Here is a 57,671-nt window from a genome sequence, read left to right on the forward strand (position 1 = left end):
GTAAACATTAAAGGTTAGCACCAGGTTCTTTTTGGCAAAAAACTCTTTTTCGAAACCGGCATTTATCACAAACGGATTGCTGGTGATCCCGGTTAAACCATCTACATAATTTTTAGAGGCGCTGTAATTCACCTGGAAGGTTTTAAGGAAATAAACCCTTCCGTCAATTCCAAGGGAGGTGGTTCGCAGCGATGTTGGATCGGCGTTGCGCAGGGTTGTAAACGAACGTGAAACATCATACCCAATATATGGGTTTACCTCCAGCCAATCGTTCGGGCTTATCCGTGGCCCAAAACGCTCATCAAAGCGCCAGTTAGTATTGTGGTAAAGCACGCTGTTACTCATCGCGTTATTATAACTGTAGGTAACATTTCCGTTGAGCGATAGGTTGTAACGGCGATCATCAAACTGTTTGGCTATGTTGTAGCGCCCCACAATAGCGTGCGATCCATTGATATTGATATAGTGAATTTCGTTAATGGTCCTGTATTTGAACTTCGCGGGATTGGTTGGGTCGGCAGGATCAGCAGAGAGAAATTCCTTTATCTGCAAAACATTGGTGGTAGCCTGGTTACTTATAGTTGTTCCGTTGAGGTTAAACGACAAATTAAACTTTGAATTGGGCAGGTAATTGTTGTAGATTAAATTAAGTGAATTTGTAAATGTAGGGTTAAGATTAGGGTTACCAACGATAATATTGTTAGGATCAGACCTGTCTGTAAACGGCTGGATCTGCTGAAAATTGGGCTCGGTATTAGAACCGGAGTAGGCAAGCGAAATCCTTTCGGTACGCGACCATGAATACGAAAGCCTGAATACAGGAATGATCTTGAAATCGCTACGCGATGTAGAAACATTCTCACTGTTACCGTTATTGATCTTGGTGCCTTTTAATAACGTTGGCACCAGGGTTGTTCCTAATGACAAGTTCACCTTTTTGCCATTATATCGGTAATTAAACGTTGCCCTTGTTTCCGTAAAGGAGTAATTGTAGATGTTATCAAGTCTTGTCAATTCTTCTACCTGGCCGTTTGCAAGCACCGTATCCGAGATAGCTTTGTTATCATAAACAGCGGTACGCACCTGTCCGTTAAACTCAAACTGCGATGACAGGCTGATGGGTTCAACATAAGTTACACTGGTACGGTACGTGGTATTTTTACTGGTACGGTTCGTCAACAAATGCGACGCCGAGTCTTTCAGGAGGGAATCCCTTGTGGTATCAAAATAATAATGGTAATCATTATCTACGTCGCCGTTTGCCTGGCTGTTTGACCTATTGATGCTGAATTGTACAGATGCGTTACGATGAGGTTTTTTAAAGATATGCTGATAAAATACGGTGGCGCCATAATTTGGCGCACTGTTTAAATTGCTATTCACCCCGCTTACAACCGGGTGCTCAAAGCCCGTCGTGAAATTATTGATATTATCAGTTAATGAACTGCTGGAACTTGTAGCGCTGGAATAACTGAATGTTGGGGTAACCTGCAAATAATTAGCACTGTCTATACTGTAATCCATCTCAAAATTTACATTATGACCTTTGCTTTTACTTTCTCTTGTACTTTGGGATGTAAAATCAGTGGAACCCAGGGTTGAGTTCCTTTGTCCATAACTGCTGTTAACAGAGTTATTGTCGCTGTAACGATAAGCATAACTGGCAACCACCTGCAATTTCTTATTCCATTGGTCGCGGTAGTTAAAAGAGGGCGAGGCTGAAAACGTAGTACCTGGGCTGCCTCCCCGTCCTGCTCCGGCACCTACACCAGTGCCTCCTCCGCCGCCGTTAGTGGCACCACCAGCGATTCCTGTAGAAGCCACACCTGTTACCGTATTGGCTATGCGCCCAATAACGCCCAACTGTTCATTCGCATCAATACGTTGTACAAATAACTGCCCGTTATACCTGTCGTTATTTCCTGCCTGGGTGGTTATACGCCCGGTGGTACCAACCGACTTATCTGCCCGGGTTGTTATATTTAATATCTTTTGCGGATCGCCATCTTTGATACCTGTGCGGGCGGCCTGGTCGCCATAATCATCAACAACCTGTATCTTATCTACAATATCCGCAGGCAGGTTCTGAATGGCCTGTGCAACATCGCCGCCGGCATACTCCTTTCCATTTAGCTTTGCCTTTGTGATCTGCTGACCCTGATGGGTTACGGTACCGTCTGAACCAACTTCCATTCCCTCCATTTTTTTCAATAATTCATCAACAGTGGCATTTTCACGTACTTTATAGTCGCTGGCCCGATATTCCACGGTATCGGTTTTATAAACGATACTCGGCGTACCGTTGATGCTTACTTCTTTAAGGGCGTTAACCTGTGATTTTAATATGATGGGGTCCAATACCAATCGGGGAACGGCGTCATTATTTAGCATCTTTTTCACAAGCGTGCGGTACCCCATACTGCTTATCGTAAGGGTGAACGTAGCCGATCTTATATTCTTAAAAATAAATATCCCGTTTGCATTTGTAGCGGTGCTAACCGTATCTTTTGGCGATACCAGTTTAACCATTGCACCTACCAGGGTTTCATCGGTACTATCCTTAACAATTCCACTAACCTGCCGCAGGGACAACGGTGGTGGCTGAACCGCTTTTCTCACAGGTACATTTTGCGCAAAGGCACCTCCCCCAAGGATAGCGACCATTATAAGAATGAGTAATATTTTTTTCATAAGTTAGGTTTAAGCAGATTATCAGGGCAATAGGATACTTTGTCAGTCTTTCAACTAATTGTTAATTTCAAATGATACAGGATGTGATCAGTTCTTTATCAGGACGTATTTGCCCCAGAAGTCGGTCGGGCTCATCATGCTTTGCAGATCAGCACCACCGCCACCGCCTCTTCCGCCGCCACCGCCAAAACCACCGCCGCCTGAACCGCCCCGACGACCGCCGCCGCCGCCAAAACCACCGCCTGAGCCGTCATTTCCACCGCCGCCATCACCCTCACGATTCCTTTGTTGAATACCGTTCACTTTAATGTTATAAGCCAGTTCTTTAGCGTCGGCCACAGCTATATGGAGCAAACTTAAAGGTAGTGCCAGTTCATAAACCAGATTGCCTTTAGCATCATAATCCACCGCAGCCTGGATCCCGTATTCGTTGTAAATGGAAATCACACTATCGGCAATATCTTTAAATCCGCTCACAGTTATCTCCTTTGCAGCATTATGTACCTGCTGCCTCATGGCTAAAATTGCAGCCGAATCCGGTGCGCCTTGCTGGTCTCCGCTGTTACCGCGCCGGCGAAACTGCCCGCGCATAGCAGACTGACTAACCATAGGGAAGGTAATTACAAACGCATCTTTATCCTTCTTCTTTCCATCGGTATTAATGGTGAGGCTTATACCGCCTGCAATGATCTTCCGGCTGTTTATTTGGTCTGTAGATTGAATGACCAGGAAAATATTCTGGGCATTATTAGCCAAAGTGTAATAAAGCCCGGTAGATTTGTTATATGCCTGCAGGCCGCCACCCCATTCTAGTAATTTACCGTCTATTTTAACGCTGGCCGGAGCCTGTATTGCCCCTTCCTGAACGTTGTTTAACTTTTGTCCATAGGCAATTGGGCAAAAAGCTATTGTTAAGGTGATGTATAAAAAACTTCTGATGAGCATTTGTATGTTATTTTTCATGGCACATTTATTAGAGCGCTTTTATTGATTATCCTGGTAACCTATATAGGTTAATACTTTATCTTTATAGTTATCACCTACGGGTATTTCTATCTTACCCACCATCAGCCGGTTCCGTTTAAAAGAGGTGATCTTATCCAACGCAACGATGTAAGACCGATGCACCCGGGCAAAACCACTGGTGGGAAGTTTACCTTCCATGAAGTGCATACTTAAACGGGTAATTACCGGTTTGTCGGTATTTTTTAGGTAGATCTTAATATAGTCCTTCAGGCCCTCCACGTACATCACATCCGGAATATTTATCCGTACGATTGAATAATCGGCGTTGACAAAAATATAGCCATCGGCCGGGGATGTATTTACAGGAACATCCTGTTGCAAGCGAACGGAACTCAATTGGTTGGCTTTGTTCACCGCTTTTAAAAAGCGTTCAAAGGAGAATGGTTTCAGCAGGTAATCAACTACATCTAAGTTAAATCCATCAAGCGCATAATTCTCATACGCAGTTACCAGAATAACCATCGGTGGTTTCACCAGGCTTTTTAAAAACTGAATTCCCGAAATGCCGGGCATTTGTATATCCAGGAAAATAAGATCAACGGTGTCCCGGCGCAAAAACTCCATGGCTTCCATCGCGTTTTTACACAATCCTTGCAACTGCAGATACGGTACTTTGCCCACATTATCCTCCATCAGTTCAAGCGCGAGGTTTTCATCGTCAATTACAAGACATCGCATCATCAATCCAACTTTATTTTAACATCGGCAATAAACACTTTCCCATCATTTATGATCTCCAGGTTATGTTTACCAGCGTACAGCAATTCAAGCCGCCGCCTTACATTTGTTAACCCTATGCCCGAACTTTTATCCTTTGAATCGGAAACAGGTGCAATACCATTAGCCACCTTGAAATGAAGCCATCTGGTTTCCCTATTAACCTCAAGGGTTATATCTATCTGCGGATTGGTAATCAGGCCAACACCATGCTTAAACGCGTTTTCAACAAAAGGAGCCAATATCATGGGTTCAATGTAGTAAGCATTTATGTCTTCCGGAACATTGAACACAATTGTTACATCATCGCCAAATCGTAAATGCTGTAATGCGATATAACTTTTCAGATATTCTACCTCACGGCTTAACAAAACCTTTGCTTCATCGCTTTCATAAAGCATATAACGCATAAGGCCCGAAAGCTCAATGATGGACGGCTCCAGCATATCAGACTTCTTACGTGCCATTGATGCCATGCTGTTAAGGATGTTGAAAATGAAATGCGGACTAACCTGCGATCGAAGGAAACTCAGCTCTGTTTTCAGGCTTTCGTTCTCTTTTTCTTTCCTGATTTTTTCCTGTTTAGAATTATCAATAATGATGCGATAACTTATGCTGATGCCGATGATAAAAATATATGTTATGATATTGGTAAAATACCAGCCGAACCAGGCACGATCCCAACCGCGCCAATCTGGCCGGAAACCAGATCGTGGCCTGCCACCAAACCCATGATGCCCGGGACGAAAATGCCCCATATCAGGCGAGCGAACCAATGCCAATTGCCCATCAATAAAATGCGACAGGTACATGACCAGGGCAACAATTGCTATTAATGATATTATGTACAACAATATTCGGCCGCGCTTGTATAACACCGGGTACAAAACGTAGGCATTTAAATAAAAGAAACCGGCCAGGATCATATTATTGATCATCAGCTTATAATGCCAGTTACTAAAACCATTCCATGTATTTGGATTACGGAAAAGATAAGGCGAAATAATCACCAGGCTCCAGAACAAAACATGGATCACGGGTCGCAGATATCTGTTGGTATATATTTGTTTAAATGCCATTTCCATAAATGTAAGCGTTAAATGGAAACGAATTTTAAATATTAGATAAAGCATCCCGATTTTTAGACGGGAAGGTGTAATTCCACGACAAAAAAATATAACCACTCATGTTTTCTTATGAGTTTTTATTCCCAATTTGGGTAACCCCAAAAACAAAAAAGCCTGTAAATTATATAATTTACAGGCTTTTGAATACCGTTTGCTTAATTAAACGCTTCAGTAACTGTTGCTATAAAAAGCTTCACTGCGGGAGCAGGTATGGCAATTGTGCTCGTTCTGCTTAGCCTTGCTATATTTATACCCATAAAGTTGCCGGCAGCATCAAATATTGGGCCGCCGCACTCCCATGGTGTTATCCTTGCGTCATGAACAAATACGTTTTCAAACCCATCTTTCCGGATGCTTTTTCCACCTGAGAAGTGATCGGCCGGATGATCGGTGACCTTTTGGGGTGGATATTTCAGTACGATCTTTTTTATCATCCGCTCTCCCTTGCGAATAATTGCCATTGTAGTTGTATCGCCGGTACGGAATTTTTGGAGTGCTTTAAGCACATCCAGTTCATCGTTTACAGTTTTTTCATCAACAGTTAAAAGTTGATCACCTGTTAGCAGTCCGCCAGTTTCAGCCGCGCTTTTGGGCTGAATAAACGTAAACAACAATAATCCTTCCTTTTGCCGGGTAACGGCACCTAAATAGCCGTAGCTGGTTATCTTGGGTAGGGTTACTCCCACACTCCCTAAAACACTGCCCCGATACACGGAATCCGGACGGATGGAAATTAAAAAATTGCCTAAATCATTTATTTTAAGAGTATCCACAGGTAATTGCAGGTTGATCCCCTGCCCTATATTAGAAACCGGTAATAATATCGCCAGGTCATTGACCCTGTTTCGCCGGGCAACGGTTGCCTTAACAATTTTCCCGTTGGATAAAGTAATAGAAGGATCATCCCCTATCATGGAGTTTTTGCTCAGCACTATGCTGATATCCTTAAATGCTTCCTTCACCCGGATCCCCTCTAAAGAAAAAACAGCTCCCGATATGGTTTGCGTTCTGCCATCAACAATGCTGCTGATCTTTACGCAAGTTGCTTTAAAACGGTTGGCCGTCTTTTTTAAATAGCCATCCGGGTTTTCTGCCGTAATAGTATTGTTAGCCAACGGATCTGTCGACACCATATTGGTATCGGAAGGCATAGCTGCATAATTTTCTGCGCGGATTAGCGCCGTATGGTATTTGCGATAGGTATCTACCGGAACTTCATAATTAATATCCTCCAGCTTTTCAACGCCGCTATGGATGCCTATCAAACGGCCTTGCAGATCAAACAACGGGCCGCCCGAATCGCCGGGTTCCATTACACAAGTTGATTCCATAAAACCATATTTGTTCTTTAAAACAGCTATGTGGCCAAACCTTACATCGGGCCGGCGCTGTTCCAGGCTTTCAGGATAAGCTATACTAATGCAAGGCTGGTTTATTTTAAGAGATGAAGACCAACCCATTTGCGCAAATGGCCAACTGCCTTTTCCAATTATTTTAAGCATAGCTGCATCCGGCAGCATAAATGTTGGCGGAATAGTTATACGACCCAAGCCACGGGCTATACATTGCTTCCCATCTGGAAACATCACCTGGTAGGTTTTGCCCGGCATTACTACATGCGCCGCGCTTAGGATCTCCCCATCAGCAGAAACTACAACGCCACTGAACTGTGCGCTCATCCGGCTATATTGTACGGTATCATATTCCCACATAAGCACGCTGGCGGCGTAGGCTTTTTTTATTGCCGTTTTAACGTGCTCCTGTAATTGAATGGGATTTGCTTTTTGGGCCTTGACAACCGATGCATACCATAAGCATTGCAGGAAAAAGAATAATAAAAATAGTTTTTTCATTATAAGTGGTGGTGTGATATTAAAAAGTTATCCGGAAGTTTAATTCAGGGCCTGTACCATATACATAACTTTCAGGGAGATATAAAAACAAAACCCCTCTAAATAAGCAATTTAGAGGGGTTTGCGAGTTTAGACACTCATTTTGGCGGTGAGGGAGGGATTCGAACCCTCGGTACAGTTTCCCGTACGTCAGTTTAGCAAACTGATCCTTTCGGCCTCTCAGGCACCTCACCTTATTTTTTTAATACATCCCCTTTTTTCCGGGACTGCAAATATAGTAATTCGCCTTTCCCGTCAAAAAAAAAGTTCATTTTCTAATAATCTATTCGCACATGGTAAATACTCATGAGCATCCGCTTGAAAATCGTTTTGATAGTTTCAATATCTTTCAGCGTTATATTACTGTCTTTCAATTGATTCTGATCCAGTTTGTATTTCACTATCCTATCTACCAAAATGCTTATGGATTCTTCATCGGGCTCTTTTAATGAGCGCGATGCCGCCTCAACCGAGTCGGCAAGCATCAAAACACCCGCTTCTTTGGAGAAAGGAATGGGCCCGGGGTACCTAAAAATGTTCTCGTTGATGAATTTTTCAGGAAAATTCTTCAATGACGACTGGTAAAAATAATCGACCCGCGTATTACCATGGTGCGTACGGATAAAGTCGACAACAATTTCTGGCAGGTTGGCTTTGCGGGCCATTTCAATCCCTCTGCTTACGTGCCTGATGATTATCTGCGCGCTTTCTTCATAAGGCAGTTTATCATGCGGGTTAAAGCCCGAGCTTTGATTTTCTATAAAGAACAATGGATTTTCCATTTTACCAATATCATGATACAATGCCCCTGCCCTTACCAGTAACGCGTTACCGCCAATGGTATAAATGGCATTTTCGGCAAGGTTAGCCACCTGCAGCGAATGTTGAAACGTTCCTGGTGCTGTAAAGGCCAGTTCGCGCAGTAAAGGTGCATTGGTATTGGTAAGCTCAATGAGCGTAATATCCGACGTAATAGCGAAGATCTTTTCGAACAGGTAGATCAATGGATATGCCAGCAGGGTTAACAACACGCTCACCACAAAAGGCAGAAAATCCATCCAGTCGATATCAAGAAAGGTACCTTCGCGAATGAAGGAGATGCCCAAAAAGGCAACAAAATAGGTAAAGGTTATAATAACTGCCGAGATGAGGAACTGCTCGCGACGGATGAGGTTTTTAATGCTGTAAATAGAAACCATACCCGCCGTAATTTCATAGTATGCAAACTCAAAGCTGTTCGGTACAAAAAAGCCTGCTATAAGCACTACCAGCAAATGTATATTAAGCGCCAAACGGGTATCAAACAAAATACGGATGATGATGGGTACTATGCAATAAGGAATATAATAAAGATTAGTTGGCACCTGAAATTTAATAGCGGCCGATAAGGTGGCCAGCATAGCTGTAATTACTAATAATATCAAACCAACTAAACGGTTATCAGCATAAATATCCTTCCTGAAAAGGTGTAGGAATATCATCAATAACGAAATGGCTATCGTAACCAGTAAAAACTGGCCCAACAATACCAATATATGGCTTCCGTTTACACGGGCATTATCTTCAAAGGCTTTTTTATAGGATTCCAGCTTCTGGTAAATATCATCGTTAATGACCGATCCTTTGTAAACTATCACCTCCCCTTTTTGCACCATGCCGCGGGTTATGGATAGCCCATCAATTACCTCCGTTTCCATGCGTGAGGTTAAGTTATCGTCATAACTCAAATTATTTTGTACACGATTCTGGATCAGGTCCAGCAGGAAAGCCTTATCAACATCGGTTCGTTTACTGAGTATTTTGTCGCTATAAGCAAGGGCTTTTTCACGGGTAAAAAGTTCGTTAGTATTTCTGTCGTCGGCTACATTTTTATTAAGAATAGTTACCGGATAGTTTTTTGAATGCTGCAGGTACTTGTCGTTAAGCTTTAAAATACCTGTTTCATATATCTCTTTCAGCAGGCTGGTACCTGTTGTAATATAGAGTGGTTTAAAGCGGTCGTTAATGCCCGCATTGTGCCATTTTATTTCCAGATCGCTTTTAAAACCTTCCAGTTGCCTACCTTCCATAGTAGCATCAAGCTGATAAATAGGGGTTATACTTTCGTAAGCAGCTTTTTTATCATTATCAATTTCCTGCCCGGTTTTTAGTATGGCGAAGTTATAAGGCGATATGAGGTCCTTTTGGTTCCAGATACGGCCTTTTTCGTATTCATAGCCAAATTTTGCCTGCTTAGGTAAAAAAAATACAATAAGGCCGATGCTTAGCAGCATCATTAAAAATTTAACGTTGCGGGCATATTTGCGCATCAAAGCCTTTTGGCGCGAGGAGGATAGTTTTGCCATTTAATTAATTAACCAATCAAAAATAATATAAGTTTCTGTTATATGCAGTTTTTCTTGCTATTATCAATTTAAGTTTGATATCTTTGTGATATCATTTTAAAATCAATTTAAATCAATCATGGACTCTGAAAAAACAATCAATCCCCCATCAGGCTTTGCAGCATTTATTTTATTCCTGTTATTATTGGCAGCTGCAGGTGCCTGCTTTTTTATAGGCGAAGAACCTATTGGCGCAGCCATTGGCATGCTATCCATTGCTTTTATACTACCCGGCCTTGTTATTGTAAACCCTAACGAATCAAAAGTGCTTACGCTTTTTGGTAAATACACAGGCACCGTTAAAAAGGATGGTTTTTTTTGGGTAAACCCCTTCACCACTAAAAAGAAAGTATCGCTTAGAGCATTTAACCTTAACGGGCAACAGCTTAAAGTGAATGATAGCATCGGTAACCCCATTGAAATTGCCGCGGTAATTGTATGGCAGATAAAAGATACGGCCAGTGCGGTTTTCGCAGTTGAAAATTACATTCAATACGTAAATATCCAAAGTGAGGCTGCCGTAAGACACCTGGCAAACTCTTTTCCTTATGATAACCTGGAGGACGAAACCGCCACCATTACCCTGCGCGGTGGTGCCGAACAGGTGAGCATGTTACTGGAAAAAGAACTGAACGAAAGGCTTGACCGCGCCGGTATAGAGGTATTGGAGGCACGTATTTCCCACTTAGCTTATGCACCAGAAATTGCACATTCCATGCTGCAAGTTCAGCAGGCATCAGCCATTATAGCAGCCCGTCGACTTATTGTTGAAGGTGCAGTAGGCATGGTTGAACTGGCGCTTACCAAACTATCAGAAAAAAATATTGTAGAACTGGATGAAGAACGTAAAGCCGCCATGGTGAGCAACCTGCTGGTAGTACTTTGCGGCGATAAGGCCGTTAACCCCGTTGTAAACACCGGTACTTTATACCATTAATAACATGGAACAATTCAGAAGTTTCGATCAACTACGCACAAATGAGCTGTCGGTAACAAGGAATGGCTTTTTTAGGCCATCCTTTAACCTTACTGACGGTCAGTTTATTTACGGCAAATTGAGCTATGCAAGCCTGTGGAAAACGGTTACCATTTTAGAAACCGCCCAAAAAACATGGACCATAAAGCGTAAGGGCGTATTTAGCCGTACATTAATAATCACCGGTCAAAATGAAGAAGAATTGGGTATGGTGATACCCGAGGTATGGTCGCGCAGGATAAAGCTGAACATGAATAACGGCTTCGATGCCGAATTTTTGAATAAAAAATTATTCACCCGCACCTTTAGCCTGGTGAATGACCGTTATGGCGATATCCTTTCGATAAAAACAGGATTATGGAGTTTTAAAACTCCTTTTAACATTACGTTCAACCTTGATTTACTAAAAAACATACCCGATTTACCCTTGATGGCTTTATTGGGTGTTAATTTAATTTTGATTAAACAGGCGCAAAGTGCGGCCACGGCAGGAGTAGGAAGTTGATATGGCAGAGAAAAAAGCATTTGTTTTACGCATCAACCCTGATGTATTAAAGGAACTGGAGGCATGGGCTGCCGAAGAATTCAGGAGCACCAACGGCCAGATAGAGTTCCTGATGCAACAGGCGTTGCTTGCCCGTAAAAAAACTGCAAAAAAGAAAACAGATAGTTAATGGTTCATAGATAATAGTTGATAGTTCATGGCTTTATTCTTTATTGACCATGAACTATCAACTATGAACTATCATCCAATAATTTATTATGCACGCATAGCTTTTCACTTCAATCAAAATAACTAAATTTGCTTTCCAACTAAGCGGGAAACATACATGAGAGAAGTAGTAATAGTTGCCGCCACCCGTACGCCTATAGGTAGTTTCGGTGGTAGTCTGGCCGCCATAGGCGCTACCCAATTGGGTGCGCAGGTTATCAAATCGGCCGTTGAAAAAGCAGGCTTAAAGCCAGATCAGGTACAGGAAGTGTACATGGGTAATGTTATGTCGGCCAATTTGGGGCAGGCACCAGCTACCCAGGCTGCTATATTTGCTGGCTTGCCTTACTTGCCTGCCACTACCGTTAATAAGGTTTGCGCATCGGGTATGAAAGCCATTATGCTTGCCGCGCAAAGTATTGCCCTGGGCCAAAATGACATTGTGGTTGCAGGCGGCATGGAAAGCATGAGCAATGTTCCCTATTATCTTGATAAAGCACGTAACGGTTATCGCTTGGGTAACGGTCAAATAACCGATGGCCTGGTAAAAGATGGTCTTTGGGATGTTTATAACGACTACCACATGGGCTCGGCTGCTGAGCTTTGCGCGGTTGACTGCAACATAACCCGTGAAGAACAGGACGCGTTTGCCATTGAATCTTACAATCGCGCACAAAAGGCGCAGGCGGATGGCAAATTTGCAGCGGAAATAACCCCAATTGAACTCAAGGATAAAAAAGGCGACATTACTTTATTTGCCGAGGACGAAGAACCCAAAGCTGTAAAATTTGAAAAGATCCCAACCCTTAAACCTGTATTTAAAAAAGATGGCACGGTAACTGCCGCCAACGCATCCACCTTAAATGATGGTGCAGCAGCCCTTGTACTCATGAGCCGCGAAAAAGCCGACGAACTGGGAATTATCCCGTTGGCCCGCATCGTATCCTATGCCGATGCCCAGCAAGCGCCGGAGTGGTTCACTACCGCCCCTTCAAAAGCAATTCCGCTGGCATTACACAGGGCGGGGTTATCTGCCGGTGAGATAGATTATTTTGAGATTAATGAAGCATTCTCTGTTGTCGCGATAGCTAACAACCAGCTTTTAAAACTCGATCCTACAAAAGTTAATGTAAACGGCGGTGCTGTTTCCTTGGGGCATCCCCTTGGTGCATCGGGTGCACGTATCATTGTAACGCTCATTCATGTTTTACAGCAAAACCAAGGTAAATACGGCGCAGCCGGAATTTGCAACGGCGGCGGCGGCGCAAGTGCAATGGTTATTGAAAATTTATTTTAACAGATAAAAAGCCCGTTATTTAGCTATTTAACGGGCATTGCCCAATTAATTTATTATTTTTAGCTAAACCAACGACAGGAATAGTGACGAAGAAACTTTTTGCCTTTATAATCCTCCTACTGCTTTGTTTACGAACATTTGCCCAGCACTCCGATGAGAATGCGCGCATACAGCGATTAAAGATTTACCAGGATAGCCTTAAAGAGCTGGGTAAAACAATGATCAATAATGAAAACGACCTGGAGCGTAAAAATGCCAACTATCAATTTATTAAAACCCTTGTTGGCGCGTTAAAGATCCCAAATTCGTTCCTTTTCCCGTTCGATTCTGTTAAAACTATCAGCATAATCAATTCGCCGGATAATCGCTTCAGAATCCTGACCTGGCATATAGAAAACCAGGATGGGAGTTATCGTTTTTACGGTACGGTGCAACTTAACACCGGCGGGCAGTTAAAAATGTACCCACTTGAAGATTACTCGCCCCTATTGCAACACCCCGAAGATTCGGTAACCGATAACCATAAATGGTTTGGGGCACAGTACTACAAGATCATCCCGGTGTATGGCGCCAAAACCTACTATGTTTTATTAGGCTGGAAAGGAAATACCATAAAATCAACAAAAAAAGTAATTGATGTGATTTCGTTTCCGGATGGCAAACCGCAATTTGGCATGCCCATATTTGATGGCAATGGCAAGGCCCGTAAAAGGGTTGTATTCGAGTATACACGCCAGGCATCAATGTTATTAAATTATGTGCCCGAACAAAACCTCATTGTGTTTGATCACCTTTCGCCGCCCGATCCTAAATTAAAAGATCACCCCGAATCTTTTGGCCCCGATTTAAGCTATGATGGCTATAAATTAAAGAACGGAAAATGGGTTTATGTAGAAGAATTAGACATGCGCAACATCCCCGAAAATGGCAATAGCCAAAGCGACAAAGATTACGTGGACCCAAAAAAACAGGCACTAAAAGATAGAAACCAGGTTAAAACGCATTAACGTAAAAAAATTAAACCAACGTTAGCGGTTAATAATCAAAACATTCCACCCATTATTTGTAACACTTTCGGTATTAAATTCTGATTTGAAAGATTTATACTATTTTTAGCAAAATTTAGCTTTATAAAATGCAGGAAAAAACAGCAGCCCAGTCAAGATCCATTGGCAAAATACCAAGAGCAGTCCCTTTTATTATAGGTAACGAATTTGCAGAACGTTTCAGTTTTTACGGAATGCGCAGCATCATGGTTATTTTTATGGTTAGCCAGTTTTACCTGCATGATTCACCAGAAATTGGTAACGCAAAAGCTTATAACGTTTACCATAATTTCTCCACCTTGGTTTATGCCACACCGTTATTGGGCGCTTTACTTGCCGATTGGTTTTTTGGAAAATATAGGGTTATACTAATAGGCTCGCTTATTTATACAATTGGGCATTTTTTATTGTCGTTTTTTGACAAGTCACTTACCGGGTTCGAAACCGGGTTAATCATCATTGCTTTCTCGGCAGGAGCTATAAAATCCTGCGTTTCGGCAAACGTTGGCGATCAGTTCGACCATAGTAACCAGCATTTAATGAGCAGTATTTACAGCTGGTTTTATTTCAGCATAAACGCTGGTTCAATGGTGAGTTTGTTTTTTATCCCTTTAATTTACGACAAGTTTGGTGGTGCCTGGGCGTTTGGTGTACCGGGGATATTAATGGCCCTTGCTACGTTAATCTTCTTCTCAGGCAGAAAAAGCTACGTTAAGCTGCCGCCAAGGGGACTCAATAAAAACAACTTTGTATTTGTAAGTATATACGCGTTGAAATGCAAATTAGGCAAAATGCCGGCCGGTAAAACAGCCTGGGATTGTGCAGAAGTTAAATATGGCCACGAAAAAATTGACGCCATTAAAGCTGTTTGGCGGGTAATTGCAGTATTTGCGTTTATCCCTGTTTTTTGGTCGCTTTGGGATATGAACGGTGCCGAATGGGTTGTGCAGTCGCAAAGTCTTGATTTAAACCTCGGTATATTTGGCTGGAAAATTTTACCTGCACAAATACAAACCGTTAACGCGGTGTTTTTGCTTGCAATGATCCCTATTTTTAATTATGGCCTTTATCCATTGGTTGAAAAACTGGGTATAAAATTAACTCCATTAAGGAAAATCGGAGCTGGTTTATTTATAACCGGTTTTAGCTTTGTTATTATAGCCCTGCTTCAAGCAAAGATAGATCATGGTGCCTCGCCATCTGTTTGGTGGCAAATATTGGCCTTTGCCGTACTATCAGCAGGTGAGGTTTTGGTATCAATTACCGGTCTTGAGTATGCTTACACACAATCCCCTCCTTCTATGAAGAGCACCATGACCGCAATATGGTATATCACCTACTCTGTTGGGTCGTTTTTCAACGCGGTTGTTACCAAAAGTATTGCACAAAACGGAATGTTCAGCGGTTTTACGGGCGCATCTTTCTATTGGCTTTTCGTATTTATCTGCCTTGGAGCATTTATAATTTTCCTTATTATTAGTCCCCGCCTGCGTGAAAAAGCATATTTAGCTTCGGATGCGTTGGCTAATGGATTAGATATAAAAGGCAATCATACAACAGAAATTCATCCGGATAACCCAATTGTATAATAAAAATCGTTGTTTTGTGTTTTATTTATCAAACATATAAACCAATAAGTGCCCGATAGCATAGTTATTATACCAACGTACAATGAAAAGGAAAATATCGAACGGATGATCCGCAAGGTATTTTCACTTCCTCATGATTTCCATATCCTCATTATAGATGACGGATCGCCTGACGGTACGCAGGTTATCGTAAAAAATTTAATGAACGTTTACCCCGAAAGACTTTTTATTGAAGAGCGGGCGGGGAAACAGGGTTTAGGCACAGCCTACATTCATGGTTTTAAATGGGCCATAGCGCACCAGTACGACTATATTTTTGAGATGGATGCCGACTTTTCACACAACCCTGATGACTTGCTAAAGCTACGTCAGGCTTGTAGTGATGGTGCCGATGCCGCTATCGGTTCACGCTATATCAATGGTGTAAACGTAGTAAACTGGCCCATGAGCCGCGTATTGATGAGTTATTTTGCATCGGTATATGTGCGCTTTATAACCGGTATCGATGTACAGGATTCAACTGCGGGCTTTATGTGTTATAAACGCAAAGTGCTGGAAACCGTAAACCTGGATAAAATTAAATTTGTGGGCTATGCCTTTCAAATTGAGATGAAATACACCACCCTGAAACATGGTTTTAAACTGGTAGAAGTCCCCATTATTTTTACCGACCGTACGGCAGGCACATCCAAAATGTCGGGCGGGATCTTCAAGGAAGCCTTCTTTGGCGTAATTCAAATGAAGATCAACAGCATTTTCAGGAAATATCCGGAAGGATGATCTTGAGGTAAAAGGTTAAAGGCGAAAGGAAAAAGGTGGGAAAGAAAAAAATCATGTCCACCAACTCTAATCTCATTCATAAACTTTTATCCTTTGACCTAAAAAGATAAAAGAAACAAACCTTTTACCTTTATCCTTTCACCTTTCACCTAAAAAAAGCTAATTTCGTTGGTAATGAATGAGCACCTTGATCCCACGCCGGAACGCCTCAGCAATGCCGAACGTGATATTGAAAAAGTTTTACGTCCGCAACAGTTTGAGGATTTTACCGGTCAGCATAAAATATTAGCTAACTTAAAGGTATTTGTACAGGCTGCCCGCCAACGCGGCGAGGCGCTTGACCATGTACTGTTGCACGGCCCTCCGGGGTTGGGTAAAACCACCCTCTCGTACATTATAGCCAACGAAATGAGTGTTGGCATCAAAATAACCTCGGGCCCGGTACTGGATAAACCCGGCGACCTTGCAGGCCTCCTCACCAATCTTGAAACCGGCGATATTTTATTTATAGATGAAATTCACAGGCTTAGTCCCCTGGTTGAAGAGTATCTGTACTCGGCAATGGAAGATTTTAAGATAGATATTATGCTGGAGAGCGGCCCCAACGCCCGCTCTGTACAAATCTCCCTTAACCCTTTTACGTTAGTGGGTGCTACCACCCGATCAGGCTTGCTAACCGCGCCACTAAGGGCAAGGTTTGGTATAAATGCCCGCTTAGAGTATTATGACGCCAAGTTACTCACTACCATCGTATTACGATCTGCATCTATTTTAAAAACTCCGATTACAGATGAAGGGGCCTACGAAATTGCACGCCGCAGCCGTGGTACCCCCCGTATAGCCAATGCCCTGTTACGCCGCACCCGCGATTTTGCGCAGATAAAAGGCGATGGCAACATAGATACCGCTATAGCCAAATATGCCCTTAACGCCCTAAATGTTGATGAGCATGGTCTGGATGAGATGGATAATAAGATCCTGACCACTATTATTGATAAGTTTAAAGGCGGCCCTGTTGGTTTAAAAACCATTGCTACCGCGGTTGGTGAAGATGAAGGCACTATTGAAGAAGTTTACGAACCTTTTTTAATTCAGGAAGGTTTTTTAATGCGTACGGCCCGCGGTCGCGAAGCTACAGAAGCAGCCTATAAACATTTAGGGAAAATTAAACTTGGCGGCAATCCTTCCCTATTTTAGCAAAACCAATTAATAACCATCTACCTACAAAATATGAATAAGAACTTAAAACAAGGCTTAAAAATACTGATAGCGGTATTTATGCTGAATAGCGTTTACGTATTTAAAACCAGCGCGCAAACGGTTCCGGCTGCTACCCCTACTGTTCAGCCTGTGGATACGGCCAAGGTTAAAAAAGATACCATTCCAGCCCCGCGACCAATCCCCACTGGCCCAAAAGTTGGCATAGCTGGCCTAAACCACGATCATATTCACCTCATATTAAATGAGTTTAAGAATGGCCGGGTTAACATTGTGGGCATTGCCGAACCGGATAAAAAACTTTGGGCAAAGTTCGGCAAGATCTATAACGTACCCGATTCTCTGTTTTTTGAAGACCTTAGAACAATGTGTCTTAAACGTAAACCGGCTATTGTGCTTGGCTATAACGCGGTAGGCAAACATATTGATATTGTGGAAACCTGCGCCCCCTTGGGTATATCAATCATGGTTGAAAAACCTTTGGCTGCCACGCTTGACCAAGCAAAACGCATGGAATTTTTGGCGTTAAAGTACTACATCAACCTGCTAACCAACTATGAAACTACCTGGTACCCATCTGTAGTAAGCGCCTACAACACGGTTAAAACCGATAGTATCGGCATGATCCGCAAAATGGTGTTTCATGATGGGCATGAAGGTCCGCGTGAAATTGGCTGCAGCGAAGATTTTTTAAGCTGGTTAACAGATCCTATACTTAACGGTGCGGGGGCCCTTAACGATTTTGGCTGTTACGGCGCCAATATGATGACCTGGTTTATGCAGGGGCAAAAGCCTATTGCAGTTACCGCTATTGCACGCCATTACAAACCAACAGTATATCCAAAGGTTGAGGACGATGCCACTATAATTGTGGAGTATCCCAACGCAACCGGATTGATTGAAGCTTCGTGGAACTGGCCTTTCAGCATAAAAGATATGGAGGTATTTGGCGCCAAGGGCTATATCCACACCTATGATAAAGATAGCCTGGAGGTAAAGATCCATAATAATGTACGCAGCTTTAAGGCCTCTGCCCTTCCGTCGCCGGAGGATGCACCTGTACCTTATTTTACGGCCGCGCTTAAAGATCCTATCAAATCCCGCGACGATCGTTCGTCCCTGAAATATAACATGATAGTGATGCAAATCCTCGATGCTGCAAAACGCTCTATTAAAGAAGGCAAAAGGATAGTTTTGTAAGCTGACAAAGGATAAAGGGTGGGAACAAAGAGCAATGACTTTTTTATTCTCCCCTGGCCTTGATCTTTACATATTTTACCGAAAACAAAATTTGTAAATAATTAGGAACGCTTTATATATTATACGTTATTTTGTCGTTGTTGAATTAATTAAATTATTATCATTTTACTATGTTTAAACACGCTTTTGTATGGTTAACAGTTTGTGCGCTTGGTACAACAATTTCATGCCAGTCTAAACCTTCTGATAAATCTGCGGGTACGCCTGCAACCAATGCAGAAACACCTGCAGCATCTGGTAAACCTGTTGATAAAACAGCTATTATGGCCCGTAAACAGGTACCTGTAGTATGCTACCACCAAATACGCGACTGGAAAGCAACCGATTCAAAAAATGCCAAAGACTATATTGTACAAATAGCCGCCTTTAAAGAGCACATAAAAATGCTGGCCGATAGCGGTTACCATACCATTTTGCCAGATCAGCTTTATGCTTACCTTACTACGGGTGCACCATTGCCTAAAAAACCTATCATGCTTACGTTTGATGATACCGATCTGGATCAGTTCACTATAGCTAACCCTACACTTAAAAAGTACGGCTTTAAGGCTGTTTATTTTGTGATGACGGTATCATTGGGTCGCCCGCATTATATGACTGCAGATAACGTAAAAACACTATCTGACGAAGGCAACGTAATTGGCAGCCATACCTGGGATCATCACCGGGTTGACAAATATTCGCACAACTCCGAACTTAAAATCATAGGTAAAAACGGTAAAGTTACCACCCGTCCTGTTGATGATTGGGTTACACAAATAGATAAACCAACTAAAAAACTGGAAGAAATTACCGGTAAGAAAATAGATTACTTCGCTTATCCATTCGGTATTTGGAAAAAACCGGTTTTGCCTGAAATTCAGAAAAAAGGCTTCAAAATAGCTTTCCAATTAGCTGATAAACGCGATCCTGATTATCCGTTGATGACCGTGCGCCGTATATTAGATAGCGGTTACTGGACAACTAAAACATTCAGCAACAGCGTTAGAAACAGCTTTTAAGCGACAACGCAATAGATGAAGATATAAAAGCGCCTGTTCTACAAAAGAACAGGCGCTTTACGTTCAGATCGATTAAAGATCCTCCCCCGCCGGGCCTTTACCTTTATTTGAGGATTCCTGCTCAGTATTATCTCTATCGCAGGGTTTAAGTTTGTCTTGTTTGGCCAGTAGGGTATCCTCTCCGGTATTCTCTCCTACTTCGTCTTTATGCAAATCCGAATCATCGTTATTCCGTTTATAATCAGTGGCTTTCATAATAATATTGTTATTTATTCTATTTCTCTGCAATCCATCTTACGGCTTCGTCCAGCTCTTCAAGCCGGTATCCGCGGTATTGGCCCGGCAAAATATATTTAAAAAGATGACTAAATTCACGTACACCTTTTTGATCGGTTACTATAGCCAGTTTTCTCCATTTTGTGAAGTATTTAAGGCCTATTCCTACGTGGCCGCACCAGGCGCCTGCCGTAAAATTCTTGATATTTGTTTCCAGCACAAGTAAAAAGTTTATTTGCCCGTTACGTTTAACCTGCTCATTCAGAAGCGGCTGCAGGGCTTGCTCATAATCGGTACTGGTAACATCACCAACAGCGTGCATCCCTAAAACGTGTACCGGCAAATAATCAATGTGCTTTAGCATTTCTTAAACTTTCACTAACAATTACAAAAACCCAACCAATAATTAACAAAACCTCATTTAATTAATTTAAAGCAAGTTTTTTATACAAAACACTATAGCCCGACACCTTTCACGGAACTTAATAATCTATATCTTTGCAGTAATGCAGCAAAGCAAAATAGCATATAGTCAACTTATTAAAAATGCGGCCCTAAAGCTTGGTTTTTTGTTTTGCGGTATCTCAAAAGCTGAGTTTTTGGAGGAGGAAGCTCCCCGCTTGGAAGCCTGGCTAAAAAACAACATGCACGGCGAAATGCAGTACATGGAAAACCACTTTGATAAGCGCCTTGACCCCCGCCTGCTGGTTGACGGCGCAAAATCTGTTATATCCCTGGGTATCAACTATTATACCGATAGCAGGCAGGCAGATCCCCTGGCACCCAAGATCTCAAAGTATGCATATGGCATTGATTACCATACAGTTATAAAAGACAAATTAAGACAACTGCTCCACATCATCAACGAGAAAATAGGCCAGGTTGACGGGCGGGTATTTGTAGATTCGGCACCGGTTTTGGACAAGGCATGGGCCAAAAAATCGGGTATGGGATGGATAGGGAAAAACGCTAACTTACTGAATAAGAAGGCCGGATCATTCTTTTTTCTGGCCGAGCTCATTATAGATATGGAGCTGGAATACGACATTGCCCCCACTGCTGATCATTGCGGCACCTGCACCAACTGTATTGATGCCTGCCCTACAGATGCCATTGTAGGCCCCTATGTTGTTGACGGCAGCCGATGTATCTCTTACCTTACCATTGAGCTAAAAAACGAGATTCCGGCTGAATTTAAGGGTAAAATGGATAACTGGATGTTTGGCTGCGATGTATGCCAGGACGTTTGCCCCTGGAACCGGTTCTCAGTACTAAATACCGAACAGGCCTTTACCCCCCACCCTGATTTGCTGAATTTAAAGGCCGGCGACTGGCAGGAAATGACCCAGGATGTTTTTCAAAAAGTTTTCAAAAACTCGGCGGTAAAACGTACCAAATTTAGCGGCTTAAAGCGCAATATAGATTTCGTCAGTAATCGTCAGTAGGTCGTCAGTAGCCGTCAGTGTGTAGTCAGCACGCGTCAGTAGGTCGTCAGCAATTTTTGACGGGGTATCAGTAGCAGAAAAGCGCGATTTGAAAATTTTTGTATTTGTTAAAATCCAAAAGCCATCGCAAAATGAATTTTGCAATGGCTTTTTTCTCAAATCTCAAATCTGATATCTCAAATCTAAACCTTACCCTTTTTTAAACTTCAATGCCAGTTGTGCCAGCATATCTTCGTTAACGGGTTGGGCGGGTTCGTCCTTCTTTTTGAAAGGCTTTGGCGGATATTGAGTTTTAGTATGATCAGGTTTGTGTACTTCTCTTTTAGGCGCATCGGCATTTGGTGCCGGGGTTGCCGGTTTTGGCTGCGCGGCAGCTTTGGCCTGGCGCTCGGCGGCCTTCTTGCCGTTCCAGCGGGTGTAGATCTCTTCCAGCTTACGTTTGGTGTACAGCGGAAAATCGCCCTGCATCATCCATGAATAATAGCTTGGTTCGGCATTAAGTACATCCTCAACGCGCTTGCCTTTGTGCTTACCAAAGTTAATGGTTTCTTCGCCTTCATCATTGTAAACCATGCGGCCGGCAAAATCAACGGGCTTGCTTAGATTGGTAAACTTATGCAGTGCTTCCACATCGCCAACAACAGGGATGCTGATGTTGCCTTTTTTATCTTCCCACTGCATATTTTCGTAGCGCTCAATCTGGGCAAGCAATACTTCCATTGTAGCGCGGGTATCGGCCTCTGCCGAGTGGGCGTTCTCAATTTTTTTATCGCAATAAAACTGGTAGGCTGCTTTAAGGGTACGCTGCTCCATTTGGTGAAATATGTTTTGCACATCAACAAAATGGCGGCCATCTAACGTAAACTGAACACCTGCACGTAAAAATTCCTCCATAAGCATTGGAATATCAAACTTGTTGGAGTTATAGCCGGCAAGATCGCTTTCGCCAATAAAATCGGCAATGGCCTGGCCAAGTGCTTTAAACTGGGGCTCGTTGGCAATATGCTCGTCATAAATACCGTGTACCAATGATGATTCAAGCGGAATTGGGATGCCGGGATGTACACGCCAGGTTGTTACTTCCTCGCTGCCATCGGGGTGCAGTTTTATAACAGATATTTCAACTATGCGGTCTGCACCTATATTAGTACCCGTGGTTTCAAGATCAAAAAAAGCCAGCGGGCGTTTTAAATTTAATTTCATGTTATGGTATCAGTAATAGTACTAAGCTTATTGCAAAGGTCTTAAAAAGAATCAGCAGAATAAATTTTTTAATTTAAATAATATACCACTTTTATATTTAAATTAATGCCTTCCTATTTTATCATAATATTAAATGAAGAAAATATTACTAATAATAATTTCAGTACTTGGCGTTCAGCATTTTACAATGGCGCAGGCGGCATGGCCAACCGTTAATACCGACGACCTTAAAGCTAAGAGATACGATAAAGATACTTCGGCACACGCGGTATATTTAAATGAGTTTGGTGTATCAAGAATTGAAATGGGTAGCGACGACCGCATTCACCTTAATTACGACTACCGCGCCCGCATAAAAATATATGACCCCAAAGGCCTCAGTAATGGCACCATCGAAATTCCGATACATAATGGCGACGACAATTCAGAAGAAGTTACCGACATTACCGGCATTACCTATTATACCGATGATAATGGCCTGATGCAGAGTGCAACCCTGGACCCTAAAAAAATATTTACCGTACGTGATTACAAGTACCAAAGCACCATGAAGTTTGCTTTGCCCGCCCTGCGGCCGGGTTGTATTATTGAGTTCAGTTACAGATTATCATCGCCTTATTGGGATAATTTCCGCAAGTGGAATTTCCAGGACGATATACCCAAGGTACGGTCAGAATACCAGGTACATATTCCCGGTTTCTGGAATTTTAACGCATCATTACGCGGTTCGCTTAAACTAAGCCATACCGAGTCGGAAATTGAACGCGAGTGCTTTTCATCGCGCGGCTCCAAATGCGATTGTTCATTCATAAAATACAGTATGAATGATATCCCTGCCTTTATTACTGAAGATTATATGACCGCGCCAAAGAACTTTTTATCGGCCATATACTTTGAGCTTGTTGAATTTACCAACCCCTACACCGGCGCAAGAACCAAGGTAACAAAAGAGTGGAGCGACGTTGACCGCCAGCTAAGAATAAATGAGGATTTTGGCAGCCAGCTGAAACGTAAAGAATTGATGAAAGACCGGATAGGTGCAGTTATTGCAGGTAAAACAGACACCCTTGAAAAAGCCCAGGCCATATACGCTTACCTGCAAAAATGGTTTAAATGGAACGATTACATTGGTATTTACAGTTCTGACGGGATTAAGAAGGCTTACGAAAATCATACCGGCAGCGTGCCCGATATTAACCTTACACTTGCGGCGGCATTGGGTGCTGCCGGCATAAATGCCGACGCTGTTTTACTATCAACCCGCGAGCACGGCAATGTAAATACGCTATACCCCGTGCTGAGTGATTTTAACTACGTGGTGATAAAAACCGTTATAGGCAATAAAACCTATTTGCTTGATGCTACCGACCCATTGCTGGCTTTTGGTTTGCTGCCGCGAAATTGCCTTAATGATAAAGGCCGGGTAATTAGTCTTACCAAACCATCGTACTGGATAGATTTGAATGCGATGCAAAAAACATCCGAATCGCGGTCGCTTGACCTTACCTTGCTTGATAACGGTAAACTAAAGGGCACCATTACCAACTACTACTCGGGCTATAAAGCTTATGAGGAGCGCAGGGCCATAAAAAAATTCAATTCAATTGATGAGTTTGTGGAAAATCTTGACGAAAAATTGCCCAAAATAAAAATCATCAACTCAAAAATAGGCAACCTGGACAGCCTTAATTTACCCCTGGCCGAAACTTATGAAATTGAAATTGACGCCTACGATAACATGAATCATAACCGTTTGGCCTTTAACCCGTTTTTGTGGGATAAGATAACTAACAATCCCTTTAAACTGGCCGAGCGCGATTATCCTGTTGACTGGGGCGTACCGTCAGACACTCGTCTGATATTAACCATGCACCTGCCTGCCGGATATACTATTGAAACCCCGCCGCAGGTGGTGGCCTTTAAAATGCCAAACAACGGCGGTATGTTTGCCACCAGTTTTGAGCCCATGGAAAACGGCTTTACGTTTTCGAACATAACGCGGTTAAGCAAGGCGGTTTACTCGTCAGAAGAATATCCGTACCTTAAGGAGCTTTTCAACAAGATCATCCTTACCGAAAAATCTGACATGATGTTTAAGAAAAAATAATGAAACTATTTTTAACACTGCTATTATTCCTGGTTTTGTATAAGGGAGCAGGCGCGCAGGAAAATTACGATGTATCGCTCATATCAAAAGACCTGCTGCCTTATGCCAGCGCCGTGGTGCGCAACAAGCAGGTAAATGTGGAGGTAAAATCCCTGGATAACACCTATTATCATATAAAAACCGCCATTACTATTTTAAATAAAAATGCCGACGACGTTGCCCATATTGGCATTTGGTTTGATAAGAACCGGGTAATTAAAAGCATTAAAGGATTGGTTTACAATCAATTTGGCAAGCAGGTATCAAAATTCTCTGAAAGCGATTTTGAAGATCAGAATTTGGGTACGCAGTCGTCTTTATTTGATGATGCAAAGATCAGGCATTTTAACCCCGCCATTACCGATTACCCCTACACCATTGTGTATGAGTACGAAATAAAATCAAAACAAACCCTGTTTTTTGATGATTGGGAGGCTAATGACGATGCAGGCGTTGCGGTTGAAAAAAGCTCGTACACGTTTAGCTGCAAGCCCGATTTTAAGATCAGGTACAAGGAAATTAATATGCCCGGAAAAGTTGTTATAGCCACCAATAAACAGGGCGAGGATACGTATACCTGGGAAGTAAATAATTTAAAGGCTATTAAAGAGGAACCCTACAGCCCCAGTGCCGATAAATATTTGAGCAAGGTGAAGGTGTCGCCGGTAAAATTTCAATACCTGGGTACGTCCGGCTCGTTCAGTAACTGGAACGAGATGGGAAAATGGATAAATGACAACCTGCTGGCCAGCCGCCGAACTATATCGCCGGTTACTGTTGCCCACATGAAGCAACTTACCGAAGGTATTACCGATCCTAAATTAAAGGCAAAAAAAATTTACGAATACATGCAAAGCAAAACCCACTATATAAGCGTGCAGGTGGGTATTGGCGGTTTTCAGCCCTTTTTGGCCGATGATGTTGACCAGCAAAACTATGGCGATTGCAAGGCCCTGGTTAATTATACCCAGGCGCTGCTTAAGGCGGTGGATATAGATTCGTATTACTGTATTGTAAAGGCCGGCAGGTTAAAGAAAAGTCCGCTGGTTGATTTTGCCAGCATGAACCAGTTTGATCATGTTATTTTGTGCCTGCCATTTAAAAACGACACTACATTTTTAGAGTGTACCAGCCAAAAGATCCCCTTTGGTTTCCTGAGCGATTTTACCGACGACCGTTATGTACTGGCCTGTACCCCCACCGGCGGCAAATTGCTGCATACGCCAAAGTACACCGCCCAGTATAACCTGCAGCAATGCAGGGCCAGCTTTGTGCTGGATACTACCGGTAAAATAACCGGGCAAATGAACACCGAGTTTAAGGGCACGCAATATGATAACCGAGATTATATTATTGAGGAAGCACCGGCCGAGCAGGTAAAAAGCCTGCAAAAAGAGTATCCTATTAATAATATGTATATTGAAAAGTTCGCGTTTCAGCAGGATAAGGGTTTGCAGCCCGTTACTACCGAAACCATAAAGCTGGAGGCGCCGGACTATGGATCAATAAACGGCAATAAGATCATTTTTTTACCCAACACCGGCAACCGTATTGAACGCATTCCGCGTGAGGTAAGAAACAGGCATTTCGAAATGTATATAAACACGGGCTATACCGATGATGACGAGATTACATTTACGCTACCTGCAGGTTATCATGTAGATATGCGGCCCGAAGCTACCACCATCAACAAACCGTTCGGTAAGTTTTCGGTATCGGCCACGGTGATGGGCAATCAGCTTAAATACAAACGCAAGCTGCAGGTAATTGACGGTTATTATAACAAGGAACTTTATGCCGAATTGGTAGCCTTCTATCAATCAGTTTGGGAAAGCGACAGCAGCAATATTACTCTTATTAAAGGTAACTAAATATTACGATGCCCAATATAATGCCAACTACCATGATCAGATACAGCATAATTTCGGTACCGGCAAACTTTTTGTACTTAGTCCAGAATGAATATTCCTCTTTTTTATCGGGCATGACATTGCAAAATTATTCATTTTAATTAACTTAAGCCACCATGAATAGTAAGGAAGAAGAGGAAATAAAACACGAGTTTCAGCTGGAGCGGGTTATTCTTTTCAGCGATGCCGTGTTTGCCATTATTATAACCATAATGGTGATAGATATTAAACTGCCCGAAAGCATTATCCACGCCGATGCAAAACACATAAAGGAAGCGTTTATAGATCTGCTGCCCCGGTTTATAGCCTATGTGCTTAGTTTTTCGCTTATTGGTAATTTCTGGTACGGGCATTTACGCATGTTCAGCATTTTAAAAAATTACGATAAAGGGCTTATAATCATTAACCTGCTGTTCCTGTTCTTTATCTCGCTATTCCCGTTTTCGGTTTCACTAATCGCCATAAATTCAAAAGACATACAACTTTCATGGGGCTTTAGCTTCTATTTTGGCATCATAGCATCATTAATGCTCGTGCAAACCGTAATGGTACACTACCTTATCATACATAAAAGTAAGCTCTGCATCAACTCGCCCGACTTTGATAATATTTTAGAATGGAAGGTACAACGCATGAATTATGTTGCATTCCCCGTACTGTGTATAGCCGTAATTATAATCATGTATTTTTCATTAAACATGATATACATAGTATTTGGCTTTGCGCTATACGGTTTAGTTATCAGCAGGGTAAAAAAACGCTACTACCCCAACAACGTTAATAAGCCGCTCATAACAATGCTATTGGGCCCGCTAAAAAGGAAAAAGTTACCTGTTAAAAAGGCGAAGAAGATAGAAACCAAAACGGATACTGAATAATAAGATTTTGTCATTCCGAACGAGGTACAAGGAGGAATCTTCTAAAGCTTTGTATACGAACTATACTTATCCGATATCTTTAATGTAGAAGATTTCTCCTTGTACCTCGTTCGAAATGACAACCCTTTTATTTGTTTCAGCAATTCAATGACTTAATGACCAATGACCCAATGACTAATTCACCGCACCAATCTGTTCATTAACCGAGCCAGCGCGTGAAAAATATTTGTACAACGATGGATCGCGCAGTTTAACGATGATGACACCACGCCTTGAGCTGGCGTGTACCACATAGCCATTTTGCAGGTATACACCCACATGGCTAAATTGCTTACCATCGAAATCAAAGAAAACCAGGTCGCCCTCTTTTAGGTCTTCCTCGTATTTGCGTTTAATAACTGTTATCTGCTTGCTGGTCATCCTTGGAATGGTGATGCCGTACACCTGCTGCTCCAATAAAAACGCCAGGCCCGAGCAATCAACGCCATCCTTATCCAGCCCGCCGAACTTATAAGGTGTGCCCATCCATTGGTCAATAAAAGCATATAAACGGCCATTTTCAATATCCCCCCTGCTCACCCCCATGATCTCCGAATATTTCGAGGCGATATCGCCGTTAGGTTTTACCACTTCACCAGGCTCGCCACGCAGCACAGCCTTGCGGCTATGGCATGAGGTTAATACTATCGGCACAAAAAATAACAGGAACAGATAACAAAGGCAGCGATATTGACTCATGCCGTAAATTTATAATTTAAGGCATTATTATAGCGGGATATCTTTTTAACATATCAACAAGTGGGATGTGCAGATTTTAGATTTCAGATGTGCAGATGATGACGGATGTTCCAATTCCCCTCTTGAGAGGGGACGCGGCGGAACTGAGCGCTGGCAGGGGGTGTGTTTCGTCGGCAAGAACACACCCCTCCACCCCTCTCAAGAGGGGAATAGCACAAGGCCCGGCTTTTAATCCGACTCCTCAATGTGAAATTTATCATCTGCACATCTGAAATCTGCACATCTGAAATCTGAATCATTAATTTGTCAATCTTGTTCATCCTGTTAAACTATTAATAACGTAAGTCCGTATCTTTGTTAACATGAACACAGCCGATCTGTTGCAACGCGCTTTGCGGTTTGATTTTTTAACCCAGGATGAAGGGGTTTATCTATATAACAACGCCTCCACTGCCGATTTGATGTACACCGCCAACGAACTGCGTAAAAAGCAGGTTCCGCATGGCAAGGTTACCTGGCAGATAGACCGTAACGTTAACACCACCAACGTATGTATAGCCAATTGTAAGTTCTGTAACTTTTTCCGCAGGCCTGGTCATGAGGATAGCTACATTACCGATATTGAAACTTATAAAAAGAAGATAGAGGAAACTTTCCGCTACGGTGGCGATCAGCTCCTGCTGCAGGGTGGCCATCACCCGGATCTGGGGCTGAAGTTTTATACCGATCTGTTCAGCGAATTGAAACGGCTGTATCCTAAGCTTAAACTGCACTCTTTAGGTCCGCCGGAGATTGCGCACGTTGCCAAGCTGGAAAGCATGAGCCATTACGATGTGCTGAAAGCAATGAAAGAATCGGGACTGGATTCACTTCCCGGTGCAGGTGCCGAGATCCTGAACGACCGTGTTCGCCGCCTGATATCAAAAGGTAAATGCGGCGGCAAAGAATGGTTAGATGTTATGCGTGCGGCGCACCAGCTTAACCTGCCAAGCTCGGCCACCATGATGTTCGGCCATATAGAAACCATCGAAGAACGTTTTGAGCACCTGGTATGGATTCGCGAGGTACAGGCCGAAAAACCTGAAGGCGCGTATGGCTTTGTGGCCTTTATACCCTGGCCTTTTCAGGATGATGGCACGCTTTTACGCAAAGTGCGTGGTATCACCAATAACGTAACCGGCGACGAATACATTCGTATGATAGCCCTGAGCCGCATTATGCTGCCCAATATAAAAAACATACAGGCATCATGGCTTACCGTTGGCAAGCAGGTTGCACAGCTTTGTTTGCACGCGGGCGCAAATGATTTTGGATCGATAATGATTGAAGAAAACGTAGTATCTGCCGCAGGTGCGCCGCACAGGTTTACCGCCAAAGGCATCCAGGATTCCATAAAAGAAGCCGGCTTTGAACCCCAGCTACGCACCCAAAAATACGATTGGCGAGATGTGCCCGTAGAAATTGAAGAACAGGTTATTAATTATTAGGTTTTCTGGGGTCTGAGGTGTGTGTTCTGAGGTTTGAGTATATTGTTAAGTTATACACTTCAAGAATTTACCATCGGCACATACATCACAGCCCTCAGAACACACAAACCAGACCACACACCTCAGATCACAGCCCTCAGATCACACACCACAGAAGAAAATGGAGCAATACATAGAGGCATTAATTTTCGCGTCGGAACAGGGTATACGGATGGAAGAGATCCTGTATTGTTTGCAGGCTGCCTTTGAGCGCGATCATACTGCCGATGAGGTTAATCAAAGTCTGGCTGCCATACAGGAAAAATACAACCACGATAGCCTGGCCATTGAATTGGTAAAAGTGAACAACGGCTACCAGTTTTTAACCAAAAAACAATACCACCCGGTTATTAACCTGCTGCAAATTCAGCGCAGCAAAAAAAAGCTGAGCCAGGCCGCGCTGGAAACCCTTGCCATCATCGCGTACAAACAACCGGTTACCAAAACCGATGTGGAGCAAATTCGCGGCGTAAACTGCGATTACTCTATCCAAAAACTGCTGGAAAAAGAGCTGATAGCTATAATTGGGAAGTCGGAAGCAGTGGGTAAACCCATACTTTATGGTACCAGTGGCCTGTTTATGGATTATTTTGGCATAAACAACATTCAGGAATTACCTCAGATTAAGGATTTTACAAGCAATTCTGCAAGCATTGGCGAACAGGCAGAATAATTTTAAAATGTATTTCTAATAAAAATGATTTTAATTATTTTTACTACTGAATTAGTTATTTGAAGTAGCCAAAATTTTGATACTTTTAAAAACTGATTTAAATTTATATTGATAAAGTTTTAAAAATAAAATCCGTTACAAATGGGAGCGCCAAAAAAACCGACCACTAAGAAGATCGATAATTCAGAAGACGAAAATGATGACGACGATGATCTGATTATCGACCCAAAGAAGAAAAAAGTTGAGGATGACGATGATGATTTTGACGGCCCGTTAGATGATGACTTGGGCAGAGGTTATGATTCGTTTGAAGATGACGACGACGACGATTATTAAAATTTAAGGAAACATATTCTATTTGTAAAGCATTCAGCACATGCCCTGAATGCTTTTTTTTATATTTAGCCCTCAATGGTTATAACAGAAGTTAAAGATAAAGCATCAAAAAAAGCATTTCTAAACGTAGCCCGCACTCTTTATAGGGATGATAAAAACTGGGTTTGCCCGCTTGATAATGATATTGAAGCGGTGTTTGATCCGGCTAAGAATAATTTCCATAACGATGGCAAGTGTACCCGCTGGATCCTTACCAACGATGGCGGCCAGGTGATTGGCCGCGTGGCGGCCTTCATTAACAACAAAAAAGCCTACCACTATGAGCAGCCAACCGGCGGCATGGGCTTTTTTGAATGTATTGATAATAAAGATGCTGCGTACCTGCTGTTTGATACCGCTAAGAAATGGCTGCAGGCCAACGGCATGCAAGCTATGGACGGCCCCATAAACTTTGGCGAAAACGATAACTTCTGGGGTCTGCTGGTTGAGGGTTTTACACCTCCATCCTATGGCATGAACTATAACTTTCCATACTACCGGGCATTTTTTGAGGATTATGGCTTTAAAACCCAGTATGAGCAAATTACCAACCACCTTGATGTAAACAAACCCTTCTCGGAGCGGTTCACCAAAATTGCCAACTGGGTTATCAAAAAGCCGGGGTATGATTTCAGGCATTTTGAGGTGGCGAAGATGGAAACGTTCGCGACCGATTTTATCGAGATCTACAATGATGCCTGGCGCGATTTTGAGAACTTTGTACCCATAACCCACGCCACCATCTCCGAAAGCTTTAAAAAAATGAAGCCCCTGATGGACGAAAAACTCATCTGGTTTGCCTACATTGATGACGAGCCTGCTGCCTTTGTTATTATTTTACCCGATGCCAACCAAATGCTAAAAACGGTAAATGGCAAACTCAATCTGATAGGTAAGCTTAAATTTGTGTACCGCCGCTGGAAAGGTGTATCGCGCATGCGGGCCATTGTAATGGGGACCAAGCAAAAATACCAGAAACACGGGCTTGAATCGGCAATATTTATAAAACTTAAGGAATATGTATTGCCCCTAAAGCAATATGACGAGCTGGAACTATCCTGGGTGGGCGATTTTAATGAGAAAATGATTGCCATTCATGCAGCCGTAGGTGCTACATTTGGCAAAAAGCATTTAACAATGCGTAAAATATTTTAAAAAAAAGCCCGGCTAAACCGGGCTTTTTTTATGCTGTAGCTTTTGAATGCCTAAGCTCTTCAAACAACTCAATAACCTTTTTTTGCAGGTCGATAACTTCTGTTTCGCGGTCCATCAGGCGTTTGTTAACGGTTTCTAACTCGTTCACAAATTTTTGATCCTGTTCGGCATCGTTAAATGTAAGCAGCTGAACTACCGACATTTCAAACAACGTTGCTATTTGCTCAAGTCTTGATAAATTAATATCTGTAATCCCGGTTTCAATTTTTGAAAATGCGGGAATGGAAATATCTAATCGCTTTGCAACATCCTCCTGGCTCCACCCTTTTTGATGACGCAATAGTCTGATTTTTTTTCCAAGTGTTTTCATGTGATTCTGAATAATAGTGAAGGTTTCGCAAAAGTTAATTCCTTTGCAATAATATTTATTATCACGCTAATTATCAACTAATTTGGATAATATTTTATTAAAAAGCACATTCAAACAAAACAATCTGTAACGAGGTGTGTTTTAGGCAACTAAATACCCAATTAAGCCTTAATTTGACTGTAATTAACCCATAATTAAGCCTGTTTCCACCAAGATTATTATCATCTAAATGCAATTTGACCTGTTTAATTTAAAATAGGTGTTTGAAAACTTAAATCTATTATTACCTTTGTACTGTAATTTATTTTATTACAGATGAACGGTCAGTTTCAAATAGCCATGCACATACTTACCCTGCTTAGTAAGCAGCCCGATGAATTATTATCGTCGGCTTATATAGCGGGGAGTATAAATATTAACCCGGTGCTGGTACGTAAGGAGATCAGCAACCTGCGCAGTTTTGGCCTTATTGAAAGTAAAGAAGGCAAAGATGGCGGCTATAGCTTAGGCAAACCCGCGCACCAAATAACCCTGGCCGATGTATATGTGGCCGTTAAAAATCAATCGGCATTGGGCCAGGCCAAAAACATGCCCAACCCTGCCTGCCCCGTAGGTAAACAAATTAACGGGCACCTTAATAACCTTGCACTGGAGGTTGATACCAGCATCATAAATAAATTAAGCAAAACCACGCTGGCCGCTTTCAGCGATCAGTTCGAATAAAAAAATTTAAAACAAACTGTAACATATTTAATTACATTAAAAAACAAACATCATGAAATTAGCACTAATTGGCGCCACAGGTTTTGTGGGCAAAGCAGTATTAACCGAAGCATTAAGCCGCGGCTACGAGGTAACCGCTATAGCACGCGATCCGCAAAAAATTGAAACAACTAACGACAAGCTTACACTTGTAGCTGCAGATGTACTGGATACCGACAAGCTGGCCGAAATACTTAAAGGCCATGATGCTGTAGTTAATGCATTCAATGCCGGCTGGACAAACCCCGACCTGTACAATGCTTTCCTTAAAGGATCTGAAGCTATACAGGCTGCCGTTAAACAATCGGGCGTTAAGCGTTTGCTGGTAATTGGCGGTGCGGGTAGTTTATTTGTGGCCCCGGGTGTACAATTGGTTGATTCGCCGCAGTTCCCGGCTGAATGGAAGGCAGGCGCTACCGCTGCCCGTGATTATCTTAACGAACTTAAGAAAGAAACTGAGCTTGATTGGACATTTTTAAGTCCGGCTATTAACCTGCACCCTGGCCAGCGCACCGGCACTTTCCGTTTAGGAACCGAAGAACCACTGTTTGATGAAAAAGGTAACCACGAAATTAGCGTTGAAGATTTAGCCGTAGCCATTATAAACGAACTGGAAAACAACGCGTTTGTAAAAAGAAGGTTTACTGTAGGGTATTAAGCCCAGCCCCTTCTCCCCGTTGTCATGCTGAGGTACGAAGCATCTGTTAGCCGACTTTTGTGGCAAACTATGCTGGTCGCATCCCGCCGTCGCTCGGCTCCAACCCATAAGTGTTGGGAAGACTAAATTTTAATAAAAAGGTTGTCATTTCGATTGAGCTCGGGTGGGTAAAAGCATGGCGTGAAAGAGAAATCTTCTACGGAATGCAAAGCTCCAATAGCATAGCGAATAAGATTTCTCACTCGTTCCTCGTATCGAAATGACAACCTTTTACTCTTCCCAACACTTATGGGCCGGAGCCGAGCGACGGCGGAGTGATAGGATCAGTTTGTCATCCTGAGGTACAAAGGATCTATTCGTGAGCAAGTATAATCGCAGATTAGATGCTTCGTACCTCAGCATGACAATAATAGTGGAGGGCTCTTTACTTTATAAACTTAGCAGCTACCCACTCTTTATCTTTTTTATGGATGATGTATTTGAGGCCGTATTTACGGGCTTCGTCGGTGATGATATCCAGATCGGGCGATTCGTAGAAACCGCTGAAATAGATCTCACCATCGGGTTTTAGTGCCTCGGCGTAGCGTTCCATCTGGTCGATAAGGATATTGCGGTTGATGTTGGCCAAAATGGTATCATACTGTTCCTGCGGAATTACCTCTTTTGATCCGCAAAGCGGGATGATATTATCTATATTATTTAATGCCGAATTTTCGATGGTGCTATCATAGCAAACCGGGTCGTAATCAATGGCGGTAACACTTGCAGCGCCAAGCTTTGAGGCCATAATGGCCAAAATACCGGTGCCGCAGCCCATATCCAATACATTTTTAGCTTTAAAATCATTCTCCAGCATTAGCTGCAGCATCATTGATGTGGTTTGATGGTGCCCGGTGCCAAAGGCCATTTTAGGGTCTATCACAATCTCGTAAGGAAACTCGGGTTTTGCCGGATGGAAAGTTGCACGTACGTATATTTTATCGCTGATCTCTATCGGTTCAAAGTTACTTTCCCACACCTCGTTCCAGTTTTTCTGGGGAATGAGCGTAATCTCGTAACTAAAGGTAAACATATCCTGGTAAGGCAAAAGCTGCTCTTTAAGTACATCCTCATTAAAATCACTTTCGGGAATGTAGGCTTTAAACCCAAGTTCGAGCTCTTCAAAAGTATCAAAACCAATTTCGCCCAAGGCATTAATCAACAGGTCCTGCTGGTAATCTTCGGTAGGTATGGTGGTAAAAAGTAATTCGTAGTAGTTCATTGTTTTATAATAATTTGTTATCCCCGGCGGGGCTGAACAATCATAAGCTGATTTGGAGATACACTCCCCGCTATACTTCCCCCTGCAATACAGGTTCGGGATTATCAGGCGTTTCCGCCTTTTTAAACTTTGCGCCGTCGATAAGGTACAGCACCACGAAGGATACCACCCAGTAAACCAATTGTATTTCGGCCATGTACCACCAGAAACTAATCAGCGGCCCTCTACCCTCTGCCTGATCCCAAATCAGATAGCTGAGGCCACCCGCGAAAGCAAAACAAACGAAAGCTATGCAGGCCCCTATTATAAACCGCGCTTTAAGGCTTTTTACCGCATAATTATCCCACAGAGGCACAACAATGAGATGCTGGGTTAAAAGGCCATCAACCAGCAGCAAATAACCAAACAGGTGAAAGTAAGCCATTAAGCTATACAGGTTTCCGTTACCAATTGCATCCAGCTTCATGGGGTGAACGGGCGTATTATAATGTACCACCACCCAAAAAATGCCGAAGTCAATTAAAACCGGTAAAAGAACTTTTAATAGCCGCTTCATTTAGATTTGAGATATTAGATTTGAGATGTGAGATACATCGTCCAAATTTAACGTTTTTTAATAAGTTCTGTTTTAAATCAAAAATGAGATACGGGTATCTCATTTTTGATTTCGTAAAAGATATAAGTAAGAGGGCTGTCACCCTGAGCTTGTCGAAGGGTTGAGCGCAGAGGCCTTTACCCGCGATGCTTCGACAAGCTCAGCATGACCCATCATTGCATAATTAAACAAGGATGAAATACAAGTATCAAAAATCTCAATACTCATATCTCAATACTCACATCTAATTAATTAAACGTTTTCAAGATATCCACAAAATCACGCGATTTCAGGGAAGCACCACCTATAAGGCCGCCATCAATATCCGGGCAGGCAAATAGTTCGGCAGCGTTCTTAGGGTTGCAGCTACCGCCGTAAAGGATGGTTGTAGCATCGGCAACTTCCTGGCTGTATTTAGCAGCTATTTCCTTGCGGATAAACTCGTGAATTTCCTGCGCCTGTGCCGATGATGCGGTTACGCCTGTACCAATGGCCCAAACCGGCTCATAAGCCAATACAAGCTTTGCAAATTGCTCCGCATCTAAATGAAAAACGCCTTCGGCAAGCTGTGTTTTAATAATATCAAAGTGGGTATTTGCTTCGCGCTCCTGTAAGGTTTCGCCAATGCAAAATATAGGGCGGAGATCATTTTTTAAAGCGGTATCGGTTTTTTTAGCCAGTAACTCATTGGTTTCGCCAAAATACTGGCGACGCTCTGAGTGACCCAAAATTACGTAAGCTGCGCCTACCGATTTTATCATTTTTGCAGAGATCTCGCCGGTGTAAGCGCCAGACTCATTCTGATGCGCGTTTTGTGCGCCTACAGCTACTTTAGTGTAACCTTTTGCCAGCTGAACAAGGCTATGCAGGTGTATGAAGGGACTGCAAATAACGGCTTCCTGTGTTCCGGTTGCCTCATCTTTTACCATGTTGATGATCTCAGAAAACAGACCTAAGCCTTCATTGTAATCAAGGTTCATTTTCCAGTTTCCGGCAACAATTTTTTTTCTCATTGTGTTTATTTTAAGTTGATTGTGTTTTGTTTAGTGAGTAGTTGATAGGTTGATTAAGTGAGTGGTTCTTTTATTATAGCTGATTGAATTTATTTGATCATCAAAACCCAATCAACCACTTACTACCCTCTCTAAAACCGACGATACTCGTCTGTTAATTCAAATACTTTTTTTAATATATCCTGTTCGGTTTGGTTAAAGTCACGGTGCTCACGGCGTTCAAAAACCTTTTCGGCAGTTTCTATCATTTTTTTGATGGCATAGGTTTCAAAGCCCTGCGCACCGCCCCATGCAAAATCGGCTATGTAATTACGCGGGAAGCCTGAGCCAAAAACATTTGCCCCCACACCCACTACCGAGCCGGTATTGAACATGGTATTGATGCCGCATTTGGCGTGGTCGGCCATGATAAGGCCACAAAATTGCAGTCCGGTTTTACGGAAACGCTGGGTGGCATAGTCCCAAAGCCTTACCTCGGCGTAATTATTTTTAAGGTTGGAGTTGTTGGAGTCGGCACCAATGTTGCACCATTCGCCCAGCACCGAGTTACCCAGGTAACCCTCATGCCCTTTTGACGAATAGCCCCATATTACCGCGTTATTGAGTTCGCCGCCCACGCGCGAGTACGGGCCAACAGTGGTAGCACCATAAATCTTCGACCCCATTTTTACCTGCGAGTGCTCGCATATAGCAAACGGACCGCGAATATGACTTCCCTCCCAAACCTCGGTATTTGCCGACAGGTAGATAGGCCCGTTAGTAGTATTGAACGACGAGCATTCGGCCACGGCACCTTCCTCGGCAAAAAAATCATCACCAATAATGGTATTCGTGGCGCTTATGGCAGCACTTGTGCGGCCGTTGGTAAGCAATGCATAATCCTTACGCAGCTCAATATCATTTTTCCTGAAAATATCTTCGGGGTATGTGATAGCCACAAACGGGTTAGTGTAGTTTATAACACTGTCAAAATCTGCCCCGGTATTAAAGCTTTGCGCATCAGTGGCGTTAAGCTTAACGGCAAGCAGCTGATCGTTATATTTCAGGGCCTGGCCGGTTTGCAGTTTGTCAATGGCTTCCAGCAGATTATCATCGGGGCAAACGGCGCCGTTTATGAACAGGTTATCGGCCTCAATTTTTACAGGGAACTTGGCCTGTAAATAATCAAGGGTATGAAAAGATGTAGTACTGTTTAAATATTTGGCCCACTTCTCGGCTATGGTAAGAATACCTATGCGCAAATCGGCAACAGGCCGGGTATAGGTAAGCGGTAGCAGGGTTTGGTGTGCGTTATCGTCGAAAAGAATAATAGACATGGCGCAAAAATAAAAAAAGTCCCCCGATACGTCGGGAGACTTGTAAATATTTAATTAAACAAGCAATTATTTCTTGTTGTAACGTGTACGGAATTTATCGATACGACCTGCAGTATCAACCAGTTTCATTTTACCGGTGTAGAAAGGGTGCGAAGTATGCGAAATTTCTAATTTGATCAATGGATACTCGTTACCGTCTTCCCATTTAATGGATTCACGGGTATCGATGCATGATTTAGTCATGAAAGAATAGTCGTTTGACATATCTTTAAATACAACTAATCTATAGTTTGATGGATGCAGATCTTTTTTCATTATATATTAACTTTTTCTTCTCTTCTAAAAGAGGGGCAAATGTAATAATAAAAGTCAAAATTAAAAAGCGAAAATTAAAAAGTTTTATTTGGGGGAGGGATTGGGTGCGGCGATCGGGGTGCGGGGCGCGGGGAAGTTTGCAGTATACATTGAGCAGCAGACAGTTATACAATAGTGATACACTAACGATAACTGCCAACTGCAATCTAAAAATTTTAATTGGGCGTTGCCTGCGGCCCGTGCTATCCGCTTATACTGCACCGGCCTTAGGCTCGTGGCCGGTATCCCAATGTCATTAAGTTAAGGATTTTGTCATTTCGACCAACGGGAGAAATCTTATACGTTTTGCAAGGTTTCCGCCGATATGTATAAGATTTCTCACTCGTACCTCGTATCGAAATGACAAACTTTTTAGTTATTATTCCTTAACTTAATGACATTGCCCGGTATCCGCTGCTATCACTAACGCGGGGGAATAAAACCATGTCATTTCGAACGAGGAACGAGGAGAAACTATCTCTTGAGCGATAGCGAAAAATCTTCTTCGATATGCAATTGGACTCAGTATTTCGTTGAAGATTTCTCTTTCGCCCCCACGCCAGTGCCAATGCTTGCTCTTTCGAAATGACAAACTTTTTATATAAAATTTCGACTTACATTACCCACTACAAGATTTTCACACTCCCCCTTCAGGGGGCCGGGGGGCCTCCTGGCACAACTCAATCAGCACACCATTAGCACTTTTCGGATGAATAAAGCACACCAGTTTGTTATCGGCCCCGCGTTTGGGTTCGTCACTTAACAGTACAAAACCTTGGTTTTTAAGGCGTGCCATTTCGGCAACAATATCGGTTACATCAAAGGCAATGTGGTGAATGCCCTCCCCTTTTTTGGCTATGAATTTGGCTATGGGGCTATCGTCGTCAAGGGCTTGCAGCAGCTCTATTTTATTGGGACCTGCCTGCAGAAAAGCGGTTTGAACGCCCTCCCGGGCCACTCTTTCGGTTTTATAAACCGGTGTATTCAGCAATTTTTCGTAGATAAGGCTCGCTATTTTAATATCGGTTACGGCAATACCAATGTGCTCCACTTTATTCATGTCCAAATATTGTAAATTAATAGTCAGCTTTATTAAATTACGTATGCTTTTAACTACAATTCAATAAAAACTTGCGTATCTTTGTGATGTTAATATATTTTAGTATATGAATATCCCAATTTATTTAGATAACAACGCAACAACACCTATGGACCCACGGGTTCTGGAGGCTATGTTACCCTATTTCAACGAGAAATTTGGTAATGCCGCCAGCCGTAACCATCCTTTTGGATGGGTGGCCGAAGAAGGTGTTGACTATGCACGCGAGCAGGTTGCCAAATTAATAGGTGCAACTGATAAAGAAATTATTTTTACTTCAGGCGCTACTGAGTCAGACAACCTTGCTATTAAAGGCGTGTTTGAAATGTATAAAGAAAAAGGCAACCACATTATAACAACTGTTACCGAGCATAAAGCAGTACTTGACGCTTGCAAGCACGTTGAAAAATTGGGTGGCAAAGTTACCTACCTTCCGGTTAAGGAAGATGGCCTGGTTGACCTGGCTGTATTAGAAGCAGCCATGACGCCAGAAACCATTCTGGTATCGGTAATGTATGGCAACAACGAAATTGGTGTTATTCAGCCTATAAAAGAAATATCGGCAATTGCCCACAAATACGGCGCCCTGTTCATGACAGATGCTGTACAGGCAGTTGGTAAAATACCTGTTGATGTTAATGCTGATGGTATTGACCTTTTAGCATTATCGGCACATAAAATATACGGGCCTAAAGGTGTTGGCGCTTTATACGTACGCCGTAAAGGACCACGCGTTAAAGTTACCGCCCAAATGGACGGTGGCGGTCACGAACGCGGTATGCGCTCTGGCACATTAAACGTACCGGGTATTGTTGGCCTGGGTAAAGCCTGCGAACTTTGCGGTTTAGAAATGGAAAGCGAAGCAAAACGTTTATCAGCTTTGCGCGATAAATTGGAAAAAGCGTTAACCGTACTGGAAGAAAGCTACGTAAACGGAAACGTTGAACACCGCTTACCGCATGTTGCCAATATCTCTTTCAAATATGTTGAAGGCGAAGGCTTAATGATGGCCATGAAAGACCTTGCAGTATCGTCAGGATCTGCTTGTACTTCGGCATCGTTGGAGCCATCATACGTACTGAAAAGCTTAGGTTTATCAGACGACCTGGCACATTCATCTATCCGTTTTGGTTTAGGCCGCTTTACTACCGAAGAAGAAGTTGATTATGCTGTTGCAGTAACCCTTAAAGCGGTTACCCACCTGCGCGAACTTTCACCGCTTTGGGAAATGTTTAAAGAAGGCATCGACCTTAACTCAATTGAGTGGGCAGAACATTAATAAGATTTGAGATGTTAGATATGAGATTTGAGACTCAAACCCTGGCATCTTTTTAGAATTTAGAAATTAGAGTTTAGGATTTTCCTTAACCAATATAAAAATAAAAAAAATGGCATATTCAGATAAAGTAATCGATCACTACACTAACCCCCGCAATGTGGGCACTTTGGATAAAAGCAGCCACAAAGTAGGTACCGGCTTAGTTGGTGCGCCTGAGTGCGGCGACGTAATGCGCCTGCAGATACAGGTTGATGATAACAATGTTATCACCGATGCAAAATTTAAAACTTTCGGATGCGGTTCTGCAATCGCGTCATCATCATTAGCTACCGAGTGGTTAAAAGGTAAAAGCATCGACGATGCCATGAAGATAGACAACATGGATATCGTTGAAGAGCTTGCATTGCCACCGGTAAAGATCCACTGCTCGGTTTTAGCAGAGGACGCTATTAAAGCGGCTATTAATGATTTCCGCGTTAAAAACGGCTTAGCGCCAATTGAAAGCGAAAAAGTACACCATTAATTTAGATTTGAGATGTTAGATATGAGATTTGAGATTTCATATCTGATGCAGATCTTTAAATGGTAAGTTGTTTAAAAGATTGAGTGGAGATTAAGGCTTTTGCCTCATATCTCAAATCTCATATCTCACATCTAAGAAGAAATGGTAACTGTAACTGATAAAGCAAAAAGTAAAATAGAACACCTCATGCAGGATGGCGGGCTTGATGCCTCTTATTTTCTGCGGGTTTCTGTGCAGGGTGGTGGTTGCTCCGGCTTATCATACAACCTTGATTTTGATAACGAAGAAAAAAAGGGCGACCAGTTTTTTGAAGACCAGGGCGTTAGGATGGCGTTGGATATGAAATCGTTCCTGTACCTTGCCGGTACCGAACTTGATTTTTCTGACGGACTTAACGGCAAAGGCTTCAACTTTCACAACCCCAACGCCAGTCGCACCTGCGGCTGCGGCGAAAGTTTCTCCGTATAAAAAATTTACGCGATATACAAGAAGAGGCTGTCTCAAAAGCGAGGCAGCCTCTTTTCTTTTTCCGTAGAGACGCAATATTTTGCGTTTCCCCCTTGCAAATCAATCTGCAAAGGGTTCTGCATAGCCTTAGACGCAAAATATTGCGTCTCTACATTAGAATACCTTCTCCCATAACAATTTGTTAATGAAAGCATAAAGCAAATACAACTTTGCTTTTAACTATGTTGGTTATACTTGCAATAAACAACTATAACAAATGTTATGACAAATTCAATTCTTGAAATCACCGAAAACGAGTACCTGATAAAACTAAACAGGAGTAATTTCAACCTGTCGTTCATCAGGAGTTTATTAAAGATGGTTGAAGTGTCTAACCCAACCGAAGATAGCGACTACACTTACAGCGATGCTGTACATCACCCCTATCAAAACCACTCGGCCACTGCAGACTACTTTAGCGCCATCGACGAAAAATAAAAGGGACCCAATTTTTGGGCCCCTTTTATTTTTTTCTTTTCCTTTTCTTCTATTCTCGAAATTTATCCCAGGGAATCTTCTATTCATAAAGTCTTTTATCCTTTGTCCAAAGAGTCTAAAAGTCCCCTTGTTCCAAAGTCTTAAAACTGGCGATATCCGCCTTTTACTACTTGCTTATCCATTTGGGCCAACTGGCCTTTCATCATCTTTATCTGATCGGCAAGTAGTTTGTTCTTATCATCTTTGGCGGCTTCAGACAGGTACATCTGTGCTTCGCGTTTGTTGCGTTTTGCCATAGAGATCCCCGCAAGACTCAACTTAGCCAGCGCCGTGTTATGCGACATTTTCATACCCAACGACAATGCCTTTTTAAAGTATTTTTCTGATTTCATCGGCGCCTTGCGCGATTCTATCAAACCTATCAACAGGTTATAATAACCATGTTGATTTTTGTGCAGTTGTTTTTCATAATCAGTTATTTTATACAACCACTCCTCGGCTTTAGCCTGATTATCTTTACGCAAAAAGTACTGCGCTATGATCATGTTTTCGTTAAAGAAAAAGCTTAGCAATACAATACCGCCAAACAGCAGTGATAAAATTCCCCAGCCCCAAAAGCCAAAGGCGCAAAGTGCAACGGCAGCACCAAACAACACACACGCAACAATTAACCGAACAATATTTGACATAATTTCTTTACTATATATTAAGCGCAAATATCTGTTTATTTGTACGCTTAACCAACATCTATATTAATATTTATGGCAAACTCATTAGATCCGTCATGGCTTGAAGTTTTAGGCAATGAATTTGGCAAGGATTACATGGTAAAACTGAAACAATTTTTACAAACCGAGAAGGAACAAGGCCAAATAGTTTACCCAAAAAACAGTGATATTTTTAATGCTTTTAACACCACCCACTTTAATGATGTAAAAGTGGTAATACTTGGGCAGGATCCCTATCACGGTGCGCACCAGGCCCACGGGCTTTCCTTTTCGGTACAAAAGGGCATAGCCGTTCCCCGCTCGCTCATGAATATCTATAAAGAACTGCAAACCGATATCCCGGGCTATAAGGTACCTACGCACGGCAACCTGGAAGAATGGGCCGCACAGGGCGTATTACTGCTTAACGCCACGTTAACCGTAAGGGCAAGTACGCCGGGATCGCATCAAAAAAGAGGCTGGGAAGAATTTACCGACGAGGTGATAAAAACTATCTCTGATAAAAAGGAAGGTATTGTATTTATCCTGTGGGGAGCCTTTGCGCAGTCGAAAGCGGTGCTTATAGATGAGAAAAAGCATTTCATCCTCAAATCGCCTCACCCCTCCCCCTTCTCTGCCGACAGGGGATTTTTCGGCAGCAAGCCATTCTCAAAAACAAACGAAATTTTAAAGAAAGAAGGTAAAAAGGAAATTGACTGGCAGATTCATTAGATGTGCAAATTTCAAATGTGCAGATGTGCAGATGAAAAATAAATGTTCAGGATTCGGATCTGCCGATACTAAACAAAAAATGTGCAAATCAGCCTATTGAAGCTCATTTGCACATCTGAAATCTGCATATCTGCACATCCAACCTTAATACTCCAGCGGTACTATCGGTTCTTTTTTACTGGTAGACATGATCATCATGGTTTGGAAGGTTTTTACCACGGTAATGCGGCTAATTTTCTCCATGATCAGTTGTTCGTATGATTTGATGTCGCGCACGTAAACTTTAAGTAAAAAATCGCACTGGCCGGTTACGTGGTGGCACTCGGTAATTTCCTTTATCGTTTGTATCTCATCCAAGAATGTTTGAATGGTGTTTTTCTGGTGAAAATCTAAAGAAATTTGGATAAAGGTTTTAATGCCCAAGCCAAGTTTTTCTTCGTCAACCAGCGCATGATAGCTCTTTATGTATTCCGCGTTTTCCAGCTTGCGCACACGCTCCAGCGTTGGTGCCGGCGAAAGCCCAATCTCGTTAGAAAGTTGAAGGTTAGTTATCCTTCCGTTTTCCTGTAAAATCTTAAGTATCTGTAGGTCTATTTTATCTAATTCAGCAGCCATAGTACATGCAAATATAATATAATCCCATTTACACAAAATTATATTTCTCTTAAAACGGCAACAACAAAAATATATTTCCCAACATGCAAAATTTAGATTAGTCTAAATTTTTTATTAGATTTGTATAAATGAATACATTAGCCGAGGAAAACTACCTTAAATCCATATATCACCTCTCTATAAGTGCTGATAATGTGAGCACTAATCAAATAGCTGCGGCGCTAAATACCAAAGCATCCTCGGTAACAGACATGCTAAAAAAGCTGGCCGAAAAGGCTCTGATAAACTATACGCGGTACCAGGGTGTTAATCTTACACCATCCGGCGAAAAAATTGCCATCAATATTATCCGCAAACACCGCCTTTGGGAGTACTTTTTGGTAGAGAAACTTAACTTTAAGTGGGATCAGGTGCATGACATGGCCGAAGAAATGGAGCACATATCGTCGGCCGAACTCATCGACAGGCTGGACGAGTTCATGGGCCACCCCCGGCATGACCCGCATGGCGACCCGATACCAGACAGCGAGGGTCGTTTTAAAACAGCCGAGTTAAAACCGGTTTCGGCATTAATGGTAAACCAGTGTGGCATCATTTCGGGCGTTCGCGATCATACTTCGCCATTTTTACAATACCTGGAAAAGCAACAGCTCACCATCGGCAAAAAAATTACCATTACCGATATCATTGAATACGATCATTCGGTAGCATTAAAAACAGATACAGAAAAAGAAGTACACATTAGCCGCGAAGTGGCAAATAATTTACTGATAGCCCTATGAGCAACAACAATACTAATCATTCATTAGGCAACGTACACGGCTCGGTTGATCCAGAAAGCAAAACCGGCTGGAAAAAGATCATGGCCTTTTTAGGTCCCGCCTACTTAGTAAGCGTGGGCTACATGGACCCGGGCAACTGGGCAACCGACCTTGCCGGGGGCAGCGCCTTTGGTTATAAGCTTATATGGGTGCTGTTTGCATCAAATTTAATTGCCCTGCTGCTGCAATCGCTGGCGGCAAGGCTTGGCATCGTTCGCGGGCTCGATCTGGCACAGGCCTCTAAAAACGCTTATCCACGCTTCGTGAATTTCTGGCTGTACATACTGGCCCAGATAGCCATTATAGCCTGCGATCTGGCCGAGATCATTGGTATGGCCATCGGTTTAAAATTGCTGTTTCACCTGCCGCTTATCTGGGGGGTATCATTAACCATTACCGATACCGTGCTGATGCTTTGGCTCATGAACAAAGGCATGCGCAAGCTGGAGGGTTTTATTATTTCGATGATCTTTATTATCGGCATCTCCTTTTTGGTAGAGATGTTTATTGTAGGGCCGGATATTGTGGATGTTGCCAAAGGTTTTATCCCCAGCAATTTGTTTGGGCAGGATAAGGTGAGCCAGCAAATGCTGTACATTGCCATTGGTATAATTGGTGCCACGGTAATGCCGCATAACCTGTACCTGCACTCGTCGCTGGTGCAAACACGCAAGATAACCCGCACCGAGGAGGGCTTTAAATCTGCCATAAAATTCAACCTGTTTGATACAGTTATAGCCCTCAACCTCGCATTTTTTGTGAACGCGGCCATACTTATACTGGCGGCTACTGCCTTCTTCAAAAACGGTTATTTCCAGGTTGCCGAAATACAGGATGCCTATAAATTACTGGAACATATTTTCGGTAAAATAGCGCCCGTACTGTTTGCCGTAGCACTCATAGCATCCGGACAAAGCTCAACCATTACCGGTACCCTTGCCGGCCAAATAATTATGGAGGGCCACATTAACCTGCGTATTGAGCCCTGGCTGCGCCGATTACTTACCCGGGTGCTGGCCATAGTACCGGCCGTTTTCACCATTATTTATTTTGGCGAAGATGCGCTGGGCAGCCTTATTATATTAAGCCAGGTAGTGCTAAGTCTGCAACTGGGCTTTGCGGTGATCCCGCTTATTCATTTTACATCTGATAAAAAGCGGATGGGTAATTTCGCCATTAGTCTTAAAGTAAAGATCCTTGCCTGGGCAAGCGCCATACTCATAGTAGGCCTGAACGCCAAACTGGTATATGACCAAATTGGCGATTGGCTAAGCGGCAACAAAAATGCCGACATCTACATTTATGTTTTTGTAGTACCCATAGTAATAGCCATTGCTTTACTATTGCTGTATGTATTTTTACGCCCCATGCTATTTAAACACGCCGATAAGCCTGCCTACGTACCGCATGGCATTGCCGGCGCTATTACCGAGTTGGATGCCGTTACCTACAAGCATCTGGCCATTACCATAGATTTTTCAAAGAATGATAACGACTGCCTGCGCCATGCCATTATGCAGGGCGGTAAACAAGCCACCTATACACTTATTCACGTGGTAGAAACCGCCGGTGCCCGCTATTACGGCGGCCAGGTACTGGATAACGAAACCCAAAGTGATGCCGACAACCTCGACAAATACGTACAAGCCATGAAGAAACTTGGTTACAAAGCCGAAGCGGAGATTGGCTACGGCAGCCCCGCCACCGCCATTGCAGACATTGTGAACAAGAACGGGGTTGATTTTATAGTGATGGGATCGCACGGGCACAAGGCACTCAAGGACCTCATATTCGGCACAACCGTAAACTCGGTAAGGCACATGGTAAATGTACCGGTGCTTATTGTGAAGCCGCAGTAGCGACTGCAGATTACTCACCCGGCTACGCTGCGCTGGCCACCCTTTCTTTGCCTTCGGCGGAAAGAGGGGTTTGCAAAGTTTGATATTGATTAATAAACAAAACCTTCCCCACCCTCTTTCCAGCGAAGCTGAAGAGAGGGTGGACGCACGAAGTGCCGGCGGGGTGAGTAGAAATGGTTGCAGGTCCTATATACAAACAGTAGAGCAGATTCTTCGCTCCGCTCAGAATGACAAACTGATTATAACAACCCAAATTCGACAAGTAAAATTTTACGTAAGTTTGCAGCTTTAGCTGCCCTGAAAAATGATAGAGGATAAAGTATATATAAAGAACAAGAAAGCTTATTTTGAGTACCACATACTGGATAAATACGTAGCCGGGATTAAACTGCTGGGCACCGAAATTAAATCTATCCGCGAAGGTAAGGCAAACATCAATGATGCTTTTTGTACGTTTATCAGCAACCAGCTTTACGTACGCAACCTGCATATCTCAGAATATTCGTTCGGCTCGTTTTATAACCACGAAGCTAAGCGCGACCGCGTGCTGCTGCTCAACAAAAAAGAACTCAAAAAACTCCTTACCCGCGGCGAAGAAAAAGGCCTGACCATTGTACCCCTGGCCCTATTCATTAGCGAACGCGGCTTTGCCAAACTTGAAATTGGCCTTGCCCAGGGTAAAAAAACCTTCGACAAGCGCGATACCATGAAAGAACGCGATACCAAAATTGAAATGGACAGGGCAATGAAAAGGTAATAAGTTATCTAAGCACATATAAAAAGAAAAGAGGCGCAAATTGCGCCTCTTTTCTTTTTATAGCCATACTTTCAAGCTTAATCGCGGTGATGATGTCTGTGTTTTTTCTTTTTGGATGATGAATGTTTTTTCTCCGACTTTGATGAGGTGGACGGTTTATCATTCGATTTTGTTGACTGCGTATTCACTACGGCGGTTTTAACATCGGTAGAATCTTTGCTCAGCTGCTTCACCGTAAATTCATTGCTGCGCAGGCTGTATTCCAACTGGCGTTTGGCACCACTTGGTTTGGCATCCTTACCCGTACCGTTAAAGATCTGAAACTCGCGAATCAATTTACCATCACGAATATAAAAGTTATCATCGCCCCGGTAACCTTTGCGCTGTGAAACGTTGAGCCGGGGAAAATCAAGCTTATTGGCTTTATTATTATTAAACTCGTAAGCGTACACGTTGGTTCGGCTTATGGTATCCTTTGATCTGGCCTGGATAAGTATTTCGGGATTACCGTCGAGATCCATATCGGCATTGTACACATCTACAATATTGCCCTCCAGATCACCGGTGGTGGTAGTATATTTTATACCCGATGAATCGGAATGCAGGATCATGAATGAACCAGCCTCCAATGAGCCCCGCCCCCAGCTAAACACATCATAACTTTGCCCCGGCGAAACCTCTATCAGCTTATGGTACCTGAACGGGGCCATCAGCTGCGGTTTTTTGGGTGCCGCGGGTGTGTTAACGGTTTTTGTGTCGTTGCCGCCGCAGCCTGTTACAGCGCCGGCGGCGGCCATTAAGAACAATAAATAATAAAACTTTTTAGTCATTATAATTTTGTATCCTCTGTTAATTATACAGCGTACCGGCAATAAGCTCTGCCTTGCCCTTTACCGGTGAAGTTATGAAAACTTTTAACGTTCCGGAACCTCCCGCATCAACATATTTAAGGGTAAAACGGTGATAGCCCTTCAGCAAGGCTGTTGCACCTTCCTGTTCGGTAACGGTATGTTTGCCATCATTATCTACCACAACCTGGTCATCTATCAGCAACACCGCTCCGTTACCACTTTGTACGGAGAAGCCATAACCGCCATCAGCATCAATGTTAATAAATCCGCTGTAAATTACACCATACTTACCTTTACTTTTTCTAAAATCGGCAGTGCTGAAGGTTTTTACCGTGCCGCTATCGGTTGGTGCAAGGTTACTTAACTGACCCGTGTAATTATAGGTACCGGTGAATAACTGGTATTTTAATCCGCTTGTGGTACCTGTATAGTTAACGGCTGCCAATGGTGCTTTATTATAAACCATGGTGCGGGTTACATTGCTCCTTTTGCCAGATGGCGTTATTACAATGGTTTGCAGCTCGCGGTATTGATCGATGGGTACATTATAGGTCATGGGTATGTGGTACTCATTGTCGGTTTCGCGCGGAGTGTAGCCGTCAATAGTATAATAAACCTTGGCACCCTCCACCGGCGATTTTAGCTGCACGGTAAGTTGTGTGCCTATCATGGTGGTGTCCTTTGCACCAATAGCCACAGGCACATGGTAATCGAATCCGTTTTTATCCAGCCACGCTAAATGACCGGGTAGCCTTGTTTCAGAAAAGTCCTTAAAACTCTTATTCTCCAACGGCGACCACGCAATCTCCGATAAGGCCAGCAAGCGCGGCAGCAACATAAATTCCACCTTATTATCAGTACCTATATACTCTGTCCACAGGTTGGCCTGTACGCCCATAACGTATTTCTTTTGCTCGGCAGTAAGTGCTTCGGGAGTGGGATCGTAACTGTAAATTTTTGAGAGCGGCTCATTACCGCCAATGCTCAGCGGCTCCTGGCTTGGTTTGCCCTGCCCATGATCTATATATAAACCGTGGCTGCCGGGCGTCATGATAACATTGTGTTTTTGCTGGGCAGCAGCAATGCCGCCTTCTTCGCCGCGCCAGCTCATAACAGCCGCGTTAGGTGCAAGACCGCCTTCCAGGATCTCGTCCCAGCCTATGATATTGCGACCTTTGGCGTTCACAAATTTCTCTATCCGCTGGATGAAATAACTTTGTAACGCATCCTCATCCTTCAGCTTTAATTTTTTGATAAGCTGCTGGCAAAATGGTGAATTTTTCCAGGCAGTTTTAGGGGCTTCGTCGCCGCCTATATGAATATATTTACTCGGGAACAGCGCAATCACCTCGGTTAATACATCCTGCAAAAAGGCAAATGTTTTATCGGTAGGACAATAGATCTCCGGGAACACGCCCCATGTTTCGGCAGTTTTATAAGTTTTTGATGGATCGCAGCTTAATTCAGGATAAGCAGCTAAGGCAGCGGATGAATGGCCCGGCATCTCAATTTCAGGCACAATGTTGATGTACCTGTCGGCCGCATATTTTATCACATCACGGATTTGATCCTGGGTATAAAAACCACCGTAAGGGGTATTGTCAAATTGTTGCGGTGTACGGTCGTGATAATTGCCTATCACGGTTTGCGCGCGCATGCTGCTTATCTGGGTAAGTTTTGGGTATTTTTTTATTTCGATGCGCCAGCCCTGATCATCGGTTAAGTGCCAGTGAAAGTTATTAAGCTTGTAGGCAGCCAGCAGGTCGATGTATCTTTTAACCATTTCTACCGAGAAGAAATGGCGACAAACATCAAGCATGGCACCACGATAACCGAAACGCGGATAATCTTCTACCTCCAAACATGGCAGCTTAGCGGTAGCAGCGCGCTCGGCGGGAAACAATTGCATAAGGGTTTGAATACCATAAAAAAGTCCCGATCCTTTACCTTCAACCGTAATTTGCTGCGGTGTAATGGTTAAGCGGTAACCTTCGGCAGGCAGGTTTTCGGTACCGGCAGATGTTAGTGTGATAACGTTTGATGTACGGGCGCCCTTAATTACAATTGCCTTATTATAAGCCTGTTTATTGGCCAGGTAATCCTTAAAAAATAATACCGCCTTGTTCGATGGTGAATCGGCCTGGATGGTGGTTTCCTGACTCAGCACAAACTGACCGGTCGACTTTTTTAACGATACCGGCGCCGGGATAATCCCCGAATAAGGATCGGCATCCTGGGCATTCACAACAATTGCAAATGATGTAAGCAGGACAAACAACATTAAGGAAGCTTTTTTATACATAATCATAGGATATTGGTGGTAAATTGTGAATATAGAGTTTTTAAAAAAATATAAGAAGTTTTGAATTGCGAAAACGTTTGCATAACTTTTTATAAGCCTTGGGGGAACGCAAATTACCATGTTGTTTGGTGGCTCTGCTTGGCGGTTCGACTCACCCCGCCGGCACTTCGTGCGGCGACTCTCTCTGCGGCTTCGCCGCAAAGAGGGTGAGGACATTTTTTTCTTTCTATAGATTTCTTTAAACTCACTTGCGCTCGTTTGTAACGAGTGCTTAACACAGTTACGCGATTGCATCGCGACAATGCGTTGTAAACGCAAAAACACTTTAAGCACTCGTTACAAACCACAGGTGTTGGGAAGAGTAAAATGTTGGCATTCCCATACGAGGACCGAGTGAGAAATCTTATGCGTTATGTTATTGGAACTTTGCATTCCGCAGAAGATTTCTCCTTCGCGCCACGCTTTTACCCGCCCGGGCTCTATCGAAATGACAAACTTTTTATAAAATTCAGTCTTCCCAACACCTGTGGTTACAAAAGAGCGCAAGTAGGACACGCTTTTTTAACTATACCCCGCCCCTCTTTCCGCCGAAGGCGAAGAGAGGGTGACCAAGCGTAGCGATGGTCGGGTGAGTCCGGCGGTAGTTTACACGCACAAGCCCCCCCCAAACCGTAAACAAACAAAAAAGGCCACTTTTTCAAGCAGCCTTTCAAATATATTTCTTTTCCGATAAAGAGCTTACGCCGTTACCACATGCTCTTTGGCTGCCAGGTAGCGTTCTGCATCAATGGCGGCCATACAACCTGTACCGGCGGCAGTAACTGCCTGGCGGTAGATGTGATCCTGGGCATCGCCGCAGCAAAATACGCCTTCAACATTGGTTTCTGTTGATCCGGGGCGAGTTTTAATGTAACCGGTTTCGTCCATATGGATCCAGCCTTTAAAAATATCGGTGTTGGGGTGGTGACCAATGGCCACAAAAAAGCCCGTAACATCAAGGTCGGTATCGGTGTTGGTTACGTTATTGGTAACTTTTACGCCGGTAACGCTTTGTCCGTCGCCAAGGATCTCCTTGGTTTCGGTGTTGTACAGTATCTCGATATTGGGGGTATTCAACACGCGATGAACCATTGCCTTTGAGGCACGGAACTCATCACGGCGAACAATCATATAAACCTTGCGGCATAATTTGGCAAGGTAAGTAGCTTCTTCGGCAGCGGTATCACCGGCACCTACAATGGCTACGTCCTGTCCTTTAAAGAAAAACCCGTCGCAAACGGCACAAGCCGATACGCCAAAGCCGCTGTATTTTTGTTCAGAATCTAACCCAAGCCATTTGGCAGATGCGCCTGTTGAAATAATAACAGTATCGGCAAGTATGGTTTTTACCTCATCAACCACCACCTTGTGCGGCAAGCTGGTAAAATCTACCGAACTCACATAGCCAAAACGGATATCGGTACCCAGGCGTTCGGCCTGTTTACGAAAATCTTCCATCATTTCGGGGCCCATGATGCCCAAAGGATAACCGGGAAAGTTCTCTACATCGGTAGTTTGGGTAAGCTGTCCGCCGGCTAATAAACCGGTGTACATTACGGGTTTCAGATCAGCCCGTGAAGCATATATTGCGGCAGTGTAACCAGCCGGGCCCGAACCAATGATCAGGCATTTTACGTGTTCTAATTCTTCAGACATTTGTTGCTAAATGAGATGCGAATTTAAGGTTTCCGGGGGTATTAAGCAATAGCAGATGGTCAGTATATTGCCATTGTTTGGCGGGGTTACAGTTGATGTAAAACATAGTATATGATTACACTTGCTATCAGTAAAACTCCTATTATAAATAACACAGGGGCAAGAAATTTGGTGAACGTGTTATCAATTATAAAATGCTTGTAGTTGGCAGGATCATAAATTACACTAACACTGTCACCTTCCTTATATACGGATGGACGGCTGCCCAACTTATAAGTTTCCGTTATCCATTCTTTATCTTCTGTTAAATATCTTATTACAGGATAATACATCGATGAATTGGTTTCGTCATCTGTGCTTTCTTCAATTCTGAAAACCACGCCATTAACTTTAACACCGGTTTTAATCAGTTTCCGGCGTTCGTTAAATTTACCTGCACCAAGCACGGCCAGAAAAGCACCACCGGTAAGCAATATCAGTTCATCGTAATTTACGTTCATTGTTTTTATTTTCGTCTGAACCTTGATTAAACAGATTAAAGGATTATCAGGATTCTTTTATCCTTGTTCTTTTGTCCTTTGTCCTTGTTCTTTCCGTCCTTGTTCTTTTGTCTGAACCTTGATTAAACGAATTAAAGGATTACCAGGATTCTTTTATCCTTATTATTTTGTCTTTTGTACTTGCTCCTTCTGTCCTTTGTCCTTATTCTTTCCGTCCTTACTCTTTTGTCCTTATTCTTTTGTCCTTATTCTTTCCGTCCTTACTCCAAAAAACCTATGTCTGTATCACCCCCACGTTAAAAGCCTTTTCTATCGGAGCGTGATTGGCGGCTTCAATACCCATGGAAATTACCTTGCGGGTTTCCAGCGGGTCGATGATGCCATCTACCCAGAGCCGTGCGGCGGCGTAGTATGGGGTGGTTTGGGTGTTATATTTGTCTGTTATTTGTTTCAGTAGTTCGGCTTCTTTTACGGCATCTACCTCTTCGCCCCGGGCTTTTAGTCCGGCAGCCTGGATCTGCAGCAGGGTTTTGGCAGCTTGTCCACCACCCATAACGGCTATTTTGGCCGATGGCCAGGCGTAGATCAGTCGCGGGTCATAGGCTTTGCCGCACATGGCATAGTTGCCAGCGCCGTAGGAATTACCTATCACAATAGTAAATTTTGGCACTACCGAATTGGCTACCGCATTCACCATTTTAGCGCCATCTTTAATAATGCCGCCCTGTTCGCTGCGACTGCCTACCATAAAGCCGGTAACATCCTGCAAAAACACCAGCGGAATTTTCTTTTGGTTACAATTCATGATAAAGCGTGTTGCCTTATCTGCCGAATCGGAATAAATAACACCGCCAAAGCGCATTTCTCCGGTTTTGGCTTTTATCACTTTACGCTGATTGGCTACAATACCTACCGCCCAGCCATCTACCCTACCCAAACCGCAAATGATAGATTGACCGTAACCATCTTTATAAGGTTCAAATTCGGAGTTATCCAGCATCCGCAGAATAATATCATTCATATCATAAGCCTTCTCCCTGTTATCAGGCAGGATGCCGTAAATCTCTTTTGGGTCGAGCTTTGGCGGGGCCGGTTTTATACGGTCGAACCCGGCTTTGTTGTAATCGCCAACCATGCTCATGATATTGCGGATAGAATCAAGGCAGGCCTTATCGTTTGGTTGTTTATAATCGGTAACACCCGATATTTCGCAATGAGTGGTTGCCCCGCCCAGCGTTTCGTTATCCACATCCTCGCCAATGGCCGATTTTACCAGGTATGATCCCGCCAGGAAAACCGAACCTGTGCCCTCTACTATCATAGCTTCGTCGCTCATGATGGGCAGGTATGCCCCGCCAGCAACGCAGGCACCCATAATGGCCGAGATCTGGATGATTCCCATGCTGCTCATCATGGCATTGTTCCTGAAAATACGCCCGAAATGTTCCTTGTCCGGAAAGATCTCGTCCTGCAATGGCAAATACACCCCTGCCGAATCTACCAGGTAAATAATGGGCAGGCGGTTTTCCATAGCTATTTCCTGCGCGCGCAGGTTTTTCTTGGCCGTTATAGGGAACCATGCCCCGGCCTTCACCGTGGCATCATTGGCTACCACCACACATTGCCTGCCCGCCACATACCCAATACCCGTTATTACCCCGCCCGACGGACAACCGCCGTGCTCGGCATACATGCCATCGGCAGTAAAAGCGCCAACTTCAAGCCAGGGTTTGTCTTTATCTATGAGATAGGCCACACGTTCGCGGGCCAGCATTTTGCCTTTTTCTTTTTGTTTGGCCGCGGCCTTTTCGCCCCCGCCCTCATATACTTTTTTTAACCTGTTGTTCAGCTCGTAAACCAGCTGCTTATTCACATCCTCATTAATATTAAAGCCGATATCCATAGTTGGTTTTTATAGGAAATGTAAGTTAGGGAAAATTACAGGAGTAAAAGTGGGTAATTTTTTTTGTGTTTTGAAGGATACCGAAAGAATATTATGCACGCATAGCAATTTTTATTTACCCTAAAATTCAAGTATTAACACCTATAAAATTGCGTAAAAACACGCTTACTATTTTCCGCCAAACCATATAGCTTTACTGTACTAAACATAACCACCCTTATTATGATCCAGAAAACCAAAAACTATGGCTGGCTGCCCGATCTGCCCGATCACCGGGATTTGCGCTATGCCGTTGTACGCCATGCTGCCTTAGCCAAACCTGTACCCACCTCTGTTGATCTGCGCACGCAATGCCCGCCGGTATATGACCAGGGCGAACTTGGTTCCTGCACGGCAAATGCCATTGGCGGCGCTTTTGAGTTTGAGCTGATGAAACAAAAATTGGCGGTATTTACCCCATCGCGGTTGTTCATTTATTATAACGAGCGTGTGCTGGAAGGCCATGTTAAGGATGATAGCGGCGCGCAGATAAGGGACGGTGTAAAATCAGTTGCCACGGTTGGTGTTTGCGACGAAGCTGGCTGGCCATACCTGGTGACCAAATTTGCCAAAAAGCCTACCAAATCGCTATATACAAAAGCTAAAAAGAACCTCGCCATACAATATACCCGCCTTAATAATACTGCTATAAACGAGCTAAAAACCTGCCTTGCATCGGGCAATCCATTTGTTTTTGGGTTTACGGTTTACCAGAGTTTTGAGGGCGATAAGGTGGCTAAAACCGGCATCCTCACCATGCCCACAAAAACCGAAAGCGCCATTGGCGGCCATGCGGTTATGGCGGTTGGTTATGACGACGCCAGGAAAGCATTCATTGTACGCAACAGCTGGGGCGACGCATGGGGCGACAAAGGCTATTTTTATATGCCCTACGATTACATCACCAGCACCGACCTGGCCGATGATTTCTGGACGATTAGCCAGGTGGTGTAGATTTGGAGGATTGAGGACTTGGGGAGCAAGGATTAAGGATTTTTCTCTTCATATGAACACGACTCACCCCGTCTGCGCTTCGCTGGACACCCCTCTCTCCGGCTTCGCCGCATAGAGGGGATGGCGCTTCGACAAGCCGTAAAGATGGGCGGCCGAAGTTTTGCTTTCCGCAGACGACTCACCCGCCCATCGCTACGCTTGGGCCACCCTCTCTTCGCCTCCGGCGGAAAGAGGGGATTGCATAGCTTGACACGCTATGTTGATAATTTAAAAACTGTCTTTACCCTCTTTGCGGCGAAGCCGGAGAGAGGGTCGGCCAGCGAAGCGTAGCCGGGGTGAGTCCTAACCTTGGTCAGTTTACGACAACCACACACCCCACCTTTTTTTGACTTTTTAATTTTGAATTTTGACTTATGTAAGATTCCTATCCCTGAACCATACCTCATCGGGTTTGGCGTTAAAGCCATCCATCAGACTCACCAGTTCAATAGGATCGGCAGCGGTAATAACCAGCTCGCGATTGGTGGGTTTCAGGAATTTTTGGTCAACCATTACGTCCAATTGTTTTAGCAGCGAGTCATAAAAGCCGCCGGTGTTCAATAAACCTATGGGGTGATTATGCAAGCCCAATTGCAGCCAGGTAAGCACTTCAAAAAACTCTTCGAGTGTGCCAAGGCCGCCGGGCAGGGTGATGATACCGTCGCAAAGGTCATTCATCATTTGCTTGCGCTGGTGCATATTTTGCACGATGTGCAGTTCGGTAAGTCCGGTGTGGCCAACCTCCTTATCCATCAAAAACTGCGGAATAACCCCTATCGCTTTACCGCCGCGACTTAAAACAGCATCGGCAATGATACCCATAATACCTACTTTACCGCCGCCATACACCAGAGTAATTTCACGACTCACCATAACCTCGGCCAGTTGCTCAACAGCTTGTTTCAATAAAGGGTCGCCATTAAAATTGGCACCGCAGAATACGCAGATAGATTTCATTTTCAATTATAATAAATTAGTCCGAAAGTAGGGAAGTCAGAAAGTCCGGAAGTTTAAGCCTTAAAAACAAAGAAGTCCGGAAGTTATCAAGTAAAAAGATATTTATCTTTCCGACTTTACCAACTTCCGGACTTTCCGACTAAAGACACCAGACTATCTAATTACCTCGTATAGTTAGGCGCTTCTTTAGTTATAGTAATATCGTGCGGATGGCTTTCGCGCATACCGGCGGCAGTGATGCGTACAAATTTTGCACGTTGTAAGTCTTCAATATTAGCAGCACCGCAATAGTGCATACCGGCACGTAAACCACCTATGTATTGGAAAATTACTTCGGCCATGTTGCCTTTAAATGGCACCCGACCAACAATACCTTCGGGAACCAGTTTGGTTACCACATCAGTTTCATCCTGAAAGTAACGGTCTTTTGAACCTTTTGCCATTGCCTCAACAGAACCCATACCACGGTATGATTTAAATTTACGGCCTTCGTATATAATAGTTTCGCCTGGAGATTCTTCAACACCTGCAAACAATGAGCCTGCCATAATTGAGCTTGCACCGGCTGCGATAGCCTTTACAATATCGCCGGTTTGTTTAATACCACCATCGGCAATAACGGGAACGCCACGGCCTTCCAGCGCTTTGGCACATTCGTAAACCGCGTATAACTGCGGTACGCCCACACCTGCAATGATCCGTGTAGTACAAATAGAACCCGGAC

At 43.3% G+C, this 57,671-nt stretch carries 56 protein-coding genes and 1 tRNA gene (2 of these 57 cut by a window edge); 29 read left to right on the forward strand and 28 right to left on the reverse strand.

Translation table 11 applies throughout. The annotated features are described in order from the left end of the window. The 7 genes from BLS59_RS03880 to BLS59_RS03910 form a co-directional block, all read right to left on the reverse strand. Positions 1-2,691 carry the 5' portion of an outer membrane beta-barrel protein gene (locus BLS59_RS03880; protein WP_091144581.1) on the reverse strand. The gene continues 195 nt to the left of window position 1, outside the view, so the window shows 2,691 of its 2,886 coding nt (coding positions 1-2,691); the start codon lies at positions 2,689-2,691; the stop codon falls past the left edge of the window. Positions 2,692-2,778: 87 nt separating this feature from the next. Then, the gene (locus BLS59_RS31150; RefSeq protein ID WP_143014041.1) at positions 2,779-3,654 is read right to left on the reverse strand and encodes a DOMON domain-containing protein; all 876 of its coding nucleotides are present in this window, start codon (positions 3,652-3,654) and stop codon (positions 2,779-2,781) included. Positions 3,655-3,675: 21 nt separating this feature from the next. Further along, positions 3,676-4,398 (reverse strand): LytR/AlgR family response regulator transcription factor, encoded by a 723-nt coding sequence (locus BLS59_RS03890; RefSeq protein ID WP_091144588.1) that lies wholly within the window; start codon positions 4,396-4,398, stop codon positions 3,676-3,678. Next, positions 4,398-5,519: a sensor histidine kinase gene (locus BLS59_RS03895; protein WP_162842551.1), complete on the reverse strand. Its 1,122-nt coding sequence runs from the start codon at positions 5,517-5,519 to the stop codon at positions 4,398-4,400. The genes BLS59_RS03890 and BLS59_RS03895 overlap by 1 nt, the downstream gene beginning before the upstream one ends. A gap of 197 nt (positions 5,520-5,716) precedes the next feature. Then, the gene (locus BLS59_RS03900) at positions 5,717-7,414 is read right to left on the reverse strand and encodes a trypsin-like peptidase domain-containing protein (RefSeq protein ID WP_091144594.1); all 1,698 of its coding nucleotides are present in this window, start codon (positions 7,412-7,414) and stop codon (positions 5,717-5,719) included. A gap of 143 nt (positions 7,415-7,557) precedes the next feature. Then, a tRNA-Ser gene (locus tag BLS59_RS03905) sits at positions 7,558-7,647 on the reverse strand. Between the two features lie 81 nt (positions 7,648-7,728). Next, entirely contained in the window at positions 7,729-9,798 is a 2,070-nt protein-coding gene (locus tag BLS59_RS03910; protein WP_091144597.1) for an HD family phosphohydrolase, read from the reverse strand. A gap of 118 nt (positions 9,799-9,916) precedes the next feature. Here BLS59_RS03910 and BLS59_RS03915 point away from each other — a divergent pair, with 118 nt between their 5' ends. The 10 genes from BLS59_RS03915 to BLS59_RS03960 all read left to right on the forward strand — a co-directional run bounded on the left by BLS59_RS03915 (position 9,917) and on the right by BLS59_RS03960 (position 19,716). Beyond that, a complete protein-coding gene (locus BLS59_RS03915) occupies positions 9,917-10,774 on the forward strand; it encodes an SPFH domain-containing protein (protein ID WP_091144601.1) in 858 nt (285 codons plus the stop codon). Positions 10,775-10,778: 4 nt separating this feature from the next. Then, complete coding sequence (locus BLS59_RS03920; protein WP_091144604.1) at positions 10,779-11,318, forward strand: hypothetical protein; 540 nt, start codon at positions 10,779-10,781, stop codon at positions 11,316-11,318. A 1-nt stretch (position 11,319) separates the two neighbouring features. After that, the gene (locus tag BLS59_RS03925) at positions 11,320-11,487 is read left to right on the forward strand and encodes a type II toxin-antitoxin system antitoxin (RefSeq protein ID WP_091144606.1); all 168 of its coding nucleotides are present in this window, start codon (positions 11,320-11,322) and stop codon (positions 11,485-11,487) included. Between the two features lie 156 nt (positions 11,488-11,643). Continuing rightward, complete coding sequence (locus tag BLS59_RS03930) at positions 11,644-12,822, forward strand: acetyl-CoA C-acyltransferase (RefSeq protein WP_091144609.1); 1,179 nt, start codon at positions 11,644-11,646, stop codon at positions 12,820-12,822. An 83-nt stretch (positions 12,823-12,905) separates the two neighbouring features. Then, positions 12,906-13,829 carry a hypothetical protein gene (locus tag BLS59_RS03935; RefSeq protein ID WP_091144614.1) on the forward strand — a complete coding sequence of 308 codons (924 nt, stop codon included), beginning with the start codon at positions 12,906-12,908 and terminating at the stop codon, positions 13,827-13,829. A 128-nt stretch (positions 13,830-13,957) separates the two neighbouring features. Beyond that, positions 13,958-15,457: a POT-type proton-dependent oligopeptide transporter gene (locus tag BLS59_RS03940; RefSeq protein WP_091144617.1), complete on the forward strand. Its 1,500-nt coding sequence runs from the start codon at positions 13,958-13,960 to the stop codon at positions 15,455-15,457. Between the two features lie 48 nt (positions 15,458-15,505). After that, positions 15,506-16,237 carry a polyprenol monophosphomannose synthase gene (locus BLS59_RS03945; RefSeq protein WP_091144620.1) on the forward strand — a complete coding sequence of 244 codons (732 nt, stop codon included), beginning with the start codon at positions 15,506-15,508 and terminating at the stop codon, positions 16,235-16,237. A gap of 174 nt (positions 16,238-16,411) precedes the next feature. After that, positions 16,412-17,434, forward strand: a complete 1,023-nt coding sequence (ruvB, locus tag BLS59_RS03950) for a Holliday junction branch migration DNA helicase RuvB (protein WP_091144624.1) — start codon at positions 16,412-16,414, stop codon at positions 17,432-17,434. 33 nt (positions 17,435-17,467) lie between these two features. After that, positions 17,468-18,655 (forward strand): Gfo/Idh/MocA family protein, encoded by a 1,188-nt coding sequence (locus tag BLS59_RS03955; protein ID WP_091144628.1) that lies wholly within the window; start codon positions 17,468-17,470, stop codon positions 18,653-18,655. A gap of 170 nt (positions 18,656-18,825) precedes the next feature. Further along, positions 18,826-19,716 (forward strand): polysaccharide deacetylase family protein, encoded by an 891-nt coding sequence (locus BLS59_RS03960; RefSeq protein ID WP_091144631.1) that lies wholly within the window; start codon positions 18,826-18,828, stop codon positions 19,714-19,716. Positions 19,717-19,788: 72 nt separating this feature from the next. Here the strand turns inward: BLS59_RS03960 and BLS59_RS03965 are convergent, their stop codons facing one another. Beyond that, a complete protein-coding gene (locus BLS59_RS03965; protein ID WP_091144635.1) occupies positions 19,789-19,971 on the reverse strand; it encodes a hypothetical protein in 183 nt (60 codons plus the stop codon). Between the two features lie 19 nt (positions 19,972-19,990). Next, the gene (locus BLS59_RS03970; RefSeq protein ID WP_091144638.1) at positions 19,991-20,356 is read right to left on the reverse strand and encodes a SpoIIAA family protein; all 366 of its coding nucleotides are present in this window, start codon (positions 20,354-20,356) and stop codon (positions 19,991-19,993) included. A gap of 142 nt (positions 20,357-20,498) precedes the next feature. On the opposite strand from BLS59_RS03970, the gene queG reads away from it, so the two are divergent. Next, positions 20,499-21,437 carry a tRNA epoxyqueuosine(34) reductase QueG gene (queG, locus tag BLS59_RS03975; protein WP_091144641.1) on the forward strand — a complete coding sequence of 313 codons (939 nt, stop codon included), beginning with the start codon at positions 20,499-20,501 and terminating at the stop codon, positions 21,435-21,437. A 189-nt stretch (positions 21,438-21,626) separates the two neighbouring features. Here the strand turns inward: queG and BLS59_RS03980 are convergent, their stop codons facing one another. Then, complete coding sequence (locus tag BLS59_RS03980) at positions 21,627-22,640, reverse strand: 3'-5' exonuclease (RefSeq protein WP_091144644.1); 1,014 nt, start codon at positions 22,638-22,640, stop codon at positions 21,627-21,629. Positions 22,641-22,773: 133 nt separating this feature from the next. Here BLS59_RS03980 and BLS59_RS03985 point away from each other — a divergent pair, with 133 nt between their 5' ends. Further along, positions 22,774-24,747, forward strand: coding sequence for a DUF3857 domain-containing protein (locus tag BLS59_RS03985; RefSeq protein ID WP_091144646.1), 1,974 nt, complete (start codon positions 22,774-22,776; stop codon positions 24,745-24,747). Beyond that, positions 24,747-26,657 (forward strand): DUF3857 domain-containing protein, encoded by a 1,911-nt coding sequence (locus tag BLS59_RS03990; protein WP_091144649.1) that lies wholly within the window; start codon positions 24,747-24,749, stop codon positions 26,655-26,657. Before BLS59_RS03985 ends, BLS59_RS03990 begins: the two co-directional genes overlap by 1 nt. On the opposite strand, the gene BLS59_RS32435 is transcribed toward BLS59_RS03990, so the two are convergent. Further along, complete coding sequence (locus tag BLS59_RS32435; RefSeq protein ID WP_262492932.1) at positions 26,644-26,772, reverse strand: hypothetical protein; 129 nt, start codon at positions 26,770-26,772, stop codon at positions 26,644-26,646. The two genes, BLS59_RS03990 and BLS59_RS32435, sit on opposite strands and share 14 nt — an antisense overlap. A 40-nt stretch (positions 26,773-26,812) precedes the next feature. Between BLS59_RS32435 and BLS59_RS03995 the strand changes: the two genes are divergently transcribed. Then, positions 26,813-27,574 carry a TMEM175 family protein gene (locus BLS59_RS03995; protein ID WP_091144652.1) on the forward strand — a complete coding sequence of 254 codons (762 nt, stop codon included), beginning with the start codon at positions 26,813-26,815 and terminating at the stop codon, positions 27,572-27,574. 174 nt (positions 27,575-27,748) lie between these two features. On the opposite strand, the gene BLS59_RS04000 is transcribed toward BLS59_RS03995, so the two are convergent. Then, positions 27,749-28,312: a C40 family peptidase gene (locus BLS59_RS04000; RefSeq protein WP_091144654.1), complete on the reverse strand. Its 564-nt coding sequence runs from the start codon at positions 28,310-28,312 to the stop codon at positions 27,749-27,751. 362 nt (positions 28,313-28,674) lie between these two features. Here BLS59_RS04000 and mqnC point away from each other — a divergent pair, with 362 nt between their 5' ends. The 4 genes from mqnC (at position 28,675) to BLS59_RS04020 (ending at position 32,041) form a co-directional block, all read left to right on the forward strand. Beyond that, complete coding sequence (gene mqnC / locus BLS59_RS04005; RefSeq protein ID WP_091144656.1) at positions 28,675-29,799, forward strand: cyclic dehypoxanthinyl futalosine synthase; 1,125 nt, start codon at positions 28,675-28,677, stop codon at positions 29,797-29,799. Between the two features lie 160 nt (positions 29,800-29,959). Continuing rightward, complete coding sequence (gene scpB, locus BLS59_RS04010) at positions 29,960-30,511, forward strand: SMC-Scp complex subunit ScpB (protein ID WP_091144658.1); 552 nt, start codon at positions 29,960-29,962, stop codon at positions 30,509-30,511. A gap of 141 nt (positions 30,512-30,652) precedes the next feature. Next, the gene (locus tag BLS59_RS04015; protein WP_091144660.1) at positions 30,653-30,847 is read left to right on the forward strand and encodes a hypothetical protein; all 195 of its coding nucleotides are present in this window, start codon (positions 30,653-30,655) and stop codon (positions 30,845-30,847) included. 75 nt (positions 30,848-30,922) lie between these two features. Then, positions 30,923-32,041 (forward strand): N-acetyltransferase, encoded by a 1,119-nt coding sequence (locus BLS59_RS04020; protein WP_091144662.1) that lies wholly within the window; start codon positions 30,923-30,925, stop codon positions 32,039-32,041. A 28-nt stretch (positions 32,042-32,069) separates the two neighbouring features. Here BLS59_RS04020 and BLS59_RS04025 read toward each other — a convergent pair whose 3' ends face one another. Continuing rightward, positions 32,070-32,411 (reverse strand): helix-turn-helix domain-containing protein, encoded by a 342-nt coding sequence (locus tag BLS59_RS04025; RefSeq protein WP_076378169.1) that lies wholly within the window; start codon positions 32,409-32,411, stop codon positions 32,070-32,072. Between the two features lie 315 nt (positions 32,412-32,726). Between BLS59_RS04025 and BLS59_RS04030 the strand changes: the two genes are divergently transcribed. Both BLS59_RS04030 and BLS59_RS04035 read left to right on the forward strand, forming a co-directional pair. Then, positions 32,727-33,134 carry an Rrf2 family transcriptional regulator gene (locus BLS59_RS04030; RefSeq protein ID WP_091144664.1) on the forward strand — a complete coding sequence of 136 codons (408 nt, stop codon included), beginning with the start codon at positions 32,727-32,729 and terminating at the stop codon, positions 33,132-33,134. 52 nt (positions 33,135-33,186) lie between these two features. After that, a complete protein-coding gene (locus BLS59_RS04035) occupies positions 33,187-33,831 on the forward strand; it encodes an NAD(P)-dependent oxidoreductase (protein WP_205411171.1) in 645 nt (214 codons plus the stop codon). A 424-nt stretch (positions 33,832-34,255) separates the two neighbouring features. On the opposite strand, the gene prmA is transcribed toward BLS59_RS04035, so the two are convergent. The 6 genes from prmA to mce form a co-directional block, all read right to left on the reverse strand. Further along, entirely contained in the window at positions 34,256-35,092 is an 837-nt protein-coding gene (prmA, locus tag BLS59_RS04040) for a 50S ribosomal protein L11 methyltransferase (protein WP_091144669.1), read from the reverse strand. Between the two features lie 70 nt (positions 35,093-35,162). Then, positions 35,163-35,648, reverse strand: coding sequence for a hypothetical protein (locus tag BLS59_RS04045; RefSeq protein ID WP_091144673.1), 486 nt, complete (start codon positions 35,646-35,648; stop codon positions 35,163-35,165). Between the two features lie 287 nt (positions 35,649-35,935). Continuing rightward, a complete protein-coding gene (gene tpiA / locus BLS59_RS04050) occupies positions 35,936-36,700 on the reverse strand; it encodes a triose-phosphate isomerase (protein WP_091144675.1) in 765 nt (254 codons plus the stop codon). 131 nt (positions 36,701-36,831) lie between these two features. Next, entirely contained in the window at positions 36,832-38,016 is a 1,185-nt protein-coding gene (locus BLS59_RS04055; RefSeq protein WP_091144677.1) for a GlmU family protein, read from the reverse strand. A 66-nt stretch (positions 38,017-38,082) separates the two neighbouring features. Beyond that, on the reverse strand, positions 38,083-38,331 hold the full coding sequence (locus BLS59_RS04060; protein ID WP_091144679.1) for a type B 50S ribosomal protein L31: 249 nt from the start codon (positions 38,329-38,331) through the stop codon (positions 38,083-38,085). A gap of 676 nt (positions 38,332-39,007) precedes the next feature. Further along, complete coding sequence (mce, locus tag BLS59_RS04065) at positions 39,008-39,430, reverse strand: methylmalonyl-CoA epimerase (protein WP_091144681.1); 423 nt, start codon at positions 39,428-39,430, stop codon at positions 39,008-39,010. Positions 39,431-39,536: 106 nt separating this feature from the next. Between mce and BLS59_RS04070 the strand changes: the two genes are divergently transcribed. The 4 genes from BLS59_RS04070 to BLS59_RS04085 all read left to right on the forward strand — a co-directional run bounded on the left by BLS59_RS04070 (position 39,537) and on the right by BLS59_RS04085 (position 42,216). Beyond that, positions 39,537-40,748: an IscS subfamily cysteine desulfurase gene (locus BLS59_RS04070; RefSeq protein ID WP_091144683.1), complete on the forward strand. Its 1,212-nt coding sequence runs from the start codon at positions 39,537-39,539 to the stop codon at positions 40,746-40,748. Between the two features lie 109 nt (positions 40,749-40,857). Next, entirely contained in the window at positions 40,858-41,271 is a 414-nt protein-coding gene (iscU, locus tag BLS59_RS04075) for a Fe-S cluster assembly scaffold IscU (RefSeq protein WP_076378185.1), read from the forward strand. A 141-nt stretch (positions 41,272-41,412) separates the two neighbouring features. Next, on the forward strand, positions 41,413-41,739 hold the full coding sequence (locus BLS59_RS04080) for a HesB/IscA family protein (protein ID WP_091144685.1): 327 nt from the start codon (positions 41,413-41,415) through the stop codon (positions 41,737-41,739). 261 nt (positions 41,740-42,000) lie between these two features. Continuing rightward, complete coding sequence (locus BLS59_RS04085; protein ID WP_091144687.1) at positions 42,001-42,216, forward strand: hypothetical protein; 216 nt, start codon at positions 42,001-42,003, stop codon at positions 42,214-42,216. Positions 42,217-42,356: 140 nt separating this feature from the next. On the opposite strand, the gene BLS59_RS04090 is transcribed toward BLS59_RS04085, so the two are convergent. Then, complete coding sequence (locus BLS59_RS04090; RefSeq protein WP_091144691.1) at positions 42,357-42,905, reverse strand: hypothetical protein; 549 nt, start codon at positions 42,903-42,905, stop codon at positions 42,357-42,359. Between the two features lie 72 nt (positions 42,906-42,977). Here BLS59_RS04090 and ung point away from each other — a divergent pair, with 72 nt between their 5' ends. Beyond that, on the forward strand, positions 42,978-43,655 hold the full coding sequence (gene ung, locus BLS59_RS04095; RefSeq protein WP_091144695.1) for a uracil-DNA glycosylase: 678 nt from the start codon (positions 42,978-42,980) through the stop codon (positions 43,653-43,655). Between the two features lie 144 nt (positions 43,656-43,799). On the opposite strand, the gene BLS59_RS04100 is transcribed toward ung, so the two are convergent. Continuing rightward, entirely contained in the window at positions 43,800-44,270 is a 471-nt protein-coding gene (locus BLS59_RS04100; RefSeq protein WP_091144699.1) for an Lrp/AsnC family transcriptional regulator, read from the reverse strand. 128 nt (positions 44,271-44,398) lie between these two features. Between BLS59_RS04100 and BLS59_RS04105 the strand changes: the two genes are divergently transcribed. From BLS59_RS04105 to smpB, 3 genes are all read left to right on the forward strand, one after another. After that, positions 44,399-45,052 (forward strand): metal-dependent transcriptional regulator, encoded by a 654-nt coding sequence (locus BLS59_RS04105; protein WP_091144703.1) that lies wholly within the window; start codon positions 44,399-44,401, stop codon positions 45,050-45,052. Further along, positions 45,049-46,950, forward strand: coding sequence for an Nramp family divalent metal transporter (locus BLS59_RS04110; protein ID WP_091144784.1), 1,902 nt, complete (start codon positions 45,049-45,051; stop codon positions 46,948-46,950). Before BLS59_RS04105 ends, BLS59_RS04110 begins: the two co-directional genes overlap by 4 nt. A gap of 304 nt (positions 46,951-47,254) precedes the next feature. Beyond that, positions 47,255-47,707, forward strand: coding sequence for an SsrA-binding protein SmpB (gene smpB, locus BLS59_RS04115; protein WP_091144787.1), 453 nt, complete (start codon positions 47,255-47,257; stop codon positions 47,705-47,707). Between the two features lie 77 nt (positions 47,708-47,784). Here the strand turns inward: smpB and BLS59_RS04120 are convergent, their stop codons facing one another. The 5 genes from BLS59_RS04120 to BLS59_RS04140 all read right to left on the reverse strand — a co-directional run bounded on the left by BLS59_RS04120 (position 47,785) and on the right by BLS59_RS04140 (position 54,958). Then, positions 47,785-48,537 (reverse strand): hypothetical protein, encoded by a 753-nt coding sequence (locus tag BLS59_RS04120; protein ID WP_091144791.1) that lies wholly within the window; start codon positions 48,535-48,537, stop codon positions 47,785-47,787. Positions 48,538-48,556: 19 nt separating this feature from the next. After that, positions 48,557-50,860: a family 20 glycosylhydrolase gene (locus BLS59_RS04125; protein ID WP_091144794.1), complete on the reverse strand. Its 2,304-nt coding sequence runs from the start codon at positions 50,858-50,860 to the stop codon at positions 48,557-48,559. A 738-nt stretch (positions 50,861-51,598) separates the two neighbouring features. Then, entirely contained in the window at positions 51,599-52,555 is a 957-nt protein-coding gene (trxB, locus tag BLS59_RS04130; protein ID WP_091144797.1) for a thioredoxin-disulfide reductase, read from the reverse strand. 86 nt (positions 52,556-52,641) lie between these two features. Continuing rightward, positions 52,642-53,055 carry a DUF3592 domain-containing protein gene (locus BLS59_RS04135; protein ID WP_091144800.1) on the reverse strand — a complete coding sequence of 138 codons (414 nt, stop codon included), beginning with the start codon at positions 53,053-53,055 and terminating at the stop codon, positions 52,642-52,644. Between the two features lie 274 nt (positions 53,056-53,329). Continuing rightward, a complete protein-coding gene (locus BLS59_RS04140) occupies positions 53,330-54,958 on the reverse strand; it encodes an acyl-CoA carboxylase subunit beta (protein WP_091144803.1) in 1,629 nt (542 codons plus the stop codon). A 222-nt stretch (positions 54,959-55,180) separates the two neighbouring features. Between BLS59_RS04140 and BLS59_RS04145 the strand changes: the two genes are divergently transcribed. Further along, the gene (locus tag BLS59_RS04145; RefSeq protein ID WP_091144807.1) at positions 55,181-55,951 is read left to right on the forward strand and encodes a C1 family peptidase; all 771 of its coding nucleotides are present in this window, start codon (positions 55,181-55,183) and stop codon (positions 55,949-55,951) included. A gap of 411 nt (positions 55,952-56,362) precedes the next feature. Here the strand turns inward: BLS59_RS04145 and BLS59_RS04150 are convergent, their stop codons facing one another. After that, positions 56,363-56,947, reverse strand: a complete 585-nt coding sequence (locus BLS59_RS04150; protein ID WP_091144811.1) for an LOG family protein — start codon at positions 56,945-56,947, stop codon at positions 56,363-56,365. Between the two features lie 161 nt (positions 56,948-57,108). Continuing rightward, on the reverse strand, positions 57,109-57,671 hold the 3' portion of the coding sequence (gene guaB / locus BLS59_RS04155; RefSeq protein ID WP_091144814.1) for an IMP dehydrogenase. It continues 907 nt past the right edge of the window; the window shows 563 of its 1,470 coding nt (coding positions 908-1,470); its start codon lies off the right edge, out of view; its stop codon occupies positions 57,109-57,111.

Origin of the sequence: Mucilaginibacter pineti (assembly GCF_900101875.1) — a bacterium.
Classification (GTDB): Bacteria; Bacteroidota; Bacteroidia; order Sphingobacteriales; family Sphingobacteriaceae; genus Mucilaginibacter; species Mucilaginibacter pineti.

Bases quoted from the DNA above. Each gene is read 5' to 3' on its own strand.
- BLS59_RS04120 (WP_091144791.1), bottom strand. From the start codon at position 48,537: ATGACTAAAAAGTTTTATTATTTATTGTTCTTAATGGCCGCCGCCGGC.
- BLS59_RS31150 (WP_143014041.1), bottom strand. From the start codon at position 3,654: ATGAAAAATAACATACAAATGCTCATCAGAAGTTTTTTATACATCACC.
- BLS59_RS04105 (WP_091144703.1), top strand. From the start codon at position 44,399: ATGAATACATTAGCCGAGGAAAACTACCTTAAATCCATATATCACCTC.
- BLS59_RS04135 (WP_091144800.1), bottom strand. From the start codon at position 53,055: ATGAACGTAAATTACGATGAACTGATATTGCTTACCGGTGGTGCTTTT.
- BLS59_RS04150 (WP_091144811.1), bottom strand. From the start codon at position 56,947: ATGAAATCTATCTGCGTATTCTGCGGTGCCAATTTTAATGGCGACCCT.
- BLS59_RS03980 (WP_091144644.1), bottom strand. From the start codon at position 22,640: ATGAAATTAAATTTAAAACGCCCGCTGGCTTTTTTTGATCTTGAAACC.
- ung (WP_091144695.1), top strand. From the start codon at position 42,978: ATGGCAAACTCATTAGATCCGTCATGGCTTGAAGTTTTAGGCAATGAA.
- BLS59_RS04090 (WP_091144691.1), bottom strand. From the start codon at position 42,905: ATGTCAAATATTGTTCGGTTAATTGTTGCGTGTGTGTTGTTTGGTGCT.
- BLS59_RS03995 (WP_091144652.1), top strand. From the start codon at position 26,813: ATGAATAGTAAGGAAGAAGAGGAAATAAAACACGAGTTTCAGCTGGAG.
- BLS59_RS03920 (WP_091144604.1), top strand. From the start codon at position 10,779: ATGGAACAATTCAGAAGTTTCGATCAACTACGCACAAATGAGCTGTCG.
- BLS59_RS04035 (WP_205411171.1), top strand. From the start codon at position 33,187: ATGAAATTAGCACTAATTGGCGCCACAGGTTTTGTGGGCAAAGCAGTA.
- BLS59_RS03915 (WP_091144601.1), top strand. From the start codon at position 9,917: ATGGACTCTGAAAAAACAATCAATCCCCCATCAGGCTTTGCAGCATTT.
- BLS59_RS03900 (WP_091144594.1), bottom strand. From the start codon at position 7,414: ATGAAAAAACTATTTTTATTATTCTTTTTCCTGCAATGCTTATGGTAT.
- BLS59_RS04085 (WP_091144687.1), top strand. From the start codon at position 42,001: ATGACAAATTCAATTCTTGAAATCACCGAAAACGAGTACCTGATAAAA.
- smpB (WP_091144787.1), top strand. From the start codon at position 47,255: ATGATAGAGGATAAAGTATATATAAAGAACAAGAAAGCTTATTTTGAG.
- BLS59_RS04020 (WP_091144662.1), top strand. From the start codon at position 30,923: ATGGTTATAACAGAAGTTAAAGATAAAGCATCAAAAAAAGCATTTCTA.
- mqnC (WP_091144656.1), top strand. From the start codon at position 28,675: ATGAACACAGCCGATCTGTTGCAACGCGCTTTGCGGTTTGATTTTTTA.
- BLS59_RS04125 (WP_091144794.1), bottom strand. From the start codon at position 50,860: ATGTATAAAAAAGCTTCCTTAATGTTGTTTGTCCTGCTTACATCATTT.
- tpiA (WP_091144675.1), bottom strand. From the start codon at position 36,700: ATGAGAAAAAAAATTGTTGCCGGAAACTGGAAAATGAACCTTGATTAC.
- BLS59_RS04015 (WP_091144660.1), top strand. From the start codon at position 30,653: ATGGGAGCGCCAAAAAAACCGACCACTAAGAAGATCGATAATTCAGAA.
- iscU (WP_076378185.1), top strand. From the start codon at position 40,858: ATGGCATATTCAGATAAAGTAATCGATCACTACACTAACCCCCGCAAT.
- BLS59_RS03970 (WP_091144638.1), bottom strand. From the start codon at position 20,356: ATGCTAAAGCACATTGATTATTTGCCGGTACACGTTTTAGGGATGCAC.
- BLS59_RS04025 (WP_076378169.1), bottom strand. From the start codon at position 32,411: ATGAAAACACTTGGAAAAAAAATCAGACTATTGCGTCATCAAAAAGGG.
- scpB (WP_091144658.1), top strand. From the start codon at position 29,960: ATGGAGCAATACATAGAGGCATTAATTTTCGCGTCGGAACAGGGTATA.
- BLS59_RS32435 (WP_262492932.1), bottom strand. From the start codon at position 26,772: ATGCCCGATAAAAAAGAGGAATATTCATTCTGGACTAAGTACAAAAAG.
- trxB (WP_091144797.1), bottom strand. From the start codon at position 52,555: ATGTCTGAAGAATTAGAACACGTAAAATGCCTGATCATTGGTTCGGGC.
- BLS59_RS03890 (WP_091144588.1), bottom strand. From the start codon at position 4,398: ATGATGCGATGTCTTGTAATTGACGATGAAAACCTCGCGCTTGAACTG.
- BLS59_RS03965 (WP_091144635.1), bottom strand. From the start codon at position 19,971: ATGAAAGCCACTGATTATAAACGGAATAACGATGATTCGGATTTGCAT.
- BLS59_RS04060 (WP_091144679.1), bottom strand. From the start codon at position 38,331: ATGAAAAAAGATCTGCATCCATCAAACTATAGATTAGTTGTATTTAAA.
- BLS59_RS04140 (WP_091144803.1), bottom strand. From the start codon at position 54,958: ATGGATATCGGCTTTAATATTAATGAGGATGTGAATAAGCAGCTGGTT.
- BLS59_RS03960 (WP_091144631.1), top strand. From the start codon at position 18,826: ATGTTTAAACACGCTTTTGTATGGTTAACAGTTTGTGCGCTTGGTACA.
- BLS59_RS03930 (WP_091144609.1), top strand. From the start codon at position 11,644: ATGAGAGAAGTAGTAATAGTTGCCGCCACCCGTACGCCTATAGGTAGT.
- queG (WP_091144641.1), top strand. From the start codon at position 20,499: ATGCAGCAAAGCAAAATAGCATATAGTCAACTTATTAAAAATGCGGCC.
- mce (WP_091144681.1), bottom strand. From the start codon at position 39,430: ATGAATAAAGTGGAGCACATTGGTATTGCCGTAACCGATATTAAAATA.
- BLS59_RS03940 (WP_091144617.1), top strand. From the start codon at position 13,958: ATGCAGGAAAAAACAGCAGCCCAGTCAAGATCCATTGGCAAAATACCA.
- BLS59_RS04000 (WP_091144654.1), bottom strand. From the start codon at position 28,312: ATGAGTCAATATCGCTGCCTTTGTTATCTGTTCCTGTTATTTTTTGTG.
- BLS59_RS04045 (WP_091144673.1), bottom strand. From the start codon at position 35,648: ATGAAGCGGCTATTAAAAGTTCTTTTACCGGTTTTAATTGACTTCGGC.
- BLS59_RS03925 (WP_091144606.1), top strand. From the start codon at position 11,320: ATGGCAGAGAAAAAAGCATTTGTTTTACGCATCAACCCTGATGTATTA.
- BLS59_RS04080 (WP_091144685.1), top strand. From the start codon at position 41,413: ATGGTAACTGTAACTGATAAAGCAAAAAGTAAAATAGAACACCTCATG.
- BLS59_RS04055 (WP_091144677.1), bottom strand. From the start codon at position 38,016: ATGTCTATTATTCTTTTCGACGATAACGCACACCAAACCCTGCTACCG.
- BLS59_RS03955 (WP_091144628.1), top strand. From the start codon at position 17,468: ATGAATAAGAACTTAAAACAAGGCTTAAAAATACTGATAGCGGTATTT.
- BLS59_RS04100 (WP_091144699.1), bottom strand. From the start codon at position 44,270: ATGGCTGCTGAATTAGATAAAATAGACCTACAGATACTTAAGATTTTA.
- BLS59_RS04030 (WP_091144664.1), top strand. From the start codon at position 32,727: ATGAACGGTCAGTTTCAAATAGCCATGCACATACTTACCCTGCTTAGT.
- BLS59_RS03910 (WP_091144597.1), bottom strand. From the start codon at position 9,798: ATGGCAAAACTATCCTCCTCGCGCCAAAAGGCTTTGATGCGCAAATAT.
- BLS59_RS04070 (WP_091144683.1), top strand. From the start codon at position 39,537: ATGAATATCCCAATTTATTTAGATAACAACGCAACAACACCTATGGAC.
- BLS59_RS03985 (WP_091144646.1), top strand. From the start codon at position 22,774: ATGAAGAAAATATTACTAATAATAATTTCAGTACTTGGCGTTCAGCAT.
- ruvB (WP_091144624.1), top strand. From the start codon at position 16,412: ATGAATGAGCACCTTGATCCCACGCCGGAACGCCTCAGCAATGCCGAA.
- BLS59_RS03990 (WP_091144649.1), top strand. From the start codon at position 24,747: ATGAAACTATTTTTAACACTGCTATTATTCCTGGTTTTGTATAAGGGA.
- BLS59_RS04110 (WP_091144784.1), top strand. From the start codon at position 45,049: ATGAGCAACAACAATACTAATCATTCATTAGGCAACGTACACGGCTCG.
- prmA (WP_091144669.1), bottom strand. From the start codon at position 35,092: ATGAACTACTACGAATTACTTTTTACCACCATACCTACCGAAGATTAC.
- BLS59_RS03895 (WP_162842551.1), bottom strand. From the start codon at position 5,519: ATGGAAATGGCATTTAAACAAATATATACCAACAGATATCTGCGACCC.
- BLS59_RS04145 (WP_091144807.1), top strand. From the start codon at position 55,181: ATGATCCAGAAAACCAAAAACTATGGCTGGCTGCCCGATCTGCCCGAT.